The organism is Micromonospora sp. NPDC047521, assembly GCF_055587305.1.
The window spans coordinates 1-57,671 of sequence record NZ_JBVJGN010000021.1; the positions used below are offsets into that span (position 1 = coordinate 1).

Sequence of the window (57,671 nt, forward strand, 5' to 3'; positions counted from 1 at the left end):
GTGATGGGCGGCCTGATCACCTGGTCGTGGCAGGGCGCGCTCACCGCGTTCTTCTGGGCCGGGTTGGTCCGGATCGGCCTGCCGCACCACCTGTCGTCACTGGCCCTCCCAGACCGCCTTCGCGCCGGAGTCGCCGGTACGGATCACGTAGTAGACGGCGACGCCTGCGGCGACCACCGACAGCACCTGCAAAGCCAGGGTCAGCGGCCGACCGGGGCGTACGCCCTCGGTGGTGCGCGGCGGCACGAACCGGACCAGCGCCAACGCCACCACCGCCAACCCGATCGTGGCGTAGAGGGTGAGGTCGCCGAAGTCCTGGTGCGCCTCCAGCTTCGGCACGAACTCCGGGGTGACCCGGTTGGCGGAGCGCATCCGCTCGAAGAAGGCGTCACCTGTGAGCTTCGCCAGCAGCGCGGCGAGCGGCGCGCCCAGGGCGAGCAGCCCCAGAACCCACCGCGTGTGTGGCCGGATCGGTGCGACGAGCGCGTAACCGATCGTCAGGAGAGCCAGCAGCGGCACGAACACGACCGCTGCGTGCAGGACGAGAGGGTGGGCGGGAATGCCCATGAACTCCTCGAACATCGGCGTCTCCTCGGGTGGGGTCGAGTGGACGTCGATCGTGCAGCAATCGACGGTCGCAGCGCAACGCGGCCGGTTCGACTCAGGTCACCGCGGCCCGTACGCCGAGACCGACCAGGATCATCCCGGCCAGCCGATCGAGGATGCGTCGGACACCTGCCGTACGCAGCAGCCGGGCGGCGGCGCCGGCGACGACGGTCCAGCCGGCGAGCCAGCAGGTGTGCAGGGCCGCGTGGGCCGTGGCGAGCAGCACCATCGGCACGAGCACCGGTCGGCCCGGCTCGAGGAACTGCGGTGCGAGGGTGAGGTAGATGGCGGCGGCCTTGGGGTTCAGCACGTTGCCCAGCAGCCCCTGAAGGTACGGGTGGTCGACGCGCCAGAGCAGCCTCCGTGCCCGCGTCTGCGGTGGCCGCCCCGAGGCCGGGGACCGGCGGGACGCGGTCCAGAGCAGCCAGACCCCGAGCCCGACCAGGTAGGCGGCACCTACGAGTTTGACGACCCAGAACGCCTGCGACGAGCGGAGTACCAGCGCGGCCAGGCCGGCTGCGGCGAGAGTGGCGTGCACGTAGAGCCCGGTGACCGTACCCAGGATCACCCACCACCCCTGCCGCCGCCCGCCGCTGGCGACCCGCGAGACGACAAGCGTCAGGCTCGTGCCCGGCGCGGTGGTGATCGGCGCGACCGCGACGAGGAAACCGAGCACGGCGACCGTCCGCACGCTCAGACCACCACCCGGTAGTGGGTGGTGAGCAGCCCGGTGTCGTCGTACACGTGGAAGGCGACGCCGGGCGGCTGGGTCTGGGTGGTCAACGGGCCCGGGCCCTCCCAGGGCATCCGGAGGGTGGAGACGACACCCGGCGCGATCCGCAGTGGACGGCCGGCGAAGGTGCTCGCAGCGGCGGTGTGGAAGTGCCCGGTGAGCACGGCGACGACCTGCGGGTGGGCGCTGACCAGCTCGGCCAGCGGATCGGCCGGCAGCAGCCGCATCGGGTCGATGACCGGGTGGTGCAGCACGACCGGCGGATGGTGCAGGGCGACGAACGTCGGCGTGTCCGCCGGCACCGAGCCCAGCTCGTCGGCGAGCCACCTCATCGTCTCCTCGTCGAGGTGGCCGTGGTCCTCGCCGGGCACCGAGGAGTCGGCCAGGAGGAAGACCGCGCCGGCCACGTCGTGCCGGGTGTTGATCGGGCCGGTGCCACCACTGTCGTCGCCGAGCAGACCCTTGCGGTACGCGTCGCGCACGTCGTGGTTGCCGGGGCAGACCAGGACCGGCAGCGGGGAGTCGAAGAGCCTCGCGGCCGTCTCGTACTCGGTGATCTCGCCGTGGTCGGCGATGTCCCCGGTGATCAGGATGGCGTCGACAGGTTGCGGCAGGGCGTGCAGATGGTCCATCACCCGGGCGGTCCGTTCGGCCGACCGGGGATGGCTGTCGAGGTGGGTGTCACTGAGGTGTGCGACGACCAGCACAATGCCCCCTAATGGCTAGCTGCGCTTAAAGGCATTAGGGAAGGTACGCTCGCATCCGTCGCCCGCACAAGCCACCACGGAGAGGACGCGCATGTCAGCGCAGCTCGCGCTCGCCTTGGTCAGCACCATCCGGCACGACGGCAACGGTGGCGTCGCCGACGACCTCGCCGACGTCCCCGGCCTGACCGCCTGGCTCGCCGAGCAGGCCGAATCTCTGCGGGAGTACGCGGGCGGGCGCCCGATCCACGGCGACGAGCGGACCCGGCTCGACGTGGTGGCGGTACGCCGCGCCGCCCGTACCCTCTTCGCCCGGGCGGTCCGGCCCGGCCCGCCCAGCCGGGCCGACTCGTCGGCGCTGCTGCCACCGCAGGAGGCGGTCGACAGGCTCAACCTGGCCGCCGCCGCGATGCCGGTCCGGCCGGTGCTGACCTGGCCCGACGAGAGCGCGCCGTCCCTCACCTGGCAGGGCGAGGCGGCCGACGCGCGCCTGGCGCTCACCGCCGGGCTGGCCCGCGCCGTCGTCGAGTTCCTCGCCGGCCCCACCCGGGCGGAGCTGCGCGCCTGCCCCGCGCCGCGCTGCGTCCGCTACTTCGTCAAGGACCACCCGCGTCAGGAATGGTGCAAGCCGTCCTGCGGCAACCGGGCCCGCGTCGCCCGCCACTACCAGCGTCGTGCCACCGTCCGTTGACAGGTGCCCTCAGCTGCGGGAACGCGGCAGGCAGTCCTTCTTGTACTTCAGGCCCGAGCCGCACCAGCAGGCGTCGTTGCGCTCCGGCGGCCAGGGCACCCGGGCGCTGGGCCGCGTCGCCACCTCGGCCGCGTAGCCGGCCCGGATCTGCGGATCGGACGGGTCCCCGTCGCGGCGCCTGGCGAACGCGTCCAACCCGGCCACCGTCGCGACGAACACACCCAACCCCGTGCGGCCGGCGCTCGCCAACTGGACCAGCGCCTTCTCCAGCCGGGCGCGGTGCGCGTCCCAGTCCGGTCCGTACACGTCAGTCAGCTCGGCGTGCTCGGCGAGCAGACGGTCGAACTCGTCCCGGCGCCAGAGGAGCAGATCCGAATCGCCGCCCTGACGCTCGGATGCCCGGCGGACCAGCTGGTTCTCCAGCCGATCGGCCAGGTCGTCCTGCCGGTCGTGCGGCAGGTTGAGATTCCGGCGTACCCGATGGCGCTGTTGCAGCAGGAAGAACGCGACACCTGGCGCCTCCGGCGGGCCGACCTCCGGGTCGGCCGCCGAGGCGCGCTCACCGAGCAGGCCGTCCACCGCCTCGCTCAGCCACGTCTCGGCGATCGACGAACGACCGCCGGCGTCCAGCGCCGCGCTCAGGTACGCCGGCGCGTCGGGCTGCGTGAGCAGCAGCGGACGCAGCGCCGTCAGCTCCGCCATCGCCTCGTCGTCCCGGCCACCGGCCCGGAACAGGGCCCGCGCCCGCAACGCGCGCGCCACCCCGGCCCGAGGATCATCCCCCGACGGGTACGCCTGCACCGCCTCGTCCGCGTACCGCAGCGCGGCATCCGGCCTGGCCCGGATCTCCGCGATCTCGGCGGCAAGCGTCAGCGCGTCACCGGCGTCGTCCGGATCCTCCAGGCGGCCCTGCTCCGCGGCCTCGGCCAGGTCGGCGGCGACACCCAGCGGATCGGCCGCCCCGAGCGCCGAGCGGCGCAGTTCAGCCAGGTCAGCCTTGGTGAGTACGTCTCTCGTCGGCACGACCTCACGGTACGTCGGGGTGCTCCCGGACGGCCCGATTATGGCCATCTGCCGTCGACAGCCGCGTCACCGCACCCGGTCGATGTCGTCACGTCCGTCGAGCACGCACCAGGGGACTCGGGCGGTCAGAACTCCTCGTACACCGCCGGGTCCTGGTCCGCGAGCCGCCCGTCGGGGCGACCCAAGGCGGTGATGGCCTCCACCTCGGCGTCGGTGAGCGTGACGCCGAAGACGTCCAGGTTCTCGACCTGCCGCTGCGGGGAGGCCGCCTTGGGCAGCGGGATCACCTGACGCGCCACGTGCCAGGCGAGGATGGTCTGCGCCGGGCTGACGCTGTGGGCGGACGCGATGTCCACGACCGTGGGGTGCTGTTGCAGGTCGTTGCCGTGCCCGAGCGGACTCCAACCCTGCACGAGGATCCCATGCTCCCGGTGGTAGTCGATCGCCTCCTGCTGCGGGAAGTACGGATGCACCTCGATCTGGTTGACCACCGGAGCGACACCCGTCTCGGCCACCAGCCGGTCGATGTGCTCCGGCAGGAAGTTCGACAGGCCGATGTGCCGGACCAGGCCACGCTCGCGCGCCTCGATAAGCGCCCGCCACGCCTGCACGTACAAGTCGACGTTCGGGTTCGGCCAGTGGATCAGGTACAGATCGATCCGGTCGAGGCCGGTCCGGAAGACGCTCTCCTCGATGGTGGTCAGCGCCTCGTCGAAACGGTGGTGCCGCCCCGGCAGCTTGGACGTCACGATCAGCTCGTCGCGTACGCCACCGGCAGCCCGTACGGCCCGACCCACCGCGCCCTCGTTCTCGTAGTTCACCGCCGAGTCGATCAGCCGGTAACCCGCCCCGATCGCGTGGCCGATCGCGTCGACTCCCGCCGAGCCGTTCAGCTGGTACGTGCCGAGCCCGATCGCCGGCAGAGTGGTGCCGTCAGCGGCCGTCAGGTGGGGAATCGTCATGATCGGACCCTACCCGCGGGACGTCGGCGGAGTGCCCTGCGTCAGCTGGCTGCCACGTCGGCGGGGGTGGGCCAAACGCGCGACGACCGGCCCGCACGGCCAGAGTGGCGAGGGCAGCGTTGGCACCCCCACCAATCACAGCGCCGATGCCGAACGGTGCCATCCGACCGAGAACGATGATTCCCTGCTTGGTCCCGTACTTCGTGATGAAGTGTCTTCCCAGGACCTTGTTGATCTGACGCAACGTCTGTAGAGGTACCTTGGCGACAATCTGACGTCCCCAGTGTTGCCCTGTCCGCTCTGCGACCTTGGTGATGGTCGCGGAGCCGGACCCGCCGAGCATGATTCCCATCACGATCGTTCGACGGCGTCCGATCTCGTCGATGCGGACTCCGTGGACTTCGGCGATCGAGAGCGCGAAGAGGGCGCTCAGCTCAAGAGATGAGAGAAACTCGCCGGCCGACAGCGCCAGTGCGACGCCCGTGCCGACGCCGGGCGCCGCCGCAGCTCCTCCAACGGCAGCACCGGTCCCGGTCAGGGCGCTGACGTACATCCGCTCCAGATTGCCGATCACCTCTGCTGGTGTCGCCTCCGGGTTCCGCTGGCGGGCTCGGGCGATGTTCTTTCGCACCAGTGGGCTCTGGATGGCGATCGCCTTATCCAGGAGGTCGAGGACTCGCTGCCCGGGTACGGCTGCTTCCGGATCCGGTCCATCGAGGGCGTCTGTTGCCATGCCTTGAACTCCTAGGCTCGTTGAATGCGCACTACCGACCGAGGCCGGCGAGCATGTCCTGGAACGCGATGGGGTGCACGACCGGAACGTCGTACTGGCGGGCCTTCTTGGCCTTGCCGGACATCGAGTCGGGGTCGGCGGCCACCAGGAGGCGGGTCTTCTTGGTGACGTTGTCGCCGACCTGGAGCCCTGCCGCCCGAGCGTTCTCTTCCCAGGACCACCGTGGTGGATCCATCGCCCCGGTGAAGACCACCACGTCGCCGGCTTGGAGCCGCCAGGCGTTTAGGTGCGGCCGGGCCGTGCCAGTATCGGGAGCGATCTTGAGGGCGTGGTCGACATCGGAGGCCTGCAGCCCGAGCAACGAGGCAACCTGGTCCAGGTCGTGGCGTTCGGCCGACGTGAGGACGTTGTCCTCGATCGCCACCGCTGCCAGACTCGCCAGATAGCTGCGGTGCAGGTGGTCGACGTCGACACGGGCGAGGCCGAGCTCTTCGGCAGTGGCGACGAGTGCGTCCGCCTCACTGGCGGAGATGTGCCGGTCAAGCAGCGCCCGGTCGAGCAGGTCCAGGTACGCGTCACCCTGCGGTTCACGGAGCCGCGGAAGCCGGTCCACCAGACGAGCCAGGAAGTGTTCCGTGTGGTGCCCCGGGCCTTGCCGGGGCACCGGCACCACTGCTTCGGCAGTCAAGGGCGGCCAAGGGGCAGCCGCAGCGGCGTCAAGGACGGACGTCCACGGCGGCGGCGCTCCCGCGTCCCGCAGATAGCGGGCCAGGAGGTGCGCGGCCGCTCGCGCGTCATGCAGGGCGGAGTGTGCCTGGTGCGGCGGCAACCCCGCAGCGCGACAGCAGTCATGCAGGCTGCGGCCGGCCGACGGGAGGAAGTGCGCGGCGAGCCGCATGGTGCACAGTCCCTCTGCCGGGCTGATTGGCGGTTCAATCCGCAGTCGCCGGTACTCGGCGAGGAGGAATGTCGCGTCGAAGTGCAGGTTGTGAGCAACCAGCACCCTCCCGCGAAGGAGGCTGGCCAGGTGGCCGGCGAGCCGACTGAACTCCGGTGCGCGCCGTGCCTCGGCGGCCGAGATGCCATGGATGAGTTGCGGCCCTAGGTCCCGGTCGGGGTTGACCAGGCTGCACCACTCGTGCGTCACCTGCCCGGCGCCGTCGAGGTGGATGACGGCGACCTCGACCACACGGTCATGCCAACTGGTGCGCAGGCCCGTCGTCTCCAAGTCGATAACTGCGTACACGTCGGGTCGACTCCTCAGATCGTGGTCGGAGCGGAGCTGTCGGCGGCGGCACGCAACCAGGCCAGCCACCGTGGAGGCAACGGCTGCGGATCGCCAAGAGCGCGCAGATACTTTCGGCGATACCGAGCCTGTTCGGTGTCCTGCCAGAGCTGAGCGGTGATGGCGACGGCAGACGTCAGAGCCAGCGCCGTCCCGGCGACCGGCGAGGCGGCGCGGGGCTGCACGGTGAGCCGGCTCTTCAGATCCTCGTGATTCGGCATCTCGGTGGGCCAGGCGAGCGGGGCGAGCTTTGACGTGGACACGGCACGCTGCCGATCGACCGCTTCGGCGTAGGCGGATCGGTGCTCAGTGATCTCCGTGAGGAGCTCAGGGACGGTCAGCACGTACCCCCGCAGCGTGCTGACCAGTTCCTGCGGCAGTACGTGGGCGGTCCTGTCCAGGATCATGGTCGGCGTTTCCCGGTCCCACCCGACGAGGCAGCGCCCCTGCAACATCCACATGATTCGAGCGAACTGGTCGTCCTGCGCGACTTCGTCGAGGCGTACCACCCATGCCCCGCCGGCACGTCCGGTGGGGCTGAGCCGCCACACAGCCACGGCCTCGGCGCCGGCCGTGTCGGGACCGACGGCGAGTACGGCGTGACCGCGTGCGCCGGGCACGTAGTCGACGGGTATGGAAAGTTCGCTTTCGGATTCCTCAGGTTCTGTCATCCCGCATCCCTCATGATCGACATCGGGAGAATCACAGTAGGTGTCAGCGTGGACACGGCGGCTCACCCGGAGAGGTGCCTCGTCGCGCGTATTGTCCAAGCGCGAGTAGCTGAACAGATCATTCGTGTGATGTGAGCGGGTCAACGCGCGTATCCCTCTTGGTTGGATGAGTCGTCTGCGGTCAGCTCGTGGTGCCCGCGGTCGGCTGAAGTCGCGCGAGCAGGGTGGTCACTTCGGCGTGCAGGCGACGCAGCTCCGCCGCCGTAGGAGCCAGCTCATAGCAGTGGTGGTGCGTGGCGGCGGAGAGCATCGCCCAGGCGAACGCCACCCGGCGGGCGGTCTCGGCACCCGGGCCGAGCCGGCCACGCAGCATCAACTGCTTCGCGCGGCCCTGCCGGCACGCCGCGACGCTCGGCTTGACCGACCGCCAGTAGGCATCGATCCCGCCTTCGAGGGCGAGCCGGATCAGGCAGGCGCAGGCCCGTGGCCACCAACCGGCGGACACCGCCGCGACGCCGAGCAGACCGGCCCCGCGCAGCAGCTGGTCGGCCGCCGCCAGGCAGCGCTGTGGCGTCGGCGCGGTCACGACAACGCCGCCGCGAGGAGCCGGGCGTCCGTAACCAGGCCGGGCAGGTCCCCCAGGTACGCCCCGTGCACGCCCTCCCGACACGCCTGGTAGGCGTTCACCGCCCGTCGTCCGTGCCGGCGGCCGAGCCAGCCGAGCACGTCCCCGCCCTTGTCCGCGTCGTCAAACAACGCCAACGCGACGGTGGTGGCGACCCGTCGGGACGCGTCCTCGATCGCGCTCTCGATGTCGGCGTGCGGTACGCCCCGCGCCACCCGGGTCCGCCAGACCGCCCGGTGGCAGGCCGCCTCCAGGGCCGAGCGGCACAGCTCCGCGACCACCGGCCCGCGTACTTCGGCGGTGATCTCCTCGTTGCGAGCCAGCGCGTACGCGTCGTCGAGGTAGCGGGTCACCGGGTCCGAGCCGGGCCGCAGGGTCACCACCGACTTTTCCGCCCGGGTCACCTCGATGATCCGCGCCTTGCCCAGGTCGAGCCGGCGAACCGCCTCCGGCAGCCGGGTGTCGTGGGTGAAGACCACCACCTGCCGCTGCTCGGCCAGCTCGGCGAGCACCCGTCCTAGGCCGTCCACCTTCGACGGATCCATGCTCTGCACCGGGTCGTCGACCACGATGAACCGGAACGGGCTCTCCGGGGCGCAGCTGCGCGGCAGGAACGTCGCCAGCCCGAGCGCCTGCATCTCACCCTGACTCATCACACCCAGCGCCGTGCCGTTGTCGGCGCCGTCCACGCTGACCGGGAAGACCACCCGCCGCCTGGTGTTCGCGCCTTCCAACGTCATCGACCCCAGCTCGACGTTGCTCTCCTGCCGTAGCTGCGCCCAGATCCGCTGCGAGTGCCCGGCGAACGGCGCGACCCGCTCGTTGCGGATTGCCGTACCGGCGTCCTTCAGCCAGGCGCGCGCGGCCTTCAACCGGGCAAGGGTCGCCTCCCGCGCCGCAAGCCGGTCGGCGGCGGCCACCCACTCGCGCACGTCGGCAGCCGTCGCCCGCCAACCGGTGTCGCGTTGCCGCAGAAACCCCTCGGCGTACGCGCGGGCCGCGTCCGCCGCCGTCACCACCGCCGGGTACCGCGCGGCCAGGTGGTCGGCCAGGTCGGCCGGCTTCCCGGGTACGCGCCGCAGCGCCACGACGGCGTCCCGCAGCGCCCCGACCGCCGCCTCCGACCCCGGCCCCTCGGGCACCGCGAGGTCGTCGATCAGGTGGTGCGTCTGCCGCAGCAGAGCCGTGAGCCGGGTCGCCGCGGTCTGGGCGGCGACACTGCGCTGCCGCAGCTCGGTGAGCGACTGCGCGGCGGCGGTACGCCAGCCACCGTCCAGGGTGCCGGTGGCGCACACCGGGCACGACCCGTCGCCCTCGTCCTCGTGGTGTTCCAGGGCGAGGCGGAGCAGTTCGGCGCTGCGCAACGCGGCCCGGGACCGGCCACCGTCGTACCGCAGGGCTTCGCCCGCCGCCTCCCGCAGCTGACCGGCCAGCCGGGTCACCTCGTCGACCGGCGGCGGGGCGAGGTCGGCGAGTTCCCGGCAGAGCAGCACCTCCCGGTCGGTGGTCGCCTCGTCCGGCTCGTCGAGGATCGCCGTCACCGCACCGAGGTCGACAGCGCCCCGGCCGCGCAGCAGTGCGGCGGTCCGTCGGGCCCGGTCGTCGGCGATGTCGGTGAGTGCGTTGACCAGGGCGGCACGCTGTCTACGTACCTCCTTGACGATCGTGTCGTGCGGCCGGGTAGCGCGCAGCAGACGCTGGTCGGCGTCGGTCAGCGCGTCCAGACCGAGGATCGCGAAGAGCGCGTCGAAGAGCTGGCTCTGCGTGCCAGCGGCGAGCTTGCCCAGCTCGGCGGAGGTGAGGAACGGCCGGTACAGCTCCAGTGGACGGGCCAGACCCAGCTCGGACAGGCAGGTGTGCCGACCCTGAGCGCTGGTGACCGTCACCTCGGCATCGGCCAGCTCGGCCCCGACCGGCCAGGCCCTGTGAACCCGGGTCGGCGTGGCCACACCGTCGACCCGCAGTTCCACGTCGACCCAGCACGGGTCCGGGTTGTGCAGGTTGCGCCACCCCGTACGCCAGACGCTCGTCTTGTCGGCCCACCTGGCGCTGTCACCGGTCAGGGCGAGCTCGACGGCCTCGGCGAAGCTGGACTTGCCGGAGCCGTTGCGGCCCACGACCACTGTGAGGCCCGGGCCCGGGTCGACCTGGAGGGTCCGCTCCGGGCCGACGCCCCGGAAGCCGGCGACGGTCACGGACTTCAGCCAGATCCGTCCGGTTGGACCGTCTCCGGCGGGGGAGCGGGGGTCGAGCCGGGTGGGCGTGCCGGCGAGAGCTGCGGTCAGATCGTCCTCGCTGGTCAAGGCGGCGAGGACCAGTTCGGCGGTCTCGGTCGGTACGACGTCAGCGGCGGCGAGCCGGTCGAAGATCAGCTCGATCAGAGGTGTGGTGGGCTGCGGAGGCTGGGTCATGGGGGGTCTCCAGGCGTGTGGTGTCCACGGGCTGACGGCTGGTCGGCCCGCCCGGCTGAGCGGTGGATGTCGGTGCTTCGGTTCAGCGCGCGGGGCGCCACTCGCCGCAGTTATCCGAGCTGAAGGCGTAGTCGGAGGCGCGGATGGTCACTTGGACCCGGCGGGCGCTGTTGGTGAAGTAGTTGTCGATCGTGTCGCCGGAGGCGTTCTGCCGCTCCCAGTAGCAGCCGTCGACGTCGGTGGTCACGTACGTGCCCGGCTTGATCTCCTTACCGACGCGGAAGGTGCCCTCGCCGAAGATCCGACCCTGGGCTGCCAGGTCAGCGTCGGCCTGTCCGCGCTTCACAGCCTCGCGCCACTTCTTCGCGTACGGGTAGGTGGGACAGAGCAGGAGTGCGGCGTTGATCTCCGGGATCTGCTCGCTGCTGGCGGCGTAGTCGGCCTCCAGGTAGGTGTCGTCGGGGTCGATGGCGGCGCACATCTCGTACAGGGTCGTGATGGTGCCGTCCTCGTACTTGGACGTCTTCAGCGCGGTCTTCTCGGTATCGGTCACGGGATAGATCTCCGCCGGGGCGTCGCAGGCCGTCGGTTTCGCCGCCCACATCTCGCTGAAGTCTGGCCGGCCGTCCTTGCCTGGCCGCACCGTGAGCAGTGCATCCCAGTCGTTGCCGGTGTCGCACTCAAGGCTGACCACGGGCTGCTGCGGGATGTTCTCGGGGTCGTCGGGATAGGTGTCGCTGGAGTCGGGGATAGCGTCGCCGTCCCGGTCCGGCGCCGGGGTCGCAGTCGGCGACGCGCTGGCAGACGCGGACATGCTCGGGGAGGCCGTCGTCGGCGTCGCGGTGGAGTTCTGCCCGTCACCGCAGCCGGCGAGCGTCATCGTCAGTAGGGCGGTGGTGAGCAGGGCGCCGGTGGCGCAGACGGCCGGACGCATGGTGGCGTGCGGGTGGGGGAGGGCCATTGTCATCTCCGGGGCGTGGGAGGGACAGCGGTGCTGCCGAGTGCGAACCGCAACGAGTCAGTCCGAGAGGGTGATGATCATTTGGAGGCCGTCGTCCGGGTGATAGGTCCACGAGGCACTCATGTCCTCCCACTCGCCGGACTGGCGTCCGTCCAGCGCACGCGTGCCTTCGATCTCTGCAATGACGGCGTCGGGCACCTTCAGCTCGGTCAAGTAGCACTGCAACTGCTCCAGCTTCAGGCCGGTTCGCTCCTTGCCGACGCTACGTAGCGTGAGGGAGTTGCCGTCGTCGCCCAGCATCGCCCAGTCGTCCCTGCCGGCGCCGCAGGCTTGGCGGGCCACCTCCAACGGTGAATCGCGCTGGGTCAGAAAGAGGATGCTCGTGGCTGTGGCCAGCACAATCACCACGGCCGACGCCACGACCAAGTAGCGACGTCTGCCGGCCAGCGCTCTGCTCGCACTGGAGGGGCCACCCTCAGGGCTGTCGGCCGAGGTGCCGGCGGTCGACTGGACATCCTCGGGGCTCTCGTTCGGATCTGGAGCGGTCAGGTCGGTCATCACCGGGTTCCTTCTGTGAACAGGTTGGCTGTGAACAGCCGGAGCGGGCGTGGGCTGCCCGCCCCGGCCGGTGGGGGAGAGGTCAGCCCAAGGCGACGTCAACGCCGCCGGAGAACATCGAGTCGTGCAGCTCAAGCTTGGTGATCTTGACGTTCTTCGGGATGTCGAAGACGACGACGCCGGTCACCTGGTTACCGGGGTTGATGTCGTTGAGGAACGTCTCGGCGTTCTTGTTGGCGTAGATGGCCGCGCCGGAGTCGGCGGAGTACTCGGTGCCGTCGGCCGCGTACGCCTTCTGGCTGCTGCCGTCGAACATCTGGGCTTCCTTGCCGATGTTCTTCACGTTGACCGTGACCAGGCAGAACTGGCCCTGCGCCTTCGCGCCGAGCATGTCGGTGCCGATCTTGGCGACGCCGCACTTGGACGACTTGACCGTGAACTCGAACTTTCCGTCCCGGGCCGGCTGACCGATCTTGGCGGTCTTCGCCGGCTTCTCTTCGGCCTTGGCGCCGCCTTCGTCGCTGGTAGAGCCGCTCGCCTTGTCGTCGCTGCCGGAGTTGCCCGCCTTGTCGGCGGCGCCGGAGCCGCAGCCCAGGGCGATGAGGCCGGTGGCGATCAGAGCGAGAGTCGTGGTCTTGCGCATCGTTGTCCTCCTGATGTGAACGTTGCGGCGTCAATAAGAGCATCGTCCGAGAGCGGTGTCAACAGACGATTTCGTACTTGACGTACGTGCGAGACTTTCAGGGTGCAGGAGAACCCGACCATCACGGCAGCGGAAATCGCCCGGCTCGCCGGCGTCGGTCGCGCTGCGGTCAGCAACTGGCGTAAACGGCACTCCGACTTCCCCACCCCGGTGAGCGGGACGACGGCGAGCCCGGAGTTCGACCTGATCCAGGTCGAGCAGTGGCTCCGCGCCCAGGGCAAGCTCCCCGAGCTGGCCACCGCCGACCGGCTCTGGCGGCACCTCGCCGCGGCCAGCGACACCCCGGCCGCCGGCCTCGCCGCTGTCGGCGTAGTCCTGCTGGCTCGCCAACGTGGCTCGCGAACCGGCCACCCCGACGCGCAACTCGCGCCGCTGCTGTCCGACGTCGACGCCCTCGCCGACGAGTTGGGCCCCCAGGGTGCGTTCGACGAGCTGTGGCAGCGGTTCTCCGCTCCAGGCCCCGGCCGCCCCTTCGCCACCCCCGACGATCTCGCCGACCTGATGATCGGGCTCGCCAACGTCGGCGGCGGCTCAGTGCTCGACCCGGCCGCCGGCTCCGGCGCCATCCTGCGAGCCGCCGTCCGCGCCGGCAGCACCTCCGTCTACGGGCAGGAACTCGACCCTGACCTGGCCAAACTCGCCAGCCTGTGGCTGGCCCTGCACGACGTGTCCGGCGAGGTGAGCGCAGGGGACTCGCTGCGCTCAGACGCCTTCGCCGGCCGAACCGTCGACGCCGTCGTCTGTCACCCACCGTTCGGCGCGACCAACTGGGGCGACGAGGAACTCGGTCACGACCCCCGCTGGATCGTCGGCACCACACCCCGTACCGAACCGGAGCTGGCCTGGGCCCAACACGCTCTCGCCCACCTGCGGGCTGGCGGGCACGCCGTCCTGCTGATGCCACCCACGGTCGCCAGCCGCCGCGCGGGCAAACGGATCCGCGGCGAGCTGCTGCGCCGAGGTCACCTGCGCGCCGTCATCGCGCTTCCACCGGGGGTGGCGGCGCCGCACGGCGTACCCCTGCACCTGTGGGTGCTGCGACGCGCCGCGACCGACGCTCCGCCACCAGCGCGGGCGCTGCTGATCGACGCCGCCGGCGGTGAGCTGGCTGACACCGCACCACGCGTGCTGGCCGCGTGGCGGGCCTTCGCCGCCGCCCCGGACGGCGACGTCGAGGAAGCCGGCTTCGCCCGCGCGGTCCCGGTCATCGAGCTACTCGACGAGGAGGTCGACCTCACTCCCGCACGCCGCCAACCCGCCGTCGTGGGCGAGGCGTCGGGAGAGCATCTGGTACGCACCAGAGAACGGCTGGCAGCCATCGTCGGCGAGCTGCCGGCGCTGCTACCGCAGGTCACGCCCGCGCCCAGCGGGCCGGAGGGCTCATTCCTCACCGTGGGGGAGCTGGCGAAGACCGGCGCGCTTCAACTGATCGGCCCGGTCCGCGCCGGCACGTCCACACCCGCCCCTGACGGACCGCCGGTGCTCACCGTGCCCGACGTGCTCGCCGGAGTGGAAGCCTCCGGGCGGGTGGACGACCGGATCGGGCAGGAGATCCCCCTCGCGGTCGGGGACGTGGTGGTGCCGATGATCGCGCGGCAGCTCACCGCCCGAGTGGTGACCGTCGAGGGGGCGCTGTTGGGGCGCAACCTGTACCTGCTGCGGCCCAATCCGACGGCGTTGGATCCGTGGTTCCTGGCCGGTCAGTTGCGTACGTCGGCGAACGAGAAGCAGTCGTCGAGCCTGTCGGGCACGATGCGGTTCGACATTCGGCGGGCGCAGGTGCGGCGGCTGACGCTCGACGAGCAGCGGGCGCACGGTGCGGCGTTCCGCCGGCTGGAGGCGTTCGAGGCAGCGGTGCGGGAGGCAGCGGTGTTGGGGGCCGAACTGGTGCAGCTCACCGCTGACGGTTTGGCGCGGGGAGTCGTGTCGCCAGACGGCGACACCCAATGAATAACCCAACTCCCTGGTCAGCTCAGACCTTGACGATCCGGAGCTATCCGGACGGTCGGCGTTGACGGGCGGCGGTCAGCTGAAGGCGGCGGGGATGTTCCGTGAATTCGGACCGGTCCGCTCCGCCGAGACGCAGCAGAGCATCTTCGACAGCGTCGCCGACGAGGAGTTGCCCGACGCCACCCAGGTGATCACCTATCTCAATTCGGGTCACATCCTCATCGACGTGATGGACGTCGCCGACGACGCCTTCGACTCGACCCGGCAGGTGATGAACGGCTCCACCGTCATGACCGACGGTGACTGGCTCTGGCGGAAGGACCTTGCCTACTACGTGCGGCGTTACCGAGTATCAGTGCCCGAAGCTTTACTCGCGCTCATCCGCGAGCGTGACTACGTCGTCCCTTCGCGCAGCGTGCCGGAGCTGACGGCTTGTTCGCGGCAGGCACGCGAGTTGATGTTCTGGAACAGCTGACAACCTTGCGAGTCACAATGCAGAGCCTGTTCACCCCGAGAGGCTGCCCACACCGTCAACGACGGCCCAGCCCGTCTGTCGATCTGACCGGACGACCCGTGGTGAGGTCAGACCTCGACGATCGGCCAGTCGTCGCCGAGCACCTTTCGCACCTGGTCGGCCCGAGACGTGATGAGGCCAGCAGCGCTGCTGATCGCAACGAAGACTGCGTGGCCAGCACCGAGGCGGCCAGCCTGCCGGGCCATGCCCCCAATGACTGGGCAGTCGTCGGCCTGGTCGACGTGCAGGGCCGGTGTGACGACCCGAACGGCGGGGTTGCGGCGAAGCATCGACAGGTACTCGTGCTCGGTATGGTCGAGCAGGCTATACGCCTCGATCAGGCAGACCAGCGGCACGGCAACCGTCGCACCGGCGTCGGCCGCATCCACCAGCGCCTCACCGACAGCGTCGACGCCGTGGGCGTAGGCCATCAGTGCACCGGTGTCGAGCACGTAGACCGGTGCGCTCACGCCGCAGTCGGCCGGTCGAAGTCGGCGCGGACCTCGTCGACCGGACGCTCCAGCACCTCCGCCACCCGGGCTATCGCCGCCTCACGCATCTCCGGCGTCACCTGTCGAGCGGCCAGCCGCCGTGCTGCGCCCGCCGGGTCGTACGGGAACTCGCTGTGCCCGGCCAGCCGTAGAGCGGCCCGCATGTCGTCGGATATCCGACGGCGGCGCAGCGCTTCGGTGACATACGCGGAAACCTGGCGGGCCGGAAGCGCGTCCAGCTGCTCAGCCACGTCATCAGGTACGGAGATCGTCACACGCCGACTCATACAGCGAGCCTAGCGAAGTATGAATCCTCCGTCGGCGACGCCACGCAAACAGTCGGCTGACCTTCTCCGCCGAGTGGGGGACCGTGACGAGGCGGACCAGCGGTGATACTCCTTGCTTAAGGCAATCGAAAGGAAACTGGTGAGTAACAAGCACCAAGAGCTCGCGAACTTCATCTGGTCGGTTGCGGACCTGCTCCGTGGTGATTACAAGCAGTCGGAGTACGGCAGGGTGGTCCTCCCGCTGACCGTGTTCCGTCGCCTGGACTGCGTGTTGGAGCCGACGAAGGACGCGGTGCTCGCCCGGCACCAGCAGCTCAAGGATGCGGGTGTGCAGAACATGGACCCGGTGCTGCGAAGGGCGGCTGGGCTGTCGTTCTACAACACCAGCGAGATGTCGTTCCGTAAGCTGCTGGGCGACCAGGACAATGTGGCGCTCAACCTGCGTGCGTGCATCGGCGGTTTCTCGCCCGGCGCGGTCGACGTTCTCGAGAAGTATGGCTTCGACACCCAGATCAGCCGCCTCGCCGAGGCCGGGCTGCTCTACCAGGTGGTCGCCAAGTTCGCCGACATCGACCTGCACCCGGACGTGGTGTCCAACCACCAGATGGGCTACGTCTTCGAGGAGTTGATCCGCCGCTTCTCGGAAATCAGCAACGAGACCGCCGGTGAGCACTTCACCCCGCGCGAGGTCATCAAGCTGATGGTCAACCTGCTGCTCGCCCCCGACGAGGACGACCTGATCACTCCCGGCATCGTCCGGAAGATCTACGACCCGGCCTGCGGCACCGGCGGCATGCTCAGCGAGGCCCAGGACCACATCCAGGAACACAATCCCAACGCCACCGTCGAGGTGTATGGGCAGGAACTCAACGGCGAGACGTACGCGATCTGCCGCTCCGACATGATGCTCAAGGGTGGCGACCCCACGAAGATCGCCTTCGGCAACTCGTTCAACCAGGACGGTCACGAGGGCGAACGGTTCGACTACATGCTCGCCAACCCGCCGTTCGGCGTCGAGTGGAAGAAGGTCGAGAAGTTCGTCAAGGACGAGGCCGCCCGCGGTCACGCTGGCCGTTTCGGTGCCGGGCTGCCCCGGATCAACGACGGCTCACTGCTGTTCCTCCAGCACATGATCTCGAAGATGAAGCGCCCTGAGGACGGCGGCAGCCGCCTGGCCATCGTCTTCAACGGCTCGCCGCTGTTCACCGGCGCCGCCGGCTCGGGGGAGTCGGAGATCCGCCGCTGGATCTTGGAGAACGACCTCCTGGAGGGCATCGTCGCGCTGCCCGACCAGCTCTTCTACAACACCGGCATCTCCACATACTTCTGGATCCTCACCAACCGCAAGGCGCCGGCTCGCCGCCGGAAGGTCGTGCTGCTCGACGGCCGCGACTACTGGACGAAGATGCGCAAGAGCCTCGGCGACAAGCGCAAGATGCTCACCGACGAGCACATCGCCGAGCTGACCCGAGCGTATGTGAACGCCCTGTCCATTGCGGACGACCCGGAGCACCCGCAGCACGCCAAGGTGAAGGTTTTCAAGACCACCGACTTCGGCTACCAGCGGATCACCGTCGAGCGCCCGCTGCGGCTGCGCTTCGAGGTCACCGAGGAGACGGTCGCGCTGCTCGCGGAGGCCAAGGCGGTCTTCAAGTACGCCGAGCGGGAGTCGCTGCTCGCGGGGGCCAAGTCGCTGATCGGTACGTCGTCCGCGACGCGGGCAGAGTTCGCCATAGAGCTGAACGGGCTGGGGAAGCTACCGGCGCCGGTGGAGAAGGCGGTCTGGGAGGCGTTCTCGGTCAGCGGCCCGGAGGGCGAGGTGCAGACCGACCGCAAGGGCAACCCGCTGCCGGACCCGGATCTGCGCGACAACGAGAACGTGCCGTTGGACGAGGACATCCACGACTACCTCAAGCGCGAGGTCCTTCCACACTTCCCCGATGCCTGGATCGACGAAGCTAAGACCAAGATTGGGTACGAGATCCCATTCACTCGCCACTTCTATGTGTACAAGCCGCCTCGTCCGCTTGCCGAGATTGACGCTGAAATTAGTGCGTTGGAGGCCGAAATCCAGAATCTCCTTTCTCAGGTGACATCGTGAAGTGGCCAATGGTCCGGCTCAAGCGGGTCTGTCGACTTCAGTCCGGGCTGACCGTTGATGCATCGCGTGCAATTTCAGGCGACGAAGTAACTCGACCGTATCTCCGGGTAGCCAACGTCCAAGCCGGTTGGCTCGACTTGAGTTTGGTCAAGGAGATCACCGTACCTCGCAGAGTTGCGATCGCTAGCACTTTACGGTCGGGCGATGTTCTAATGACAGAGGGAGGGGATATCGACAAACTCGGTCGCGGCACGGTGTGGCGAGGAGAGATTCGCGACTGCTTGCATCAGAACCATGTGTTTGCCCTTCGGCCGCTGGCGGGAATCCTTGACGAGAGATTCCTCGCTTATGTAACTCAGTCGGCGGGAAGTCGATACTATTTCGAGAAGACCGGAACAAAAACTACCAACCTCGCTTCTACGAGTAGCTCAAAGATTCTCGACCTGGCCATCCCTCTCCCCTCGCTTCTTGAGCAGCGACTTATTGCGGACTACCTCGACGTCGAACTGGATCGCCTGTCTCGACTTCGTAAGGCCAAGCTTCGCTCCCGCGAGCTGCTCCTTGAGCGAATGGAGGCAACCACTACCGAGGCATTTGCCGCTCACATGGCGGGTACCACCATCCGGCTTGGTCGGTTGGCATCGAAGCTGACTGTCGGAATTGTCGTTCAGCCTGCGACACTTTACGCTCCGAGTGGAGTTCCATTTCTCCGCGGGCAAAATCTCGCTGCTGGCTCGATTAACGATAAGGAACTGAAGTATCTTTCGGAAGAGGACAACTTCCTGCACAGGAAGTCATCCCTTCGACGCGGCGATGTTCTCGTCTCGCGAGTTGGGTTGACGGGTCAGGCAGCGGTAGTTCCGGACTGGGCGATCGGTGGCAACTGTGTGGGGATGCTGCTCGTTCGGCCAGGGCCAATGTGTCACCCGAAGTTTATTGAAATGGCGATCAACTCCCGGCCGGCTCAAGAACAGCTTCGCCTTCTTGCGGGTGGCTCTGTCCAAGAGGTTCTCAACACTTCTGCCCTAGCCCAATTGGTCCTTCCAAAGATCTCCTTCGCTAATCAAGAGGCCGTTGTCCGGCGAGTGCTCGATCGCAACGCACCCCTGAACGCTGCACTTGAGGTAATTGGGAGGCAGTTGCGTTCCCTGACAGAGAAACAGCAGGCTCTTGTTACGGCGGCGGTGACTGGTCAGATCAACTTGACGACAGCCCGGGGGGCGGACGTATGAGCCCGGTTCATCAGGAGCAGCCGTTCGAGACGGCGATTGAGGGCGCCTTGCTCAGCTCCGGCTGGCTCTCGATAGCGCCGAGCAACTACGACCGGGAGCTTGGGATCGACACCGCCGAGCTCTTTGCCTTCATCGGAGCGACTCAGCCAGATGAGTGGGCGAAGCTACTGGCGTACCACGGAAACAACCCTGATGAGGCGCAGTGGCACTTCGCCCAGTACGTCGCCAAGCAGACCGACGAGCGCGGCCCGCTCGACGTCCTTCGCCGTGGCGTCAAGGACAAGGGCGTCCTCATCCGGCTCGCCTACTTCAAGCCCGCCCACGCCATCACCGACGACGCGCTCAAGCTCTACCGCGCGAACCGCCTCACCGTCACCCGCCAGCTCGCCTACTCGACCAGCAGCAACAACACCATCGACCTCGTCCTCTTCACCAACGGCATCCCGCTCGCCACTGCCGAGTTGAAGAACCCGCTCACCGGCCAGACCGTCGAGGACGCCAAGGAGCAGTACCGCAAGACCCGCGACCCGAAGGAACTGCTCTTCGCCCGGCGTACCCTCGTGCACTTCGCCGTCGACCCCGACCTGGTTTTCGTCACCACGAAGCTTGCTGGGGAGAAGACCCGGTTCCTGCCCTTCAACACCGGCTCCGACGGGCCGGGCGTCTCCGGTGGTGCCGGCAACCCGCCCGCAGGGGAAAGCGGCTACCGCAGCTCCTACCTCTGGGAGCAGATCTGGCACCCCGACGTGTTCATGGACCTGGTCCGGCGGTTTCTGCACTACGACAGGGACACCAAGGCGCTGATCTTTCCGCGCTACCACCAGTGGCACGCGGTCACCCAGCTGACCGACCACGCCGCCCGCCACGGCTCCGGCCACAACTACCTGGTCATGCACTCGGCCGGGTCGGGCAAGTCGAACACCATCGCCTGGCTGGCGCACCGACTGTCCAGCCTGCACACCGCGCCCGACATCGCCAAGGATGGGCTGCGCCCCAACGAGCCGGTCTTCGACAAGGTCATCATCATCACCGACCGGGTGGTGCTGGATCGGCAGTTGCAGGACACCGTCTTCCAGTTCGAGCATGTGCCCGGTGTGGTGCAGCGGATCGACAAGGACTCCGCTCAGCTCGCCGCCGCGCTTCAGGGCGAGACGGCCAAGGTTGTCATCACCACCATGCAGAAGTTCCCCTACATCCTCAACCAGGTGCAGGGGCTCAAGGGGAAGCGCTTCGCGGTCATCGTCGACGAGGCGCACTCGTCGCAGTCCGGCGACTCAGCCGCCGCGCTGAAGAAGGTGCTCCTCAAGCTTGGTAGCGACGACGTGGACGAGTCGGGTGACCTGCTCACCGCGTCAGCGCTGGCGCGAGGGCGGCACGAGACGCTGTCGTACTTCGCGTTCACCGCCACGCCGAAAGCGAAGACCCTGGAGCTGTTCGGCACCCCGCACCCGGTGACCGGCAACCCGCAGCCGTTCCACACGTACTCGATGCGGCAGGCCATCGAGGAGGGCTTCATCCTCGACGTGCTGCGCAACTACCTGACCTACAAGTCGTACTGGAAGTTGGCCAACGCCAACCCCGACGACCCGGAGGTCGACCCGAAGAAGGCCGGCGCCCAGCTCGCCCGCTTCGCCAGCCTGCACCCCACCATGCAGGCGCAGAAGGCGGAGATTATCGTCGAGCACTTCCGCAAGCACACCGCACCGCGCCTGGGTAACCGCGCCAAGGCCATGGTGGTCACCAGCTCTCGCGAGGCCGCCGTCCGCCTGCACACCGCCATCAAGAAGTACGTCGAGATGCAGGGCTACGTCGGGTGCGACTCCCTGGTGGCCTTCTCGGGCGACCTGGAGGTCGACGGCGTCGAGCACACCGAGGCGCGGAGCAACGGGTTCAGCGAAGGCGAGTTGCCGGAGCGTTTCGCCTATACCGCCGCCGACGACAAGCACGCCGGCACGCCGAATGCCAAGCAGCAGACCGAGTATCGGATCCTGGTCGTCGCCGAGAAGTACCAGACCGGCTTCGACCAGCCGCTGCTCACCACGATGTACGTCGACAAGCTGCTCAAGAACGTCGCGGCCGTGCAAACCCTGTCTCGGCTCAATCGCACCCACCCGCTCAAGGCCCAGGGTGACGTCTTCGTCCTCGACTTCGTCAACGAGGCCGGCGACATCGCCGAGCACTTCAAGCCGTACTTCGAGACCGCCGCCACCACCCCCACCGACCCGAACCTGCTCTACACCGCCCAGAACGCGGTGACGGCCTACCCGGTCCTGGTCAACTCGGAGATGCAGGCGTACGCCGAGGCGTTGCTCGCCGCCGAGCAGAAGGCAACGAGTGACACCGCCCTCCAGCGGGCGCACGCCTCCCTCTACCGCTTCACGGAGCCGGCCGTGCAGCGCTTCAACGCCCTGGCCGCCGACGACGCCGAGGCCGCGGACACCTTCCGGTCCGCGCTGCGCGACTACACCCGCATGTACGCGTTCCTCAGTCAGGTCGTGCCCTATCACGACGAAGACCTGGAACGGCTTTACCTGTACGGGCGAGCGTTGCTCAACCGGCTGCCCCGCCGGCAGGACCCGTCCGTCGACATCGGCGAGGTGCAGCTGACCCACCTGCGGGTCAGTAAGACGGGCGAGCACGACGCGTCGCTGTCGCCCGAGGGTGAGCAGATGCTGCCGGGTTTCCTCGGCGGGGCAGCGGGCGGGCAGCGCGACCTGGAAAAGGTTGTGCTCTCCGAGCTGATCGACGCGTTCAACGACCGGTTCGGCATCGGTCTGGGCGAGTCGGACAAGGTCTGGGTCGAGCAGCAGATCGTCGCCTTGGCCGAGGATGGCACCCTCGAAGCCGCCGCGATGGTCAACGACGAGAGCAACTTCGGTGTTGTCTGCGACAAGCGCATCGAGGACGTGATCCTGTCTCGCCACGACGACAACGGGAAGCTCATGCAGCGCTACCTGGACGACGAGAGCCTGCGGTCGCAGCTCAACCAGTTCGCACGCCGGCAGGCGTACCAGATGATTCGCAGCCGCAAGGGCATCGCCTGAGCGCTCAGGCTCGACGCCTATCGCGAACTGAATGACTTGTACGGTGGCAAGCACTAGCAGCATTGACAGTGGCAATTGGCCGGGACGCGCAGTGAGGGGCTTGATGCGGGCGCAGGAGCGCGTGGCCGACCGATACGAGCTGACGTATCCGCTCGGCCACGGCGGTATGGGGGAGGTGTGGGGCGGCTTCGACGAGAAGCTCGACCGGCCCGTCGCCATCAAGTTCCTCCGCAAGCTCACCATCCCTGAGAACGACCGGGACAACGCGGTCGAACGGTTCATGCGGGAGGCCCGGGTCACCGCCCGGCTGGACCACCCCGGGGTGCCCAGCGTCCACGACGTCGGCCACCACGGCGACGACGTCTACATCGTCATGCAGCTCGTGCCGGGTCTGCTCCTTTCCGAGCTGATCGCCGAGCGTGGCCGGCTCGCCGTGCCGTGGGCAGCCGCCATCGGCGCGCAGATCTGCTCGGTGCTCGCTGTCGCACACGCCGCCTCCCTGGTGCATCGCGACCTCAAGCCGCAGAACCTGATGGTCACCCCGACGGGATCGGTCAAAGTCCTCGACTTCGGGGTGGCGGCGCTGCTCGGCCCGGATGTGCCCCGGCTGACCGCCACCAGCCACACCCTCGGCACGCCCACCTACATGGCGCCCGAGCAGGCGCTCAACAGCGCCGTCGGGCCGCGGGCCGACCTCTACGCGCTGGGCTGCGTGCTGTTCGAGCTGCTGACCGGCGAGCCGCCGTACCGCGCGGACAGCGCGCTCGGCCTGCTGCACCGCCACATGAACGACCCCATCCCGTCGGTCACCGGACATCGCGCCGGTGTGCCCGACGTGCTCGTGCGGCTCGTCGCCCAATTGCTCGCCAAGGACCCGCAGGACCGGCCCGGGTCTGCCGCCGAGGTGTACGAGCTCCTGGCGCCGCTCGGAGTGGTCGAGCCCGGCGTGGCCGACGACCTGGCGGTGACGGTCGCCGATGGTCAGACCGTCGATCCGACCATGCCCCACCGTTATCCGTTCGGTCCGCTACCGCCCCGCGCGCCGCTGGCGCCGACCAGGGTGGACATCGTCCGGCCGCGCTCGGCGCCGGAGGTCGTCGAGCCGCTGTCCCTCGACGAGCTGACCGAGGTCGAGGAGCGCGCCTGGGATCTCGCCGAGGATGAGCGGTTCACCCAAGCCGCCGAACTGCTCGAAACGGCGTTGCGTCCGATCCGGAAAGGGCCCGGTGCCAAGCAGCCCAGAATCCTGGAACTGCGTCTCCACCTTGCCAACCTGTACGTCCTCGCCGGGGCGTTCCGGCAGGCGCTGCCGGAGTTCCAGCGGCTCATCCCCGACCTGGCCGCGCGCCCGGTGCCGGACCATGAGCTGATCTGGCAATGCCGGCAGCAGGCAGCCGTCTGCCAGGCAGAGCTGGGTGAAGGGACGTCCGCGCTGGCCGAGCTGCGAGCGTTGCTCGCCGAGGAGCAGCGGGTGATGTCCCCGGGTTCACCGGAACTGTTCCCGCTGCGGCAACAGGTCGCCATGCTTGTGGCCGGCGTTGGCGACGTGACGGAGGCGCGACGCCTACTTGGTGACCTCCTGCGCGATGTCCATCGAGCGTACGACTCGGAGTCGCCAGCTGCCGCAGAGGTGGAGGTGCTACTGGATCACCTACGACGGCTGGATGACGACGACCGGCAACGAAGCTTCGGTCAGGGGACAATGCGGTGACCACCAACGACCAGCGAGCTGGACGAAACGTGCCGGCGGGCAGCGAACGCGCCAGCAGGCCGGGTTCGTCGGCCGCTCCCGAAGACCGCCTGATCTCGATCCTGCTCTCTGTGGATCGCGCGATCAGCGCCGGCGATTTTCGGGGCGCATGGGACCTGCTGAGGCAAGGCTCACGTGCCTCAAAGAGCTGCTCTGACCCGAAGGTCCGGCAGCAGATGCATCGGATTCTTGCTGTGCAACGCGGGCGCGTAAAGGCCAAGCAGGGTGTGGCCGGGCGGCAGCAGCGACAGCGCACGTTGAAGGCGACCAGGTCTCCGGATCGGGCCGAGTCACTGCTCGCGGCGCGATGCGTCGGCTGCGGCCTGAGCGGACGCGATGGCAGCCTGACCCGGAAGTCAGGTGCTCCCCGTTGTTCCCGGTGTCACGCAGAGTGGGCCACCGTGAAGTGCGCGCGTTGTGGGAAGACGTTTCGCCGCAGGGGCACAGATCCAGGCTCGCGCAAGTGTGACCTGTGCCGTGATGGCGAATGGTCAGCGTCGGTGCGAGCATTGCCAGCAGGCCTGCCCACTTTGGGCAGACGACGGTGAGGCGAGTAGCAGGGCTCTCCAGCCGGAACAAACATGCACAAGTGATCTTCGGCAGCTGCTGACCGCTATCGCCCATTCGTGGTCCTGGCGCTACACCTTCCTCGCGCCCCGGACGCCGCGCTCGTTCACGCCCGGCTCGACCCCCGTCACGGTGCACCTGCCGGTTGTCGGAAAGAGGCGTGCCGAGATGGCGCCGGCCGAAGGGAACTCGTCGCCGTACTCCTCGCTGCGGTGGTTCCTGATTTCGTTGATCGTCAGGAACGCGCCGGACGGCTGTGAGAAGAAGGCCGAGCCGATGTGGGCGGGGATGTCTCGTCGCCGGGACGCCGGCACGACTGAGAGGTGGCCGGTCGGCGGGCCGGCGTTGCTGTCCTCCGTCGGTTCCCGCCTTTCCGTCGCGGCAGAGCTGTCCACGCCGAGCAGGCCGAGGAGGCGTTCGCGCATCAGTGCCCGCCGGCGGTCGTAGAAGCTCAGGAACTCGGCGAGTGGTGGTAGGTCGCCGAGGTCGTTGCGGGTCAGATAGCCCAGCTGGGCGGCGGCGTCGGGATAGGCCCTGCGAACCCAATCGGACGGCAGAGCGGCCCGCTTGTCGACGTTCTCCGTCCCCTCCAGGAGCTGGAGGTTGCCCAGCCTGTCGACGCGATCGAGGTAGGCGGGAATGTCCTCGTCCGGGATGCCGGCCGCGCGAAGCCGGGCGGCGGTGAACCTGCTTCTCGGATACACGTGGTCGACGTGGAACGCGTTGCGTACGTCGATGCCCGGGTAGAGCAGTGCCAGCAGCGCGAAGGTCTTTGTCGCGCCGTACTTCAGGTCCAGCAGCTCGTCCACCTCGAGAGGATCGAACCGGAGGGCCTTGCTCTGCCTGGCCATTTCACGTTCGAGCGAAGAGCGGGGAAAACCGTTGCGTGCTTCGGCGTCCAACACCGCCCGCAGGCCGGACAGCAACGTGTCGAGGCCACTGCCCCAGATGCCACCCTTGACCACCGCCTGCAGCAGCCACCGGCGGAGTTCGTCGCGGTCCGACGCGTCGGCCGAACGCCGCAGGTAGCCCGTCTCCAGACGGCGAAGGTGCGCGTAGTGAGCGAGCGGGATGATCACGCTGCTGGCGGGCAAGGTGGCCGACGAAAACCCGAAGTCGCTGAGCAACTGAGCGGCCAGCCGCAGCGCCCGCTCGATGTCGTCCCAGCTCTCTTCCATCGCCAGCATGGTGTGCCGGTCGAAGTTGTCGACCTTGAAGCGGATGTCCCGTTTACCGAGCAGGACCAGACCGGTCTTCAAGACGCTGTTCTTGTCGAAGTTGAAGCCCTGGCCGGTGCGGTTGAGGTCGTCGACGAGAGCGTGGATCTCCTCCCGCGCGTCGCGCTCGCGCCACTGAGAGGTGGCGATGCTCAGCAGGAGGTCACTGAACGAGAGCGGGACCGCTCCGCTGTTGACCCGGATGAAAATGTTGAGCACCTTCTCCAGGCTCTGGTCTTCCTCCTCGAAGTAGTTGATCAACGTCTGCCGCTTCACCACTTCGTAGAGCTTGAAGAGCACCCGTCCGGCGGCGTTGGGCAGCTCGTGGTGAGCGGTGATGTCGAAGACCTGATCCCCCTCGTTGACGCTCCGGATCTCTGAAACCGGGAACCAGAAGGTGTGCTCGTCGCGGGCCTTGGCCTCATCAGAGGTCAGGAACCGGAAGTGGTACGCCAGCTCCAGCTCGTCGTCGTCGCCGCGGGCCAACAGGTTGATGTGGAGCCGCTTCGTCGGGTACGCGAGCGGGTTGTTGTGCCTCATCCTCGGGAGCCGCTCGGCGTAGGAGCCGCGGAGACCAATGTTGAGCGCGGTCAGCCGCTGTTGCCCGTCGAGGATCGCTGTCACGTCCCTGCCGCGTTCGACGTCGAGAGTGGGGCAGTGCGGCGAGTTCTTCGCGTGATAGGTCCGCACGAAGTCGTAGAAGGTGTAGGACTTGACCTTGTCCCCGCTGACTTTCCAGAACAGGAACGAGCCGATGGGGTACCCACGCATCAGGCTGTCGAAGAGCTTGCAGATCCGGTCGGGCCCCCAGACGAACTCCCGTTGGATGGCGGGGAGGACGTAGTCGTGCCGCGCCATCCGCTGAAGTGCGGTGGCGATCGTGATGGGCGCCTGAAACGGCACGTGACCTCCCTGATCCGCCACGGGCGAGTGCGGAGAGTTGACGGGTGAACGACCAACTTCCCATGTGGATGGTCAGTGTCACCAGGCTGTATGGATCAGATCCTGTCGCTCGACGCTCGGTGCGCCGAGTTCAGTAGGAGCGCGTGATCGCTGCGTGGGTGCCGGCGACAACGCTGGCGTTGTTCGACGCCCCCGGCCGCGAGTAGGGGGCCCAGGACCAGGTATGCGATCCAGGTCAGGGGCATCGTCACGATGCCGACGACGGCGAAGATGAGGAAGAAGTTGATCCAGAAGAGCCCCCAGAACGACAGCATCAAGAGCACTCCGGAGGCCGTTCGACCGGCATACAGGTTGCCCACACCGAAGATGCCGAAGAGGCCCAGGATCAGTTCAAGGGCTACGGCAGCACCGGCAGACTTCTGAGGTACGAGCACCGCCTGCGGTCCAACGTACAGCGGCTGCGTCGGGACCGGAGCCGGATGTTGCTGAGCAACCGGTACCGGTAGGTGTTCGGTCTGCGCCGGCTGCCACTGCTGATAGGGATCGGGATGAGTCACTGCACGAGTCTTGCGTGAGAACAGTCCGCGAGTCACCCGCCGTTTGGTCCCGTGCATCGGACTGCAAGCGCCGTCACCACGTCTGTGTGGCCACCGAGGCGTAGAACTTCAGCTAGTCAGCGTGTTGTTGCGGGCACCGCGGACCAAGCGGTCGGGCGAAAGGTGAGTGCCGGTCCGGCCGGATCCTTGGAGTCGCGTACGGCGACGATGTCGGGCAGGTTGTCGGCGACCTTAACGCACGCGCCGCCGATGTCGCCGCTGCGGGTGCTCTTGCCCGCCGCACAGCGCCTGGCCCGGGTCATCGGCCGCTGGATGTCCGTGCTGGCGACGACCGATCCCGGGGAAACCACGGTGTCCGAGGAGGATCAGCTGTTCCTCCGCCACCGGGTCTTCTGCGACCAGCTGATGTCCGGCGGTCGACGCTGTGTGCTCCGCGCCTACCACGACGGCGACTGCTCCGCCGCTTGCGTCGCTGACAGCCGGTCCAACCCGCGATACCTGCGAACGCGCTCCCACTGCCGGTCAGGACATAGGCGGTACCGATCCTACGAGCTGCAATCACGTAAAGCTATCGATCGATTGCAGGATGTGCTCGGTGTGAAGCGCCGGTAATCCTGAAGGGCCAGCCCACGGCTGCAGGGGGATTCATGGGTAGTCCCGCACGTCGCCGTCATACGCCTTCCAGTGAGCGTCAGCTACGCCTGGTGCCTGATCCCACCGCCCAGGCAGTAGCTGCCTTCGGTGCCAGAGTCGCGGAGAAAACCGGTCGAGGCGGTGACCCCGAGGACCAGTTACGCAGTCCTTTGGAAGAGTTGCTTCGTCGCATGGGCCAACACCTGGGAGTCGACGCCGTTCCCTACGGAGAGGTCCGGCTCGACGTGGTGCGTGCGCGCCCCGACTTCGCCGTGGACGTCGGCGGAGTTCGCGTGGGGTACGTCGAACTGAAAGCTGACGGGCACGGGGTCCCCTCGACCTGGCGTCGCCCCACGAAACGTGAGCGCCTGCAGTGGGAGAAGCTCAAGGCCCTACCGAACGTCCTCTACTCCGACGGCACTGCCTGGGCGAGATACACCTACGGAGAACTGGCTGGCTCGGTTGTTCACCTGGAGGGCGACCTCTCCGGCGGTCGGCGCCCGCTGCGGGCGAATGGGCCCGAGTTCGAAGCCCTCATCCAGGAGTTTCTGCTGTGGCAACCCGAACAGCCGCGAACCCTGGCCCAGCTCATCCGGATCGTCGCCGGGCTGTGTCGGCTGCTGCGCGACGAGGTTGGTGCGATCCTCGCGGACCCCACCCGTGATCTGGCCCACGAGGAGTTGTCGCTGCTCGCCGATGACTGGCGCGACCTGCTGTTTCCCGATCTGGATGACGGCGGCTTCGCGGACGCTTACGCCCAGACCGTCACCTTCGCACTGCTCCTTGCCCGCATCGACGGAATCGTCTTCGACGAGACCCCGATGCACGAGATCGCCCGGCTGCTCGGCAAGAAGCACTCCCTCATGGGCCGGGCTTTGGCGGTGCTGACCGACAACGATGCCGCCTACGAGCTTCGGATGATCGATACCTTGTTGCGGGTCATCGGTTGTGTGGACTGGAGCACCGTCGACAACGGGCGGGGCGATATCCACGCCGACTTGTACGAGCGTTTCCTGTCCATCTACGACCCCACGCTGCGGCGGCGCAGCGGATCCTTCTACACCCCGCAGCCCGTCGCGGGTGCGGTCGTCGACTTTGTGGACGAGATTCTGCGTGACCGGTTCGATCGCTCGTGGGGGTTCGCCGCCCACGATGTCACTGTCGTCGATCCTGCGATGGGTACCGGAACCTTCCTCGTCGAGGTGTTACGAGCGGTCTCGGCGACGATCGACGCCAAGCAGGGTGCGGGCGCGCGAGGACCACAATTGCGGCAGTTCTTCCAACAGCGTCTCGTTGGCTTCGAGATCCAGGCCGCGCCCTACGCCGTCACCGAACTTCGGCTGCATCAGGCGATGAAGGCGCAGTTCCGCACCGAACTTCCCCCATCCGAGTACCGGTTCCTCACCGACGCGCTGGAAGATCCCGATACTCAGCAGGGCCGGCTGCGGGCGGCGTACCGGGTCATCGAACGCTCCCGCCTGGAGGCCAACCGTATCAAGCGTGAGATGCCGGTCATGGTTGTGGTGGGCAACCCTCCGCACGTGGAGAACACGCGAGGCCGAGCACCGTGGATCGAAGAGCGGCGGAAGGCGCCCCTTCTTCCAGGCACCTGTCCCGATCGACCCTCGCTCGACGAGTTCCGGGTGCCCGGCGGAGGCCGCTACGAGTCGGACCTCTACGGGCTGCCATGGTGCTTCTGGCGCTGGGCGCTGTGGAAGGCGTTCGAGGCTCACCCCGGGGAACCGCAGGGGATCGTGGCCTTCGTGACTCCGTCGAGCTTCGTCAAGGGCAAGTCCTTCGAGGGCATGCGCGAGTACCTTCGACGAACCTGCGACGAGGGATGGATCATCGAGTTGTCCCCTGAGGGGAACCGACCACAGCAACACACCCGCCTCTTCGGTCCGGACGTCGGCCGGCAGCTCTGCGTTGCAATTTTCGCTCGCTACGGCCAGGGCGACCGGACGACCCCGGCGACCGTCAGGACCCTCGCACTGACCGGCGCGAGGGAGGACAAACTCCAGCGGTTGCAGGAGCTGTGCCTCCCCGACCCGGGGTGGCAGCGTTGTCGCGCGGACTGGCGGGCGCCGTTCCTGCCGGAATCCGACACCGATTGGGGTCGCTACCCGGGATTGAAGCAGCTCTTTCCGGAGTCGTCCCGCGGCGTGACGGCAGGGCGTACCTGGATCTACTCCCCGGACGCTGAAACCCTTGGCCGCCGCTGGCGCAGATTCATCCAGGCTGGGGAGGGCCTGCGCCGACGGATGCTGCCCGAGTCCCGGGACCGCAAGCTCGACACCGTCGTCCGTCCGCTGCCCGGGACACCAGGACAGGCCGGGCCGCTCGCTGCGGAGACGGGCCCGGCACCGACGGCGGTAAGGGTCGCCTACCGCTCCTTTGACCGACAGTGGGTGCTGCCGGACAGCCGGCTCATGGTGATGCCACGACCACCGCTGTGGGCAGTCCGGTCACCGCACCAGATCTACCTGACCGAGCAGAACAGCCAGCCGATCGACAGCGGTCCGGGCGTGACCTTCACCCAGCTGATACCCGATCTGCATCACTACAACGGACGCAGCGGGCGGGTCTTCCCGCTCTACTGCGACACCTCGACAGAGCGGCCGAACATCGCACCAGGGCTGTGCGGGATGCTGGGCGAGATGCTCGGTACCGAGGTGGCGGCCGTCGATGTGATGGCCTACGTCGCCGCAGTCACCGCCCACCCCGGCTACACCGAGCGGTTTCGGCAGGAGCTGCAGCACCCCGGCGTACGGGTGCCGCTGACAGCGGATGCCGACAACTGGGCCGAGGCGGTGTCGGTCGGTCGCGAGGTGTTGTGGCTGCACACCTTCGGGCAGATCAGCCTGGGCGAGCGCCGGATCTCGTTCCGCGACTTTGTTGACGAGGCGGCGCCAAGGGTGCAGGCGGCGATACCGGACGAGCCGGGAGCCCTTCCCGACAGCATCTCCTGGGAGGCGGACAGCGAGACGTTGTTGGTCGGCAACGGGCGCATCGCTCCCGTTCACCGTCGGGTCTGGGAGTACGACGTCGGTGGGATGAGAGTTGTCCGGCACTGGTTCAACTATCGGTGCTCGAACCAACGCCACCGACGTCGCTCCTCCCCGCTGGATGATGAGGAGCTGAACCGCTGGAGCAGCGACCTCACCGACGAGCTGCTGGAGATCCTCGCGGTGCTCGGCGGTTGCGTGGCTGTCGAACCGCGGCAGCTGGAACTACTGGATCGCATCTGCGCCGGTCGGCTGATCTCTGTGGCAGACCTGGCGGCCGGCGGCGTCCTGCCGGTACAGGGAGCCGCCAAGCTCACCACGATTGACGAAGGGCGTATCCCGAGGTTGTTCTGACGGCTTCCCGTCAGTGCGCCCCCGACCGTTTAAGACACGTCAACAGGCATTGCGGTGCTCGCGAAGCAGCCGGCGTGCCGCCGGTTGGAGCAGGGCCGTCGGCTCTGCAGATACGTCGCCATGGCGGCAAGATTGTGAACGAACTCCCGGGGAGGGCGGAACGTCGGCGGCGATCGTGCGGCAGGGAGACTCGGCCGGCATCGAACGCCGGTGACAGCGCTGTGCAACGGCACGCCGAGAGCGTCATGCTCGGGTTGCTCGGTGTCCGGCTGGGCTGCGCGCTCAGCCCTCGACGATTCGTGCTGGAGGACGGGTCCCGGGTCGAGGTCGACGGGGCGGACGAGAACCTGACTGTCCTCGTCGAGGCGTGGGCACACCAGGGGCCGCCGAAGTCCGCCCAGAAGCACAAGGTGCTCGCCGACGCCTTCCGCCCTGATGTTCGTGGCCTCGTCGCTGCCGAGCCCGCCGCGCCTGGTGCTCTGCCTCGCCGACCCGGAGGCGGCCCACCACTTCACGACCGGGCGCTCCTGGGCTGCCGCGGCGCTGCGTGGGTTCGGGCTGGAAGTCGAGGTGGTCGAGCTGCCAACGGAGGTGGGGTCAGAGATCCTCTCCGGCCAACAGCGTCAGTACCGATAAGCTCTGCCCCACGGGGAGTTGGCGAGGCACGAGTAGTCGGTGCAGCACTAATCTAATGGTAAGTCATCCATCTGCCGGTGGTCGCGAACGACCTGCCCGCCGCGCAGCGCATGCCCCGGTGATCGGCCGCTGGCTGCTCGTCCTGCCGCGGAGCGATCCGGGCGGGCTCACCGTTCGGCCGAGGACGACCAGAACGTATGCCGATGGGTCTTCTTGCGATGCGCTGATGCCCTGCGGTCGGCGCTGCCTGCTCCGCGCCGACCACTGTGCCCGTCGCCTCTGCCGCTTACTTGGCCCTGCGATGCCTTTCCGGCAACTTGCTGCGAGGCCACCGCTGGCTCAGAGGGCTGGCTGAGGCCTCTGCCGTCGAGCACCTTGAAGATTTCGTCGTCGCGGGTGACTTCGTAGCGGCTCTGGCGCAGCTTCGCCAACAGTTCGCCGCCCGTACCAATGATGTCGCCGTAGCGCGCCTTGGTGAATCGCCCGATGAGGATGAGGCAGGGTCACCCTCCGTCCCGGCAGGCTGTCGAGGTACCAGTTCGCTCGGCACCCGAGAGGTGAAGTGTGCGATCGCGGCCCACTCAGCTCAGGGCTCGTAAGGCGGTTCGACGACGATCCGGCCCGAGAGGAGAATCAGGTGGAATACGAGGATTTCATCAACGCAGTGGCCACACGGGCGAAGGTGTCGATCGATCAGGCGGCGACGCTCACCCGCGCGACGTTGGAGACGTTGGCAGATCGGATCAGCGCCGGTCAGGCTGAGGACCTTGCCTATCAGCTTCCCGACGGGCTTGACGATCACCTGCGCAAGCCGCCACCGCACAGAAGGGAGGAACATGCCCAGCCGTTCGGGTTCGACGAGTTCGTGCGGCGGGTGGCGGACCACCCGGAGATCGACCGTGAGCTCGTCGGTCCCGGGGTCAGCGCGGTGCTCACCACGTTGCGTGAGGCTGTTACCCGGGACGAGTTCGAGGACGCGCTGGCCCAGCTGCCGAAGGAGTTTCGGCAGGTGATCGAGCCGGCGGGTGCCGGTAGCCGGCAGCGCCCCGGGTAGAGCACGTACGGACCCCGCGACGCAGCCAACCGGCCAACGGCCGCCTTCGCCACGACCAGGAGGGACGCCTCGCCCTGGCGGGCCGGGACGCTTAGCCGGCGCCGTTGGAGCGCTGGATGAGGTGCTGGACCCACTTGTCGAACTTGCTGCTGGCCCCGCCGAGCAGGCCGACGAGGTCCTGTTCGGTCACCACCCCACGGTCGGTAAGCGACATGATGAGGCCGCGCAGCCGTCGGTGGTCGTCCGCCTCGGAGGGTTCGACGGGGGCGCTGCCGCCCATGTGCCGTTGCAGGTCCTGGAGGATGTCCATCATCTGCGGCAGCGTCTCGATGATCTGTGACAGGCCGGTCTCGTGTGGGCTCGACGAGCCGCGCAGGTCCTGCAGGGTGAGGGCGACCGACATCGGGGTGACGATGTCGGCGTCGTCGGTTATCGAGTCGATGGCGCGGCCCAGCTGCTCCTTGGCGGTGTGCACGCTGCGCAGATTTCTGTGGTCGACCAGGATCGTGCGCATGCCCTGTACGTCGAAGGGGAGCTGCTGGTCCTTCGCCATGAGCTGCACGAACGGTTTACGCAGTGCGTGCCGCACGGCCAGCTCGTAGAAGACGTTCGCGTTCTGGTCGGTGAGGTCCGCGATGACCAGGTCGTTCTGGATGATCCGGTCGAGCACCTGTGAGGTGATCAGGCCGGCGCGTTCGATCTCGTCACCCCGGATCGCTCGGAATCCGCGGGCCTCGACCACCGGACGGATGACGTATTCGAGGATCTGGTCGCTGCGCTCGCGGATCTCGGAGCCCTCCGGGCCGATCGGTGCGATGACGAAGCATTCGCGCCGGTTGGGCTGCTCGTTGGCGTCCCCCATGCCGCCCAGGGTAGAGGAGATCGGCAAACCTCGCTGTCACGCCTGTCGTGCGCCGGCCCGCTCCCGGTCCCACTGGGCGCGGTGCGCGGCGAGCAGGCGTGCGGCGTCGGCCGCCGCGTCGGGCTCCACGGGTTCCCGCGCCCACCTGTCGATGACAGGTGCCATGCCGTCGACGAGACGCCTGCCGACGGGGGTCAGGCGGGGCTGCGCGGCCAGCACCCGCACTGTCTCTCCGACGGCCCGGGTCCACCTGACGAACTCGACCTCGGCGTGCTGGCGGGCCGGCCGGTCGCGCTCGGCGAGCCGTTGCCGGCGCCAGAAGCCGGCCACCCCCAGGTGGGCGTACGCGCCGTGCAGGAGGCCTTCCAGGGGGCGGGGGTCGGGCCGCCACGGCGCGTAGAACGACTCGTCGGGGCCGGGTTCCACGAGCGGGAACAGGTCGGTCAGCGCGGCCAGCTTCAGGTGTTGGATCTCGTGGGCGAGGGCGACCGCCGCCGTGCGGGCGTCCGGTGGCAGGGACAGCGCCACCGCGCCGAAGCCGTGGTGGAACGTGCCGCTGCGTACCCCGGCCCGGGGTGGGTTGAGCGGCACGAGCGTCCGCAGCGCCACCGACACCTCCTCGGCGACCGCCCGGTGCTCGTCGACGAGCAGGTGCCACGCCCCGCGCAGCCGGTGCTGCCAGCGGCCGGGGTCGCGGACGGAACCGGCGATCGGATGGGCGCCGACCCCGAGCGCCACCGGCACGTGCCGCCACGTGCCGGTGTCCAGCAGCAGCCGCAGCGTGAGCCCGCCGTGGGCGGCCCGCAGCTCCGGGTAGGGCCGCCAGCGGTGGTCGGGCGTGTGGTCGTACCCGATCTCGATCCGCTCCCCGGCGCAGCGCACCTCCGCGCGCCCGCCGGCGCAGCGCACGTGGGCGCGGGTCGCCGTGGGGTCGACCCGCAGGGTGCCGAGGCCGGGCAGGTCCAGCCGGCCCGGCGTGGCCGGGTCGAGCGGCACGTCCAGGTCGGCGTCCGCGCGGGCCCGCACCGCCGCGGCGGCGGCGACCGCCGCGAGCAGACCGGGGTACGCTGCGGCGCGTTCGCCCCGGCTCAGCAGCGACGCGGTGCCGAACGCCCAGGAGGCGACCGGCGGATGGCCCCACGCCGCCTCGCGCTGGTTCCTGTCCAGGCCACCGACCAGCCGGTACGCGGCCTCGACAGCCGCCCGGTCCGGATGGTCCACGCGGTGGGTGAGGACGACGAGCGCCCGGATCAGGAGCAGGTTCTTGCTGTGCTGGGCGGAGCGCAGCAGGTCGACGGCGCCCGGCCCGCCCCCGCCCGTGGCGAGGGCGTCCAGGACGGCCCCGGGCAGCCGGTGCCCGGCCGGTGTCACCGGGACACCGCCCGCAGCGCCGCCACGTCCCGGCGCAGCGTCCGGCGGATGTGGCCGATGAGCCGGTACAGGTCGGGGCAGTACACCGACGGGTTGTCGAAGCCGCTGCCGGCGCGCCACCTGTGGGTGTAGAGGCCGCCGCCGCAGACCCGGTGCAGGTCGCACGCCTGGCACTGCGCGCAGAGCCCGGGCACCCCGGCCTGCTGGGCCCGGACACCTGGTTGCTCCAGGGCGGCGTCGAAGTCGTCCCGGTCGACGTGCAGGCCGGTGCGTCCGGCGCCGGCGTGGGCGGCGCCGAGCGTGTCGTCCATCTCGATGGCCCCGTCGGTCTCCACCACCGCCACCGCGACCGGGCTGATGCCCACACCGGACAGGCGGGAGGAGCCGCCGAGCAGCAGTTGGATGATCTCGTCGAACAGCCGGACGCCTGTCGATCGTCCACCGTCGGAATACCACTCGTCGAAGACCGCGCTCAGCCAGTCCGCGTACGGGACCTGCCTCGCGTCGGCGGTGCGACCGGCGGGCGGCGTCGACCAGGTGCCGTGCGGCAGCAGGAAGTCCACCACCGGCGGCCGGTGGGCCAGCAGACTGCGGTACGTGGCGACCGGATCGTTGCGCAGGTCGACGGTGCACAGCAGACCGTTGAACAACCGGCGGTACGACCCGGTCAGCCGCAGCAGCGCGGCCTCGACCCGGTCGTGGCTGCCCCGGCCGTCCGGGCCTCGCCGGTGCCGGTCGTGAGCCGTGCGGTCCCCGTCGAGGCTGACGCTGACCCCCACGTCGAGCCTGTCGAACAGGCGCAGGAACGCGTCGTCGAGGCGGACGCCGTTGGTCTGCACGGTCATCCGCACGGGCACCGGGGCGGCGCCGCGCCGCAGCAGCTCGACGGCCCGTTCGACACCGGCCACCCCGGCCAGCAGCGGCTCACCGCCGTGCAGGACGACGCTGACCTGGCGTAGCTGGTGCCGGCGGGCGTGCTCGCCGATGCGTTCACCGGTGCGCGCGAGCGTCGTGGCGGACATCGTCCGGGGTCGGGAACGCCATCGCTGGTCGGCCATCGTGTAGACGTAGCAGTGGTCGCAGGCCAGGTCGCAGCGGCTGTGCAGCTTCACCACGAACTGCCGGAAGGGAACCGGGGGGCCCGGCGGCGCGGGACGGGCCACCGTGCCGAGTGTGGGCGGGTGGCCGCCAACGGGTCCGGGCATCAGACGCTCCGCCGTCCTGTCGGTCACCGGTCGGGCCACCTACCAAAGTGGAGCATACATCGACACGTGACGTTCCGGGTGCCCCCCGCTGACCGGCCGGCGTCGGGGTGGACCCGTCCTAGCTGGTCCGGCCGCCGTCCGGGTGTCCGCCGGGGCGGCGGCGCACGGTTATCATGAGCACACTCAGCGGATCTGGCGACCGGTCAATGTCTGGCCCGGCGGTGGGGCCGACCGGTGCGGTGCGACACGGAGACAGGCGGTGGTCGGGGATGGACACCGGAGAGGACGACCTCCACTCGGAGTTGATCGACCTGACCGAGCTGGATCTTGCCGAGCTGGACGCCATCCCGAACGGCGTCCTCGTCGCCGCGCTGGGACGACTCGACCGCCGCGCCGCCGCCGGTGACCAGTACGCAGCCTTCGAGAGCGCCCTCGATGGCAAAGACTGACCCCACGGGCGCCGCGGTGACACCGGCGACCCGCACCACCGCCCGGGCCGGGGGAGACCGATGAAGATCAACAAGGATGGGTTGACGGGGGCCGCCACGATCGTCTCGTTCGTGTCACCCGCCGACGACACCGGCCGCAGCAGCGCGGTCGCCAACGTGGCCTGGATCCTCGCCGGCAGCGGCAAGAAGGTGCTCGCCGTCGACTGGTGCCCGAAGACCCCGAGGGTGTACGACTTCCTGCGGCCGGTCCAGGTGGACGCCGTCCCGGCGGCCCGGACGCTCGGCGACGACCTCGCCGCGGTGCTCACCCCCGCATCCGACGCCCGGCCGGCGCCCCAGTCGACGGTGATCACGCCTGTCCCGCCCGAGCAGGGCACCCTCTACCGGTACGCGGTGTCCGGCTCGACCGCCACCTTCAGCATGGTCGGTCTCGACGCCACCACCGGCGGGCCGCCCACCGGGGACGCCATCGGGATCCGACACCTGCTCCAGCAGGCCGACTACGACTACGTCCTCATCGACGCCCCGGTGGACCTGAGCGCGCCGGGGATCACCCACACCGCGGTGCTCAGCGACGTCGCGGTGGTCTGCATGCCACCTCGTCGGGTGTCCGTCCAGCAGGCGGCGAGCCTGGCCAAGGAGTTGCAGCAGCGGGCCACCGGCGGAATCCGGGTGCTCGCCGCACCGACCCTGCACGAGGTTCCCGACCCCGGGCACGGAGGGTCCCGGGACTACGTCCGGCAGGCCTTCGCCTGGCTGCTGGAGGAGCCGGCCGGCGGGGCCGCGCCGACGGGGATCCTGGAGGTGCCGGCGCACAACTACGACACGTTCGAGGACGTGCTGTCCGTGCTCGCCGACGATCCGGACGACCCGAACAGCCCGCTGAGCGCGTACGAGCGGATCACGGGGTGGATCACCGGGGGCGAGGTCACCAGGGCGGCCCCGGTGCCGGCGCGGATCCGCCGGCGGTACCGGCACGCGGTCCAGTTGGAGCCGGCGGAGAACCTCGGCGACACGGTAGTGGCGTACGACCCGGTCGACCGGCCCTGGGCGGACTGGATCGCCGGGCAGTTGCGCCGCACCGGCATCCGCTCCCACCTGCGGCCGGTACGCCCCGGCGAGCAGCCCGATGTGGACCCGGACACCACGGTGCTGGCGGTTCTGTCGCCGGATCTCGCCGAGACGGGCCTGTCCCGGCTGCGTCCGGACACCGCCGACGCCTCGGCGGAGATGCTCGGTGTCCTGGTGGCGGGGGAGGCGTGGCGTGAGCCGTTCGCCCCCGAACAGGTCGTCGACCTGCGCGGCGCCGACGGCGTCCGGGCGCAGTCGTTGCTGCTGAGCCAACTGGGTCTGATCGCCCCCGCGCCACCCGTCGGCGACCGGCGCAACGTGCCGCGCTTCCCGGGGGACCGCGGCCGGCGGGTGCGCGTGAACGTTCCTCCCCGCAACCCCTCGTTCGTGGGCCGCGACGACTATCTGGAAAGGGTGCGCGATCACCTGACCAGCGAGGACGGCCCGGTGACCCTCACCGGCGGCGCGGGGGTCGGCAAGAGCGAACTGGCCCGCGAGTTCGCCCACCGGTTCGCGTACGACTACGACGTGGTCTGGTGGATCCCGGCGCAGGACCGGGAGACCGTGCAGAACGGCCTCGGCGCGCTCGCCGACGAGATCAAGGCGGTGGACAGCACCGGGGCGGCCGAGGCGGCGTTGAAGGCGCTCGCCGCGCCCGACGGCGCTTTCCCGCGCTGGCTGCTGATCTACGACAACGCTGACGACGCGGACGTGTTGAGAGACTTTCTGCCGCGCGACGGCGTGGGGCACGTCCTGATCACGTCGCGGGACGACGGCTCCTCCGGGCTGCCCTCCCCGCTGGAGGTCGCCGCCCTGACCGGCGACGAGAGCGTGGCCATGCTGCGCCGGGTCCTCGGTATCAGCACCGAGGACGCCCGCTCGATCGCCGTGGCGCTGGAGCACCTGCCGCTGGCCCTGCGCCTCGCGACGGCCTGGATGCGGCAGCGCACCCTGGCGTTGGAGCGCGGCGGGGTGCCCAGCCTGGAGGCGGTGAGCCAGAGTGTCCGCGAGCTGCTGGCCGCGCTGGAACGGCAGTCCGAGGAGGAGCTGGGGGAGAGCATCCCCGGCTCGCACACCTCGAGCGTGGCCCGGGTCCTGCGGATCACGCTTGCCGCACTGCGGGCCACCCCCTTCGGGGAGCTGGCCATCCGGTTCGCCGAGCTGAGCGCCTTCCTCTCCCCGGAGGGCATCGGGCTTCCGCTGCTGCGGTCCACCTCGATGCTCACCCAGCTCGCCGCCGCCTCCGGCAGGGACGCGGACGAGTTGCTGCTCGACGCCGGCGAGGTGGACCTCGTCCTCACCGTGGGCACCCGCTTCGCGCTCTACGACGTGGACTGGGGGCACGCGTCGGCGCTGCGGATGCACCGCGCCATCCAGGTGCTGCTGCGGGGTGCCATGCCGGAGCCGGAGCGGGGCGAGCGGCACCGGCAGGTCCTGCGGGGCCTCGCCGGCTACGCCCCGACGGACCCGGAGGCGGACGACAGCCGCTACGCAGGCGTCTTCGACGAGTTGCAGCAGCACCTCGTCCCCTGCGGCGCGCTCGAGTCCGACGACCGGCAGGTCCGGCACTGGGTCGTCAAGCAGATCCGTCACCTCTACCTGTCCAACGACAGCGACGCCTGGCGCTCGGCGCTGCGGTTGGCCTCGGCGACCTGCAAGCGGTGGGACGGCGGCGAGGAACTCGACCAGTTGACCATGCGGCTGTTCGTCCAGACCGCGAACCTGAACCGGGCGCTCGGCGAATACCAGGAGGCGTTGCGGCTCGACGAGCTGGTCCTGAGCGAGCAGCGCCGCCGCTACGGCCTGCGCCACTTCCGTACCCTGGTCGCCGGCCGAGGTCGCGGCGGCGACCTGCGCGGCCTCGGCCGTTTCGAAGACGCCCTGGTCGAGGACCAGGCCACCTTCGAGGGTTTTCGCTCCCTGGTCGGCGACGACCACCCGAACACCCGGATGGCGGTGAACAACCTCGGCATCTCGTTCCTGCTCACCGGTGACGCCCGGGAGGCCCTGCGGCTGGCCCGTCAGGAACGCGATCGCCGGATGCTGCTCTTCGGCCCGGAGGACCCGCGGACCTGGCGGGCGTCGTGCCAGGTCGGCACGTGCGAGCGGGAGGTCGGCGAGTACGACAGGTCGCTTGCCACCCTGCGCGAGGCGCTGGCGCGGATCCATGAGCTGCCCACCGGCAGCCTGCTCGACGAGTTGCGGGTCAACCGCAGCCTCGCCGTCACCGAGCGCCGCCTCGGCCTGGCCATCTCGGCGAAGAAGCGCAGCGCGGAGACGTACCGCGGCTATGTCCAGAACCTCGGCGAGGACCACCCGCTCACCCGCGGCAGCCTGCTCAGCCTCGCGGCCGACTACTACCGGGCCGGCGACGCCGGGATCGCCGTGAAGCACGCCACCCGTTGTCTGCGCGGCTACCTGCGGAAGCTGGCGTCGGAGCACCCCTTCACCGCGGTCTGTTCGGTCAACCTCGGCCTGTTCCAGCGGGGCCTGGGGGAGTTCGACCAGGCCGTCTCGTCCGGCGAGAGCGGCCTGCGCCCCCTGCGGGCGAAGCTCGGCGACGCGCACCCGTGGACGCTGGCGGCGACGACAGCCCAGGCCGGCCACCTGGCCGCACGCGGCGACCTGGACGCCGCGTTGACGACGCAGGAGGAGGCGCACGGGACCGCCCTGGGTTACCTCGGCCGCGCCCACCCGGTCACCCGGGACGCCGCCGCCAACCTCGCGGCGGTCCGCGCGCTCCGCGACGGCGCCCCCGGTGCCGGCGCACTGACCGACTCCGACATCGATGTGCCGCAGGGCTGAGGGAGAGATCAGGTGACGGATCCGGAGCTGCACGACGCCCTGGTCGAGGAGACGGCCGAGCAGGACGTCCCGAGCTTTCTGAAGAAGCGGGACCTCTGCCGGGGGCTGCTGCTCAGCGGCTGCGGCGTCTACCACGTAGCCCACTACACGAGCGGGGTCCTCGACTTCGCACTGGACCTGCTCGACCACCCGTCGGTTCCATCTCCGGACGAGGAGGACGCGTCGCAACGCCGCGAGGTGTACCGCCGGGTCGGGGCGCAACTCGTCTACCGGGTCAGCGAGCTGCACCGCCGGCTGGGGGAGTTGCAGACGGGTGCGCTGATCCGGACTGTCGTGCAGACCCGTACGGGTCTGGTCTTCTGCAACTCGGTGGTCGGCAACGAGCACATCGTGGGATTCGCCGCCGTCCCCGAGGCGGACACCGGGCCGGTGGCCGACCCGAGCCGGGTCAGTGTCGTCGACCGGGCCGCCGCGCATCTCGCCGGCGACCTGCGGCGGCTGCTGCGGCAGCGGTCGCAGAACCCGGGCGGCTGGGACGGCGACGACGCGGCGCCACCACCGGCCACCGTGCCGGACGAGTTCCGCCCCCACCACATTGGGGTGCCGTCGCCGGACGGGACGCTCACCGCGTTGCGACCGCAGGGCCTGCACTACCTGAGCCACCACCGGATGGGTGATCAGGAGTGGGCCGTCGACATCCTCGACCACCCCGATCTGGACCCGTTCTTCAACAGGGGCGTCACGGTGGCCGATCGGCGGGACCGCTACCAGCGTCTCGCCGGTGACCTGTCGCTGCTGGCCCTGCAGGTGGGTCGGGACCTGCGCCGGGCCGTGGTCGGGAACGTGACCCGGCTGGTGCTCGACGTGGAGATGGGCGCCGTCTACTACTACCACCTCTCCCCGGACGACTACCTGGTCGGTGTGACCCTCGACCAGGACTCGGTCGCCCGCGCCGACGAGGACGTGGCGGCGGTGGCGCGACTGTTCACGGCCTGAATTGTCGCGAGGATTCACGCGGTTCGTGATTGAGGTGGTCGGCCCGCGTCGATATCCTCACCTCGGATCAACGGGGGTTCGACGCGTCGGTTGGGTGGCCGTGACCGTAGTGGCGAGATCAGCGGCCGTGGCCGCCGCCGCCCTGGCCGGCCTGGTCGTGGCCTGGGCCGGCGACGTGGACGGGCTCGAACGCGCCCCCGCGTACCTGCTCCTCGCCTCGGTCCTGCTGGCGGTGGGCCTGGTCGGCAGCACCCGTGACATCAGTCTCGCCGAGGTGCGCGCCCACCTGGGCACCGTGCTGCTGGCCGTCACCGTCGGTGTGGTCGCCAAGGCCGCGCTCATCGCCGGTGTGATGGTGCTGGCCTTCCGCGACCCCGCGTTCCTGGTCCTCGGCGTGGCAGTCGCCCAGATCGACCCGCTCGCCGTGGCCGCCATGAGCCGGCCCGACCGCACCTCCGCGCGGGCCCGGTCCATCCTGTCCATCTGGGCGTCCTTCGACGATCCCATCACGGTGCTTCTCACCGTCTACGTCTCCGCGTTCGCCCTGGACCTCAGCGGCGGCGACGGCGGCGCGCTCGCCGGTGCCATCAGCGACCGCCCCCTGGACCTGCTGCTCGACCTGCTCGCCAACGTGGGCTTCGCCGTGGGGGCCTGGCTGGTGTGGCGACTGCTGCGTGCCGCCGGCCTACGCGAGGACGCGCACCGTCCCCGGCTCCGTACGGCGCTCAACTGGCTGGCGGTGGCGTTGCTGATCGCTATGGTCCTGGTCGCCGCGTGGCAGTTCCTCATGCTCGGCCTGGCGATCGCCGGGCTCTTCTTCCGCCCCCGGCTCGGCCCCGTCGTCGGCCGGTCCACCCAGGCGGCGTACCTGGTGGCCACGTTCCTGCTGGGACTGCTGCTGGTGAACGGCGTCGACATCCTGCCCGGTGTGGTGCTCGGGCTGGCGGCGGTGGCGGCGCAACTGGTGGTGTCGGTGCCGATCACCCGTGGCCTGCCCGCGACCGACCGACGGTATCTCGCCTGGGGGCAGCAGAACGGCATCACCGCGGTGATCCTCGCCCTCGTCCTGGAACGGGACTTCCCCGGCACGGTGGGGATCGTGGCGACGGCCATCGTGGTCATCAACGTCATCCACGCCCTGGCCACGGCGGTGCTCGACAGGCGTCGACCCGGCGGCCCCGGCGACACCGCGCACCGACCGGACGCCGACCCGACGCCGCTCGGCGCTCAGCCGGCGAGCAGCAGCTGACGGACCCGGCCGCCCAGCCCGTCGAAGACCGACCGCGCCTGCGACCAGGTACGCGAGTGGTCGACCGGATCCACGCCGTCCTCGCCACCGCCACCGGCGGCGGCCAACCCGCTCAGCGTGTCCAACTGGAACAGCGGCAGGTACTCGGCTATCCCGTCGTACGTCTCGCAGAGCAGATCCAACCGTTCCAGGTCCGTCGGTTGGGGATCGGCGCGGTGGCCGGCGTACCACTGCTCCACGCCCTCGCGGAACGCCTCGATGAGGCGGCGCAGGACCACCGACGTGCCCACCGCCCGCTGCACGTCCCGCGAGCGCAGCAGCGACCGTAGGGCCTGGCCGCCGTCCGCGCCGCCGACGGTCGCCACGCGGTGCGGGGCGAACGCGTCCCGCAGGCGGCGTTCGAAACCGGTGAGCTGGTCCAGGGCGTCGATGGCCTCGACGAACACCCGCGCGACACGCCCCGGCAGCGGCGGCGTCGCCCCCGCCTCCGGCTGGTGCTGCGGTACGACCCCGAGCAGACCGGCCGGACGCAGCTCGCCCCGGATCTCGTCGAGCTGGTACGACAGGTGCTCGATGGAGCGCTGGGTGTTGCTCTGCTGGCGGTGGATCCGTTCGACGCGCTGGCGTACCGAGGTCAGCGCGTCCGCGCCGATCGCCTGCTCCAGCCGGCGCATCAGGGCCTTGACGCTGCCCGACAGGTCCTCGGCGAAGGACTGCGGGTCGTGCACGATGGGCTCGACGCTGAACGTGCCTGCGAGTTCCGCGGCGAACTCCGTCGGCAGGTGGCCGACGACGACGAGGATCACCTCGCTGTCCGGGACGGCCGCCCGGATCGCGACGACCCGTCGGTGCAGGTCGTCGACCTCCTCCGCCTTGAGGACCGACTCGCTGAGCAGCACGCAGCAGCCCGCGTTGCGTTCCTCCACGGGTATCCAGAAGTCGACAGGCAGGTCACGCATCGACCCGAGCAGATGGTCCCGCTGGTACGACCAGCCGTCCTGGGTGAGCACCCGCCGTACGTCGGCGGCGACGTCCTGCCGGTTGGCCAAATCGAACTGGACCCGAACGACCTCGCGGACCATGACGTGGGTGACGGGTGTGCCGGCCTGGGCGGCGCGCTGGAACAGGTGGTAGCAGAGCCGGATCACCCGCCGGGGCACCCCGTCGGCGAGGTTGGCCAGGTATTCGGTGGTCTCCACGGTGAACGGCGCGAGCCGGGCCTGGCCGAACGCCCGGAGCTGGGTCTGCCTGATGAACGTGCGCACGTCCTCGCCGGTGAGCGCGGACATCCGTACGATCGGCCCGATCCGCTGGCGCACCTCGGTGCTGAGCAGGTGCAGCATGTCGGGCAGCCCGGCGATCACGAGCAGGGCACCGGCGGAGGTGAACACGCCGAGCAGCCGTTGCAGGCGGGCCATCGTCTCCGGGCCGGGCCGGCCACCCGCGGTGAGGATCTTGTCGAGCTCGTCGAGGACCAGCACGAAGCGGTCGTGCCGTCGACCGTGCAGCAGGGCCAGCACGCCCATCGCCTCGACGGCGGTGGCCTCCACGTCCGTACTGGGGGTGACGCCGGCGGCGACAAGCGCCGGGCCCGGCGGATGACCCGACAGCCAGTCCCACGCGGCGGCCTCGGTGCCCGGGTCGAGCAGCATCGCCAACGCGGTGCCGAACGCCGGGTCGGTGGTGACCTCCGCCAGGTCCGCGCGAAGCCGCTGGACGAGCTGATCGGCCGAGGAGTCGGGCAGGTAGTCGGTCAGCAGCTCACGGACTGCGTCCCGGGACAGTCGGGTCAGGAACCGGCGGTGCAGGGACAGGAACGTGTCGCCCGGCGCGTCCAGGTAGATGGCCTGCCCGGCCGCTCCGGTGACCCGCCGGGCGTGGGCCAGCAGTTCGACCGCGAGGTGGGTCTTGCCGGTGCCGTAGTCACCGACGAGGGCGACCACGGCGCCGTCACCGGTGCGGAGGTAGTCGTCGAGCTGGTCGGTGGCGTCGCGGACGGCGGTGGTGACCACCGTGCTGCCGCCGGTGCCCTGCTCCGTCACACGGGCCACGGCCGTCGGGGAGAAGGGATTGACCGGGCCTGCCGCCGGTGGACCTTCGACTGCGTCCATCTCCGTGATCCTCCGGTAGCTCCGGCCTGGGCGCCAGGTGTCGGGGGACCCGAGGCCGACCCGTTCCTGCGCCCCCTCCGGCCCGTCTGGCAATCGTAACCCTCGGTGGCGAGTCAGGGGGACCGGTACGCATCCACCGACTGCGTCGTTCACCTGGGAAAAGAGCCGATCAGCCGGGGTGCCGATGGTCCGGTCGGATCGACTGCGTCGAATACGATACGAGGTGGCCCGGTCCCGTGGATCGCGGCGTCGCGCGGACGAGGGAGTTGGTCGATGACGGGTCCGGTCCCCGGCGCGTACCGCCCCGCCGGGAGGGCACTGCGGATGGTCTTCGCGGTGATCGGCCTGCTCGCGCTGGTGCTCGGCTACGTGGGCTTCGACCGGATGCTGCGGGCCGAGCCGGGCAGCGGCTACGACCTGTACGACGTCGTCTACTACGACATCCAGCTCTTCGTGCTCGGCGCGGAGCCGTTGCAGGATCCCGGCCCGCACCCGTGGCAGTTGCAGGTCGCCCGGTTCGCGGCCCCGCTGTTCACCCTGCTCGCGGTGGTGGAGGCCAGTCGGTTGCTGCTGGCCGCCGAGATCCGCCGGTTGCGCGCCCGGCGGGCTCGCGGGCACGCGGTGGTCTGCGGCGACTCCCAGTTCGCCCACATGCTCGCCGACCGGCTCTTCAGCGAGGGCGAGCGGGTGGTCGTCGTACGCGCCGAGCCGTTCGGGCCGCTGGAGTACCGGCGGCGCCGTTACCTGGGGGTCACCGGCGACCCGACGAGCCCCGAGGTGCTGCGCGGCGCCGGTCTGCCGCACGCCCACACGGTCTACGCCTGCACTGACGACGACGACCGCAACCACGCCATCGCCAACGCGGCGAGCCGGTTGATCCAGGACCGGCGGCAACCGGCCCGGGTCTACGTGCAGGTCCACGACCCGGAGATGTGCCTGTCGTTGCAGGCCCGGCGGTTGGGTGCGGCCGGTTCGAGCCGGCTGCGGCTGGACTACTTCCACGTCGACGACGTCGCCGCCCGGGCCCTGCACCGGCACCACCCCCTTCCCACCCCGACGGGTCGACCGGTCCGGATCCTCATCGCCGGCCGGGGCAGCTTCCGCCGCGCCGCGCTGGTGGCCAGCGCCCGGCACTGGCAGCTGCGCCAGGCCGAGGCGCCGCCCGGTCGGCCCGTGCCGCCGCTGCGCGTCGACCTGGTGGCGCCGGACGCGACAGTCGAACTCGAGCTGGCCACCGCCCGGCACCCCTTCCTGCCGGCCGCCTGCCAGGTCCGGGCGTACGACCTGGACCTCGACGGTCTGGTCGGGTCGGGGATGCTGCGTGGTGGCTACGACCGGCTCTACGTCTGCGCGGTGGACGAACGCAACGGCCTCCAGTTGGCGTTGGACACCCCGGCGCTGTGGCAACGGGCGGAGAGCACCGTCTTCGTACCCGTGTACCGGCAGGCGGCGCTCGCCGCCGCGTTCCACGGCGACCGGCGGCACGACCTGCTCGACGAGGTGCACGGCCGGCTCCAGCTCTACCCGGTGCTGACCCGGGCCTGCGACGCCCAGCTGATCGCCGAGGACCTCACCGAACGGCTGGCCCGGCAGATCCACGACAAGTACCTCCAGTCGCAGGCCGAGGCCGGGGTGCGCCGGGGTTCGGCGCCCGCCATGGTGGACTGGGCCCGGCTCCCCGAGTCGCTGCGCCGGGCCAACCGCGCCCACGTGCAGGACATCGCCGGGAAGCTGCTGAGCCTCGGTTGTGTGGTGGCGCCCCGGCACGGCACCACAGGCGGTACGGCGGATCCGGGGGCCAGCCGGGCGATCGACGACCGGATCGACGAACTGGCCCGGATGGAGCACGAGCGGTGGTGCCGGGAACGGCGGGGGGAGGGCTGGGTGTACGGCGAGCCGCGCGACGACGCCCGCCGCCGGCATCCCACCCTGCGGCCCTGGGACGAGCTGCCGCCGGACGTCCAGGAGATGAACCGCAACGAGATCCGGGCGCTGCCGGAGGTGTTGTCCGACGCCGGCTTCGAGATGATCCGGCTGACCGCCGAGGGCGCCGAGCCCACCCCCGCCCCGCCCGCCCCGCCCCGGCAGAGCGGCGCAGCCGGTGAGTCCCCGCGTACGTCGGGCGGCGCGTCGGGGGAGATGATCGGCGGATGACGCTGGACCCTCGGCCGGTCCGGGTGGGGATCACCGGGCACATCAACCTGACCCCCGCCACCGAACGGCTCGTGTACGACGCGCTGCGTACCGAGCTGCGCCGGATCAGCGAGCGGCCGGTGCGGGGTGTCACCTGTCTGGCCGCGGGCGCCGACCAGGTCTTCGCGCGGGCGGTGCGTGCCACCGGCGGCGTGTACGAGGTGGTCCTGCCGGCGCCGGACTACCGCGAGCGGGCGATCCCGGTGGCGGGCCGGGCCGCCTTCGACGAACTGCTCGGCGGCGCGGTCGAGGTCGTCCACACCGGATTCCGGCACTCCGGCACGGCCGCGTACGTGGCCGCGAACCGGGAGCTGCTGCGCCGGGTGCAACGTCTGGTGGCCGTCTGGGACGGGGAGCGCGGCTGCCACGAGGCGGCGACCGACCGCACCGTGGGCTGGGCGCGGCAGCGCGACATCCCGACGACGGTCCTGTGGCCGCCGGGTGCGCGCCGGACCGACACGGCGGGCTGAGGACGCGGCGGGCTGAGGACGAGGCCTCTCCCGGCCGGCGCGGCCGGGTCCCGCTCCGCAGGTGACGCCACCTGATGAGGGGCGTTTGCGGCAGTTACCGCACCTGGGCCGGTGGTCACGACCCATGCTGCACGGGGGACAGGAGGCGCGGCGGCCCGCAGCACGGGTCCGGACCCGGAGGGACTGACCATGTCCAAGGCCAGCGACGCCGACGGCGTCCGGGCTCGGTCGCGTTCCACGTCCGGTGCGGTACGCGTCGCGTTCGCCTTCTGGATCACCCTCGTCGGGACGACGGTGCCGACCCCGCTCTACCCGCTCTACGAGAGGCAGTTCGGCTTCTCGTCGTTGACGGTGACAGTGGTCTACGCCCTCTACGCGCTGGGGGTGGTCATCGGGCTGCTGGTGTTCGGCCGGCTGTCGGACCAGATCGGCCGTCGCCCGGTCATCCTGGCCGCGCTGATCCTCTCCGTCGCCGCCGACGCCGTCTTCCTGTTCGCCGTTGACCTCGCGATGATCATCGTGGGTCGGGTGGTCGCCGGCCTCTCGGCCGCGCTTGTCATCGGAGCGGCGACCGCAGCCCTGGCCGAGCTCATCGACCCCCGGCACCCCAAACGTGCCGCCACCGTCTCGATCTTCGCGAATCTGGGCGGTCTCGCCGCCGGCACGCTGCTGGCCGGGATCGTGTCGGACGTGGCACCCGAGCCGCTGCGGCTGCCCTGGGCCATCGTGCTGATCCTCGCGGTGGTCGCGATCGTCGCGCTGCGCGGGGTGCCGGAGACGGTGCGGGAGCGTTCCCCTGTGACGATCCGGGTGCAGCGGCTGTCCGTACCGGCGAACATCCGCGGTGACTTCGTCCGTTCGGCGATCACCGGCGGTGCGGGCTTCGCCGCGCTCGGAGTGCTCACGTCGGTGACCGGGTTGTTCCTCGGCATGGTCCTGCACAGGACGTCCCACACGCTTGCCGCGCTCGTGGTCTTCCTGGCGTTCATCGGCGCGGCCTTCGGTCAGCTCCTGACCCGCGTCCTGTCGTCGCGCGCCGCGCTGGCGTACGCCTGCGTCGGTCTGGTCGTGGGTGCCGGTCTGCTCGGGTTCAGCATGTGGAGGGCGGTGTTGGCGACGCTGATGGCCAGCGCGGCGCTCATCGGGATCGCCGCCGGGGTGGCCGTCGGCGACGGCGTCGCGACGATCACGATGAGGACCGCGCCGCAGCACCAGGCCGAGGTGGTGTCGACCTTCTTCGCCATCCTCTTCGCCACGCTCGGCGTGCCAGCGGTAGGGGTGGGGCTGCTGATCCAGGCGACCGGGCTGCGTCCCGCCGGTGAGATCTTCAGCGGGGTGGTGGCGGTGCTCGCGCTGGGTGTCCTGTTCAGCCTGCTGCGCGGCGGCCGGACCCGGTCCCCGGGCTGATCGCGGGTCGGGTTTGTCCGCGGCGCGGAGGTCTTGCGGCGGTCATCGTATACAACATACGCTCCCCGAATCGCCCACTTGAGGAGCTCTCCATGACGAACCTCTCCGCCAGCGAAACGAGCCGTCTACTCCGGGCCGCGGTGGCGGTCGTCGCCGTCGCCTGCACCGTCGTCGCCTGTTCACCTGTGTCGGACGACGGGGGCGGCACCGGGTCCGGCGACAGCCGGTCGGCAGGCCAGGACTCCTTCGGTACGCCGGCCGACCCCGCCGCCGTCAAGCAGGGCGGAAAGCTGGTCATCGCCCTCTCCGCGGAGCCCGACGCGCTGGACCCGACACTCTCGCGCAGCCTCTACTCCCGGTACGTCTTCCAGGCCATGTGCCAGAAGCTCTACGACGTCAACGAGCAGGCGCAGGTCGTACCCCAGCTCGCGACCGCGCTGCCCACGACGAGCGGCGACGGCCGGACGGTCACCATCCCGCTGCGCCAGGGCGTGCGTTTCGCGGACGGGACCCCGTTCGACTCCGCCGCGGTCAAGGCCACCCTGCAACGGCACCTCACCAACAGCCGGTCCGCGCGCCGCAGCGAACTCGGTCCCATCGACGGCGTCGACACCCCCGACGCGCAGACCGTCGTCCTGCGGCTGAAGCAGCCGTTCGCGCCGCTGGTCGGTGCCCTCGCCGACCGCGCCGGCATGATCATGAGCAGCAGGGCGTTGCAGAGCCTGGGCGACGACTTCGCGTCGGCGCCGGTCTGTGTCGGCCCCTTCAAGTTCGCCAAGCGGGTCCCGCAGAACTCGATCGACGTGGTGAAGGACCCGAACTACTACGAGGCCGACAAGGTCCACCTCGACGCGATCTCCTGGCGGATCCTCAGCGACGCCAGCATCCGGGCCGCCAACCTGCGCTCCGGCGACGCCCAGGTCGCCGACAGCGTCTCCACCCAGGACGTGGCGTCGCTGCGGCAGGACTCCTCGGTCTCCGTCCTGCAGTCGCAGTCCCTCGGCTACCAGGGCCTCACCATCAACGTCGGCAACGTCGACGGGGTCGGCACCGCACCCAAGCCGATCAACCGGCCCCTCGCGCAGAACGCCAAGGCCCGCCAGGCCTTCGAGCACGCCATCGACCGCAAGGCCCTCGTCGACGCCGTCTTCAACGGCGTGCACACCGCCGCCTGCTCGCCCATCTCGCCCGCCAGCCCGTTCTCGTCCCCCGAGGCGCAGACCTGCCCGGCGCACGACCCCGCCAAGGCCAAGCAACTGCTCACCGAGGCGGGCGTGCAGACGCCGTACCCGGTGACGATGCTCGCGTCGAACACACCTGACACGCTGCGCCTCGCCCAGGCACTGCAGGCGATGGTCAAGGAGGGCGGGTTCGACCTGAAGATCAACCCGGTGGAGTACTCGTCGCTCCTCGACGAACAGGACCGGGGCAACTTCGAGCTGCTGCAACTCGGGTGGAGCGGACGGATCGACCCGGACGCCAACATCACCAACTTCGTCGGCACCGGCGCGAGCCAGAACGTCTCCGGCTACAGCAACCCCCAGCTCGACACGCTGCTGACCCAGGCCCGGCAGGCCGGCGACGTCGAGGAGCGCAAGAAGCTGTACGGGCAGGCGGTCACGCTGCTCCAGCAGGACGACGCGCTCATCTACCTCTACCGGCAGCGCAACCTGACCGCCGTCGCCAAGCAGATCCAGGGTCTGCAGGTCTTCCCGGACGGTGTGATCCGGGCGGCGTTCGCCGGCTACACCAAGTAGGTCGTCGTGGCCCGATACCTGCTCACCCGCGCCTGGCAGTCGGCCCTGACCCTGCTGTTGTCGACGATCGTGGTGTTCGTCGGCGTACGGGCGCTCCCCGGCGACCCGGCCCTCGCCCTGGCGGGGGAGGACCGGTCGCCGGAGGCCCTCGACGCCATCCGCCGGCACTACGGGCTGGACCAGCCGCTGCCGGTCCAGTTCGCGCAGTACGTGGAACGCGTGGTGCAGGGCGACTTCGGTGTGTCGATCCGGACCGGCACGCCCGTCTCGTCGATGCTCACCACCGCCCTGCCGGTGACAGTCGAGCTGTCCGTCCTGGCGATCGCCATCGCCTCGCTGCTCGGCGTCGGCGCCGGGGTGCTCGCGGCGGTCCGCCGTGGCCGCCCGGCGGAGTGGTTCGCCAACGCGCTCGCCCTGATCGGGCTGTCGGTGCCGCACTTCTGGCTCGGGCTGCTCGCGATCCTCTACCTGTCGGTGGCGACCGGCCTGTTCCCCGCCTCCGGGTTCGTGCCGCTGCTGGAGGACCCGGTCGACAACCTGCACCACATCGTCCTGCCGGCGGTGATCCTCGGCACCGGCCTGGCCGCCATCATCATGCGGCAGACCCGCTCGGCGATGCTCGACTCGCTCTCCTCGGACTACGTCCGCACGGCGAAGGCGAAGGGCCTGCGCCCCCGCGCCCTCGTCACCAGGCACGCGCTGCGCAACAGCCTCATCGTGGTGGTGACGGTCGTGGGCCTCCAACTCGGAGGGCTGATCTCCGGCGCGGTCGTCACCGAGCAGATCTTCGGACTGCCGGGCTTCGGCAAGATGACAATCGACGCCGTGTTCCAGCGCGACTATCCGGTGATCCAGGCGGTCGTGCTGCTCACCGCGACGGCCTACATCGTGATCAACTTCTTCGTGGACCTGCTCTACTCGGTCATCGACCCCCGCATCCGGGTGACGGGAGATCCGGCATGACCGTCCTCAGCGTACCGATGGCCGAGACCGACGCGGTAAGCATCACCCGCCGGACCCGCGTCCTGCGACGCTTGCGCCGCAACCCGCTCGCCGTCGTGAGTTTCGTCGTCCTCGCGCTCGCGGCCGGCGTCGCGCTGCTGTCGCCGTGGCTCGCCCCCTACTCCGTCGACCAGACCGACTTCGCCCGCACCTTCGCGCCCCCCGGGACATCCGGCCACCTGCTCGGCACCGACGACCTGGGGCGCGACGTCCTGTCCCGGATCATGCTCGGCGCTCGTGCCTCGTTGCAGGTGGGGCTCCTGGCCGTGGCCACCTCGCTTGTCATGGGCGTACCCCTCGGGCTGGCCGCCGGCTACTTCCGGGCCTGGGACGCGGTGATCTCGCGCTTCACCGACCTACTCCTCGCGTTTCCGTTCCTGATCATGGCGGTGGGTCTCGCGGCGATCCGGGGCGCCAGCCTCGGCAACGCCGCGGTGGCCATCGGCATCGCCCAGATCCCCGGCGTGATCCGGGTGGTGCGGTCGGACACGCTGCGCCTCAAGTCGCTGGACTTCGTCGCGGCGGCCGTCGTGGACGGCGCCAGTGACCTGTGGGTGCTCGCCCGGCACATCCTGCCCAACGCGACGTCGGTGATCCTCGTGCAGGCCACTGTCGCGATCCCGGCGGCGATCCTCGGCGAGGCCGTGCTCTCCTTCCTCGGCCTCGGCATCCAACCCCCGGCCCCCAGCCTCGGCACCATGCTTGCCACCGCCCAGCAGTTCGCCGCCCGCGCACCCTGGGCCGCCGTCCTGCCCGGCGTCGTGATCATGGGGTTGGCGCTGGCGTTCAACGTCTTCGGTGACGCCCTGCGCGACGCCCTCGACCCCAAGGGAGACCGGCGATGACCACGGCCCCCGCGAGCACCGCCACGGCCGTCCTGGAGATGCGCGACCTGTCGGTCTCCTTCCCGACCGAGACCGGCACCGTCTCGGCGGTCGACGGGGTCACACTGGACCTGGCGGCCGGGGAGATCGTCGGGATGGTGGGCGAGTCGGGCTGCGGCAAGAGCGTCACAGGCATGAGCATCGCCGGTCTGCTCCCGGGCAGCGCCCGGGTCACCGGCTCGGTACGCCTCAACGGCACCGAGCTGGTAGGGGCCCGCGAATCCGCACTCCGTCGGGTACGCGGCCGGGAGATCGCGTACATCTTCCAGGAGCCGATGACGTCACTGAACCCGGTGCTCACCGTCGGGCGGCAGATCGCCGAGGTGCTCCAGGTCCACGAGCGGATGTCGCGGCGGGCCGCCCACGCCCGCGCCGTGGAGCTGCTGACCCTCGTCGGCATCCCCTCCGCGGCGCACCGCGTCGACGCTTACCCCCACCAACTGTCCGGTGGCATGCGTCAACGCGTGATGATCGCGATGGCGGTCGCCTGTGGCCCGAAGGTGCTGGTTGCCGACGAGCCGACCACCGCGCTCGACGTCACCGTCCAGGCCGGCATCCTCCAGGTCCTACGGGACCTGCGCGACCGGCTCGGCACGAGCATCCTCATCATCACGCACGACCTCGGGGTGATCGCCGACATCGCCGACCGCGTCGTGGTCATGTACGCCGGCCGCGTGGTGGAACGGGCGCCGGTCACCGACCTGTTCGCGCGCCCGTACCACCACTACACGGCCGGACTCCTGTCGGCGTCGCCGAAGCCGGGGCGACACGCCAGCACCGCGCGGCTGGCGGAGATCCCCGGTCTGGTGCCCGTCCTGTCGACCCAGCCGGACGCCTGCACGTTCGCCGACCGCTGCCCGGCGGCCGACGCGCGGTGCCGCGAGTCCGCGCCGCCGCTGGAGGTGGCGGGGGACGGGATCGACCACCTCGCGGCGTGCTGGCACCCGTGCCCGCCGCAACCTCGGGAGGCGAACCGATGACATCCCGACCGAACGCCCTGGAGATCGAGGACCTGGTGATGCACTTCGGCCCGGTCCGAGCCGTGGACGGGGTGTCCCTCACCATCGCCGCCGGCCGGGTCACGGCCCTGGTGGGAGAGAGCGGCTCGGGCAAGTCGACAGTCGGCAGGTGCGTCGTACGCCTCGTCGAACCGACAGCCGGCGTGGTCCGGATCGCCGGCACGGACGTCACCCACCTGTCCCGCCGGCAGCTGCGCCCGCACCGCGACGCGGTGTCGATCGTCTTCCAGGACCCGGCCGCCTCTCTGGACCCGCGCATGCTGGTGGGTGAGATCGTGGCCGAGCCGCTGCGGCTGGCCGGCCGGCGCGTCCCGCGGCGCGAGCGGGAGGCCCGCGTCGCTCCGCAGCTCGAACGGGTGGGCCTGCGCGCCGAGGTGGCGCGGCGTTACCCGCACGAGCTGTCCGGCGGGCAGCGCCAGCGGGTCAGCATCGCGCGGGCACTGGTCTCCGAGCCGATGCTGCTCATCGCCGACGAACCCACGAGCGCGCTCGACGTGTCGGTGCAGGCCTCGGTGCTCAACCTCCTCGCCGACCTGCAACGCGACATCGGTTTCGCCTGCCTGTTCATCACCCACGACCTGTCCGCTGTCGAGTACCTGGCCGACGACATCGCCGTCATGTACCTGGGCCAGCTCGTCGAGAAGGGCTCCCGCGAGCGGATCTTCGCCCGACCCGCCCACCCCTACACGCAGGCGCTGCTGGCGGCCGCGCCGGTGGCCGACCCGGTACGCCAGCGCCAGCGCCAGCCGGTGCTGCTCGGCGACGACCTGCCGTCCGCGCTGGACCCGCCGTCCGGTTGCCGCTTCCGGACCCGGTGCCCGCTCGCGTTCGACAGGTGCGCGACCGAGGTACCGCCGCAGGTGCCGATCGGCGACGGCATGGCAGCCTGCCACCTGGTCCAGCCGGACGGCACCGGCCCCGACGTCCGCACCGCAGATTCGAGTGAGGTGTTGTCATGACGTTCACCACCAGACCGACGTTGCAGGGCACGTTCGGCATGGTGTCCTCGACGCACTGGCTGGCCAGCCAGTCGGCCATGGGCATCCTGGAACGCGGGGGCAACGCCTTCGACGCGGCGGTGACCGCCGGGTTCGTCCTGCACGTCGTCGAGCCCCACCTCAACGGGCCGGGCGGCGAGGTGCCGGCCATCGTGGCGACCGCGCAGGACCCGACCCCGAAGGTGCTGTGCGGGCAGGGCCCGGCGCCGGCGGGTGCCACCATCGCGCACTTCCGGTCCCTCGGCATGGACCTGATCCCGGGCGCCGGGCCGCTCGCGGCGGCCGTACCCGGCGCCGTGGACGCCTGGCTCCTGCTGCTGCGCGAGCACGGCACGCTGTCCCTCGCCGAGGTGCTGGAGCCGGCCATCGGCTACGCCGCCGCCGGCCACCCCCTGGTGGGCAGGGTCGGCGACACCGTGGCGGCGGTGCGTTCGCTGTTCCAGGAGCACTGGCCCACGTCCGCCCAGCTCTGGCTGCGCGACGGCCGGCCACCGGCCGCCGGGGAGATGGTCACCAACCCGGCGTACGCCGACACCCTGCGCCGCCTCGTCGAGGCGGGACGGGCCGCCGGTCCCGACCGGGAGGCGCAGATCGAGGCCGCCCGTGGTGCCTGGAGCACGGGATTCGTCGCCGACGCCATCGACAGGTTCAGCCGGCTGCCGTTCCAGGACTCCAGTGGACGCCCGCACGCCGGTCTGGTCACCGGCGACGACCTGGCCGCGTACTCGGCGACGTGGGAGGAGCCGGCCACCCTGGACTGGCACGGCTACTCGGTGGCGAAGACAGGCTTCTGGGGGCAGGGGCCGGTGCTGCTGGAGACGCTGTCGGTCCTCGACGCGCTCGACGATCCGAGCGCGTACGACCCGGCAACCGCGGCCGGCATCCACGCCCAGGTCGAGGCGCTCAAGCTCGCCTTCGCCGACCGGGAGGCCTGGTACGGCGACAGCGCCGACGTGCCCGCCAAGGCGCTGCTCTCGCGGGAGTACGCGCGGGAGCGGGCCGCCCTGATCGGTGACCGCGCCTCGGCGGAGCTGCGGCCGGGGCACCCCGACGGGGCGCAGCCACGCCTCGCGGCGCACGTCCGGCCCGGCGCCGGCCGTCGTGCCGATCCGTCGGACGCGACGACCGGTGAGCCGACCGTGCAGTCCGACGGGGTGACCCGGGGCGACACCTGCCACGTGGACGTGGTCGACAGGTGGGGCAACATGATCTCCGCGACCCCGAGTGGCGGCTGGTTGCAGAGTTCGCCCACCATCCCGGAACTCGGGTTCCCGCTCGGCAGCCGCCTGCAGATGTTCTGGCTCCAGGAGGGTCTGGCGTCGTCGCTGGCACCCGGCCGCCGGCCACGGACGACCCTCAGCCCGACCATGGTGCACCGCGACGGTGAGCCGATCCTGGCGTGCGGCACGCCCGGTGGCGACCAGCAGGACCAGTGGCAGCTGCCGTTCCTGCTGCGTCACCTCGTCGCGGGGCAGTCGCTCCAGGAGGCGATCGACGCGCCCGCCTGGCACACGGTCAGCCTGCCGGGGTCGTTCTATCCGCGCGACATGCAGCCCGGCGTCCTGGTGGTGGAGCAACGCCTCGACGAGGACGTGCGGGAGGCACTGCGGTCGTACGGGCACGACGTGCGGATGTCCGACGCGTGGAGTCTCGGCCGGCTCTGCGCGGTCACCAGGGATCCGGGCACCGGCGTGCTCGCCGCCGGGGCGAACCCGCGCGGTATGCAGGGGTACGCGTGCGGTCGCTAGCGGGCGCCGTACCCGCCCTCGGCGTTTTCGTACGCCGCCGCGGAGGCCGCGTCGAGGTGGGCCAGCGCGGCCCGTTCGGCGCGGTCACCGTCGCCTGACTCGATGGCGTCGACAAGTTGGATGTGCTCGGCCCACGAGTGCGGCGCGCGTTGCTCGGCCCCCAGCCGGAAGACCCACTGGACGTGGAGGTACAGCGACTTGGCGATCGACGACAGCCAGGGGTTTCCGCTGATCTGGAGGATGCGCAGGTGCAGGGCGCTGTTCAGTTCGGCGACCCGGGGCAGGTCCTGCCGTTCGGTCGCCTCGCGGCCCTGGTCGAGCAGCGCGCGCAGGGCCGCGACGTCCGCCGCGCTCGCGCGTTCGGCGGCCAGCCGGGCGGCCAGCGCCTCCAGGCGCTCGCGGACGGCGAACATGTCCCCGATGGTGCCGCTGCTCGGCGAGGCGACGACCGCGCCCCGGCGGGGGAGGATCACCACGAAACCCTCGGCCTCGGCGACGCGCAGCGCCTCCCGGACGGGGTTGCGGGAGACGCCGAAGTCCTCCGCCAGCCGGTCTTCGGTCAGCCGCTCGCCGGGCAGGTAGTCGCCGTCGATGATGGCGGTCCGCAGCGCGGTGAGGACCTGGTCGCGTAGCGGCAGGTGCTGAGCGCCGAGCTTGTCCCGCAGGTCTTCCGCCACCTGGTCGCCTCTCCGTGATCCGTCCGGGAAAAGTGTATACGAAGAACAATTTTTGGAGGACAGCGCCAGTGTCGAGCACCGCGCCCCGCGTCACCAGTCCTCGCGTCGACCCCCGGGACGACGATCGTCTCCTGCGACGACGGCACGCCCTCGTCGTCCTGCTCACGTTCCTCACCGGAAGCGCCGACGCGGTCGGCTTCCTGTCCCTGGGCGGGGCCTTCTCCAGCGTCATGACCGGCAACATGGTCCTGCTCGGACTCTCGGCCGGCAGGGGCGACGCGGACCTCGCACTGACCTCCGGATGCGCGATCGTCAGCTTCATCGTCGGCGTCCTGGCCGGCGCCCGCGTCGTCGGCTCACCACAACCGGACGATCCCGTCTGGCCCCGCAGGGTCACCTGGGCGCTCGTCCTGGAGCTGCTCGTGTTCGGTGTCTT

47 protein-coding genes and 3 pseudogenes (1 of these 50 running past the window's edge) are annotated in these 57,671 nt (G+C 70.0%); 27 read left to right on the forward strand and 23 right to left on the reverse strand.

The window, feature by feature from the left end:
• A pseudogene (locus ACZ6N8_RS29085) lies at window positions 1-96 on the forward strand (acyl-CoA desaturase); the annotation flags it as partial.
• On the opposite strand, the gene ACZ6N8_RS29090 reads toward ACZ6N8_RS29085, so the two are convergent.
• From ACZ6N8_RS29090 to ACZ6N8_RS29100, 3 genes are all read right to left on the reverse strand, one after another.
• Window positions 97-582 carry a DUF2231 domain-containing protein gene (locus ACZ6N8_RS29090; RefSeq protein ID WP_466013982.1) on the reverse strand — a complete coding sequence of 162 codons (486 nt, stop codon included), beginning with the start codon at window positions 580-582 and terminating at the stop codon, window positions 97-99.
• 79 nt (window positions 583-661) lie between these two features.
• Window positions 662-1,297, reverse strand: coding sequence for a LysE family translocator (locus ACZ6N8_RS29095; RefSeq protein WP_466013984.1), 636 nt, complete (start codon window positions 1,295-1,297; stop codon window positions 662-664).
• A 2-nt stretch (window positions 1,298-1,299) separates the two neighbouring features.
• Window positions 1,300-2,046, reverse strand: a complete 747-nt coding sequence (locus ACZ6N8_RS29100) for a metallophosphoesterase (protein WP_466013986.1) — start codon at window positions 2,044-2,046, stop codon at window positions 1,300-1,302.
• A gap of 91 nt (window positions 2,047-2,137) precedes the next feature.
• On the opposite strand from ACZ6N8_RS29100, the gene ACZ6N8_RS29105 reads away from it, so the two are divergent.
• Window positions 2,138-2,734, forward strand: a complete 597-nt coding sequence (locus ACZ6N8_RS29105; RefSeq protein ID WP_466013988.1) for a CGNR zinc finger domain-containing protein — start codon at window positions 2,138-2,140, stop codon at window positions 2,732-2,734.
• 9 nt (window positions 2,735-2,743) lie between these two features.
• Here the strand turns inward: ACZ6N8_RS29105 and ACZ6N8_RS29110 are convergent, their stop codons facing one another.
• The 10 genes from ACZ6N8_RS29110 to ACZ6N8_RS29155 all read right to left on the reverse strand — a co-directional run bounded on the left by ACZ6N8_RS29110 (window position 2,744) and on the right by ACZ6N8_RS29155 (window position 12,606).
• Entirely contained in the window at window positions 2,744-3,757 is a 1,014-nt protein-coding gene (locus ACZ6N8_RS29110; RefSeq protein ID WP_466013990.1) for an SEC-C metal-binding domain-containing protein, read from the reverse strand.
• Between the two features lie 125 nt (window positions 3,758-3,882).
• Window positions 3,883-4,719, reverse strand: coding sequence for an aldo/keto reductase (locus tag ACZ6N8_RS29115; protein WP_466013992.1), 837 nt, complete (start codon window positions 4,717-4,719; stop codon window positions 3,883-3,885).
• Window positions 4,691-5,452 carry a hypothetical protein gene (locus ACZ6N8_RS29120; RefSeq protein ID WP_466013994.1) on the reverse strand — a complete coding sequence of 254 codons (762 nt, stop codon included), beginning with the start codon at window positions 5,450-5,452 and terminating at the stop codon, window positions 4,691-4,693. Before ACZ6N8_RS29120 ends, ACZ6N8_RS29115 begins: the two co-directional genes overlap by 29 nt.
• Before the next feature lie 31 nt (window positions 5,453-5,483).
• Window positions 5,484-6,698: an exonuclease domain-containing protein gene (locus ACZ6N8_RS29125; RefSeq protein WP_466013996.1), complete on the reverse strand. Its 1,215-nt coding sequence runs from the start codon at window positions 6,696-6,698 to the stop codon at window positions 5,484-5,486.
• Window positions 6,699-6,712: 14 nt separating this feature from the next.
• Window positions 6,713-7,408 (reverse strand): DUF6218 family protein, encoded by a 696-nt coding sequence (locus ACZ6N8_RS29130; RefSeq protein ID WP_466013998.1) that lies wholly within the window; start codon window positions 7,406-7,408, stop codon window positions 6,713-6,715.
• A 181-nt stretch (window positions 7,409-7,589) separates the two neighbouring features.
• The gene (locus ACZ6N8_RS29135) at window positions 7,590-7,994 is read right to left on the reverse strand and encodes a hypothetical protein (protein WP_466014000.1); all 405 of its coding nucleotides are present in this window, start codon (window positions 7,992-7,994) and stop codon (window positions 7,590-7,592) included.
• Window positions 7,991-10,444 carry an AAA family ATPase gene (locus ACZ6N8_RS29140; RefSeq protein ID WP_466014002.1) on the reverse strand — a complete coding sequence of 818 codons (2,454 nt, stop codon included), beginning with the start codon at window positions 10,442-10,444 and terminating at the stop codon, window positions 7,991-7,993. The genes ACZ6N8_RS29135 and ACZ6N8_RS29140 overlap by 4 nt, the downstream gene beginning before the upstream one ends.
• An 82-nt stretch (window positions 10,445-10,526) precedes the next feature.
• Complete coding sequence (locus ACZ6N8_RS29145) at window positions 10,527-11,411, reverse strand: hypothetical protein (protein ID WP_466014004.1); 885 nt, start codon at window positions 11,409-11,411, stop codon at window positions 10,527-10,529.
• Window positions 11,412-11,462: 51 nt separating this feature from the next.
• Window positions 11,463-11,963: a hypothetical protein gene (locus tag ACZ6N8_RS29150; protein WP_466014006.1), complete on the reverse strand. Its 501-nt coding sequence runs from the start codon at window positions 11,961-11,963 to the stop codon at window positions 11,463-11,465.
• Between the two features lie 82 nt (window positions 11,964-12,045).
• On the reverse strand, window positions 12,046-12,606 hold the full coding sequence (locus ACZ6N8_RS29155) for a DUF4352 domain-containing protein (protein ID WP_466014008.1): 561 nt from the start codon (window positions 12,604-12,606) through the stop codon (window positions 12,046-12,048).
• Between the two features lie 102 nt (window positions 12,607-12,708).
• On the opposite strand from ACZ6N8_RS29155, the gene ACZ6N8_RS29160 reads away from it, so the two are divergent.
• Both ACZ6N8_RS29160 and ACZ6N8_RS29165 read left to right on the forward strand, forming a co-directional pair.
• Entirely contained in the window at window positions 12,709-14,616 is a 1,908-nt protein-coding gene (locus tag ACZ6N8_RS29160; protein WP_466014009.1) for an N-6 DNA methylase, read from the forward strand.
• Between the two features lie 94 nt (window positions 14,617-14,710).
• Window positions 14,711-15,091 (forward strand): hypothetical protein, encoded by a 381-nt coding sequence (locus tag ACZ6N8_RS29165; protein WP_466014011.1) that lies wholly within the window; start codon window positions 14,711-14,713, stop codon window positions 15,089-15,091.
• A 107-nt stretch (window positions 15,092-15,198) separates the two neighbouring features.
• On the opposite strand, the gene ACZ6N8_RS29170 is transcribed toward ACZ6N8_RS29165, so the two are convergent.
• Both ACZ6N8_RS29170 and ACZ6N8_RS29175 read right to left on the reverse strand, forming a co-directional pair.
• Window positions 15,199-15,600 carry a hypothetical protein gene (locus ACZ6N8_RS29170; RefSeq protein ID WP_466014013.1) on the reverse strand — a complete coding sequence of 134 codons (402 nt, stop codon included), beginning with the start codon at window positions 15,598-15,600 and terminating at the stop codon, window positions 15,199-15,201.
• A complete protein-coding gene (locus tag ACZ6N8_RS29175) occupies window positions 15,597-15,908 on the reverse strand; it encodes a hypothetical protein (protein WP_466014015.1) in 312 nt (103 codons plus the stop codon). The genes ACZ6N8_RS29170 and ACZ6N8_RS29175 overlap by 4 nt, the downstream gene beginning before the upstream one ends.
• Window positions 15,909-16,047: 139 nt before the next feature.
• Between ACZ6N8_RS29175 and ACZ6N8_RS29180 the strand changes: the two genes are divergently transcribed.
• From ACZ6N8_RS29180 to ACZ6N8_RS29195, 4 genes are all read left to right on the forward strand, one after another.
• Complete coding sequence (locus ACZ6N8_RS29180; RefSeq protein ID WP_466014017.1) at window positions 16,048-18,009, forward strand: type I restriction-modification system subunit M; 1,962 nt, start codon at window positions 16,048-16,050, stop codon at window positions 18,007-18,009.
• On the forward strand, window positions 18,006-19,241 hold the full coding sequence (locus ACZ6N8_RS29185) for a restriction endonuclease subunit S (protein WP_466014020.1): 1,236 nt from the start codon (window positions 18,006-18,008) through the stop codon (window positions 19,239-19,241). Before ACZ6N8_RS29180 ends, ACZ6N8_RS29185 begins: the two co-directional genes overlap by 4 nt.
• Window positions 19,238-22,285 (forward strand): type I restriction endonuclease subunit R, encoded by a 3,048-nt coding sequence (locus ACZ6N8_RS29190; protein WP_466014021.1) that lies wholly within the window; start codon window positions 19,238-19,240, stop codon window positions 22,283-22,285. Before ACZ6N8_RS29185 ends, ACZ6N8_RS29190 begins: the two co-directional genes overlap by 4 nt.
• Before the next feature lie 121 nt (window positions 22,286-22,406).
• Complete coding sequence (locus ACZ6N8_RS29195; RefSeq protein ID WP_466014023.1) at window positions 22,407-23,996, forward strand: serine/threonine-protein kinase; 1,590 nt, start codon at window positions 22,407-22,409, stop codon at window positions 23,994-23,996.
• A 677-nt stretch (window positions 23,997-24,673) separates the two neighbouring features.
• On the opposite strand, the gene ACZ6N8_RS29200 is transcribed toward ACZ6N8_RS29195, so the two are convergent.
• The 3 genes from ACZ6N8_RS29200 to ACZ6N8_RS29210 all read right to left on the reverse strand — a co-directional run bounded on the left by ACZ6N8_RS29200 (window position 24,674) and on the right by ACZ6N8_RS29210 (window position 27,581).
• Entirely contained in the window at window positions 24,674-26,722 is a 2,049-nt protein-coding gene (locus tag ACZ6N8_RS29200; protein WP_466014024.1) for a DUF262 domain-containing protein, read from the reverse strand.
• A 95-nt stretch (window positions 26,723-26,817) separates the two neighbouring features.
• Window positions 26,818-27,279, reverse strand: a complete 462-nt coding sequence (locus ACZ6N8_RS29205; protein ID WP_466014026.1) for a TM2 domain-containing protein — start codon at window positions 27,277-27,279, stop codon at window positions 26,818-26,820.
• 116 nt (window positions 27,280-27,395) lie between these two features.
• Complete coding sequence (locus ACZ6N8_RS29210; RefSeq protein WP_466014028.1) at window positions 27,396-27,581, reverse strand: DUF397 domain-containing protein; 186 nt, start codon at window positions 27,579-27,581, stop codon at window positions 27,396-27,398.
• On the opposite strand from ACZ6N8_RS29210, the pseudogene ACZ6N8_RS29215 reads away from it, so the two are divergent.
• From ACZ6N8_RS29215 to ACZ6N8_RS29235, 5 genes and pseudogenes are all read left to right on the forward strand, one after another.
• A pseudogene (locus tag ACZ6N8_RS29215) lies at window positions 27,529-27,738 on the forward strand (hypothetical protein); the annotation flags it as partial. The gene ACZ6N8_RS29210 and the pseudogene ACZ6N8_RS29215 sit on opposite strands and share 53 nt — an antisense overlap.
• Before the next feature lie 245 nt (window positions 27,739-27,983).
• Window positions 27,984-31,271 carry a type ISP restriction/modification enzyme gene (locus ACZ6N8_RS29220; RefSeq protein WP_466014030.1) on the forward strand — a complete coding sequence of 1,096 codons (3,288 nt, stop codon included), beginning with the start codon at window positions 27,984-27,986 and terminating at the stop codon, window positions 31,269-31,271.
• Window positions 31,272-31,712: 441 nt separating this feature from the next.
• Window positions 31,713-31,907 carry a hypothetical protein gene (locus ACZ6N8_RS29225; protein ID WP_466014032.1) on the forward strand — a complete coding sequence of 65 codons (195 nt, stop codon included), beginning with the start codon at window positions 31,713-31,715 and terminating at the stop codon, window positions 31,905-31,907.
• A 65-nt stretch (window positions 31,908-31,972) separates the two neighbouring features.
• Window positions 31,973-32,187 (forward strand): annotated as a pseudogene (locus ACZ6N8_RS29230) (hypothetical protein); the annotation flags it as partial.
• 357 nt (window positions 32,188-32,544) lie between these two features.
• Complete coding sequence (locus ACZ6N8_RS29235) at window positions 32,545-32,961, forward strand: DUF2267 domain-containing protein (protein WP_466014034.1); 417 nt, start codon at window positions 32,545-32,547, stop codon at window positions 32,959-32,961.
• Window positions 32,962-33,052: 91 nt separating this feature from the next.
• On the opposite strand, the gene ACZ6N8_RS29240 is transcribed toward ACZ6N8_RS29235, so the two are convergent.
• From ACZ6N8_RS29240 to ACZ6N8_RS29250, 3 genes are read right to left on the reverse strand one after another with little or no spacing between them, the layout of a single operon-like run.
• Window positions 33,053-33,823, reverse strand: a complete 771-nt coding sequence (locus tag ACZ6N8_RS29240; RefSeq protein ID WP_466014036.1) for a hypothetical protein — start codon at window positions 33,821-33,823, stop codon at window positions 33,053-33,055.
• A 36-nt stretch (window positions 33,824-33,859) separates the two neighbouring features.
• Complete coding sequence (locus ACZ6N8_RS29245; RefSeq protein WP_466014038.1) at window positions 33,860-35,194, reverse strand: HEXXH motif domain-containing protein; 1,335 nt, start codon at window positions 35,192-35,194, stop codon at window positions 33,860-33,862.
• Window positions 35,191-36,399: an FxsB family cyclophane-forming radical SAM/SPASM peptide maturase gene (locus tag ACZ6N8_RS29250; RefSeq protein ID WP_466014040.1), complete on the reverse strand. Its 1,209-nt coding sequence runs from the start codon at window positions 36,397-36,399 to the stop codon at window positions 35,191-35,193. Before ACZ6N8_RS29250 ends, ACZ6N8_RS29245 begins: the two co-directional genes overlap by 4 nt.
• Before the next feature lie 269 nt (window positions 36,400-36,668).
• On the opposite strand from ACZ6N8_RS29250, the gene fxsA reads away from it, so the two are divergent.
• The 4 genes from fxsA (at window position 36,669) to ACZ6N8_RS29270 (ending at window position 42,969) form a co-directional block, all read left to right on the forward strand.
• Window positions 36,669-36,848 (forward strand): FxSxx-COOH cyclophane-containing RiPP peptide, encoded by a 180-nt coding sequence (gene fxsA, locus ACZ6N8_RS29255; RefSeq protein ID WP_466014042.1) that lies wholly within the window; start codon window positions 36,669-36,671, stop codon window positions 36,846-36,848.
• Between the two features lie 60 nt (window positions 36,849-36,908).
• Window positions 36,909-40,724: an FxSxx-COOH system tetratricopeptide repeat protein gene (fxsT, locus tag ACZ6N8_RS29260; RefSeq protein ID WP_466014044.1), complete on the forward strand. Its 3,816-nt coding sequence runs from the start codon at window positions 36,909-36,911 to the stop codon at window positions 40,722-40,724.
• Window positions 40,725-40,736: 12 nt separating this feature from the next.
• The gene (locus ACZ6N8_RS29265) at window positions 40,737-41,720 is read left to right on the forward strand and encodes a hypothetical protein (protein ID WP_466014046.1); all 984 of its coding nucleotides are present in this window, start codon (window positions 40,737-40,739) and stop codon (window positions 41,718-41,720) included.
• Between the two features lie 109 nt (window positions 41,721-41,829).
• On the forward strand, window positions 41,830-42,969 hold the full coding sequence (locus ACZ6N8_RS29270; RefSeq protein WP_466014047.1) for a hypothetical protein: 1,140 nt from the start codon (window positions 41,830-41,832) through the stop codon (window positions 42,967-42,969).
• On the opposite strand, the gene ACZ6N8_RS29275 is transcribed toward ACZ6N8_RS29270, so the two are convergent.
• Entirely contained in the window at window positions 42,948-45,080 is a 2,133-nt protein-coding gene (locus ACZ6N8_RS29275; RefSeq protein ID WP_466014049.1) for an AAA family ATPase, read from the reverse strand. The two genes, ACZ6N8_RS29270 and ACZ6N8_RS29275, sit on opposite strands and share 22 nt — an antisense overlap.
• Window positions 45,081-45,353: 273 nt before the next feature.
• Here ACZ6N8_RS29275 and ACZ6N8_RS29280 point away from each other — a divergent pair, with 273 nt between their 5' ends.
• From ACZ6N8_RS29280 to ACZ6N8_RS29320, 9 genes are all read left to right on the forward strand, one after another.
• Window positions 45,354-47,234: a RyR domain-containing protein gene (locus ACZ6N8_RS29280; RefSeq protein ID WP_466014051.1), complete on the forward strand. Its 1,881-nt coding sequence runs from the start codon at window positions 45,354-45,356 to the stop codon at window positions 47,232-47,234.
• Window positions 47,231-47,743 carry a hypothetical protein gene (locus ACZ6N8_RS29285; protein ID WP_387117835.1) on the forward strand — a complete coding sequence of 171 codons (513 nt, stop codon included), beginning with the start codon at window positions 47,231-47,233 and terminating at the stop codon, window positions 47,741-47,743. The genes ACZ6N8_RS29280 and ACZ6N8_RS29285 overlap by 4 nt, the downstream gene beginning before the upstream one ends.
• Before the next feature lie 189 nt (window positions 47,744-47,932).
• The gene (locus ACZ6N8_RS29290) at window positions 47,933-49,150 is read left to right on the forward strand and encodes an MFS transporter (RefSeq protein WP_466014053.1); all 1,218 of its coding nucleotides are present in this window, start codon (window positions 47,933-47,935) and stop codon (window positions 49,148-49,150) included.
• Between the two features lie 92 nt (window positions 49,151-49,242).
• Window positions 49,243-50,907, forward strand: a complete 1,665-nt coding sequence (locus ACZ6N8_RS29295) for an ABC transporter substrate-binding protein (RefSeq protein ID WP_466014055.1) — start codon at window positions 49,243-49,245, stop codon at window positions 50,905-50,907.
• Between the two features lie 6 nt (window positions 50,908-50,913).
• Window positions 50,914-51,870, forward strand: coding sequence for an ABC transporter permease (locus ACZ6N8_RS29300; RefSeq protein WP_466014057.1), 957 nt, complete (start codon window positions 50,914-50,916; stop codon window positions 51,868-51,870).
• Window positions 51,867-52,754, forward strand: coding sequence for an ABC transporter permease (locus tag ACZ6N8_RS29305; RefSeq protein ID WP_466014058.1), 888 nt, complete (start codon window positions 51,867-51,869; stop codon window positions 52,752-52,754). Before ACZ6N8_RS29300 ends, ACZ6N8_RS29305 begins: the two co-directional genes overlap by 4 nt.
• Complete coding sequence (locus tag ACZ6N8_RS29310; RefSeq protein WP_387117847.1) at window positions 52,751-53,773, forward strand: ABC transporter ATP-binding protein; 1,023 nt, start codon at window positions 52,751-52,753, stop codon at window positions 53,771-53,773. The genes ACZ6N8_RS29305 and ACZ6N8_RS29310 overlap by 4 nt, the downstream gene beginning before the upstream one ends.
• Entirely contained in the window at window positions 53,770-54,771 is a 1,002-nt protein-coding gene (locus ACZ6N8_RS29315) for an ABC transporter ATP-binding protein (RefSeq protein WP_466014061.1), read from the forward strand. The genes ACZ6N8_RS29310 and ACZ6N8_RS29315 overlap by 4 nt, the downstream gene beginning before the upstream one ends.
• Window positions 54,768-56,558 (forward strand): gamma-glutamyltransferase family protein, encoded by a 1,791-nt coding sequence (locus ACZ6N8_RS29320; protein ID WP_466014063.1) that lies wholly within the window; start codon window positions 54,768-54,770, stop codon window positions 56,556-56,558. Before ACZ6N8_RS29315 ends, ACZ6N8_RS29320 begins: the two co-directional genes overlap by 4 nt.
• On the opposite strand, the gene ACZ6N8_RS29325 is transcribed toward ACZ6N8_RS29320, so the two are convergent.
• On the reverse strand, window positions 56,555-57,235 hold the full coding sequence (locus ACZ6N8_RS29325) for a GntR family transcriptional regulator (protein WP_364363761.1): 681 nt from the start codon (window positions 57,233-57,235) through the stop codon (window positions 56,555-56,557). The two genes, ACZ6N8_RS29320 and ACZ6N8_RS29325, sit on opposite strands and share 4 nt — an antisense overlap.
• 68 nt (window positions 57,236-57,303) lie before the next feature.
• On the opposite strand from ACZ6N8_RS29325, the gene ACZ6N8_RS29330 reads away from it, so the two are divergent.
• Window positions 57,304-57,671 carry the 5' portion of a YoaK family protein gene (locus ACZ6N8_RS29330; RefSeq protein ID WP_364363764.1) on the forward strand. 349 nt of this gene lie beyond the right edge of the window, so only the first 368 of its 717 coding nucleotides appear in the window; the start codon lies at window positions 57,304-57,306; its stop codon lies beyond the right edge, outside the window.

Excerpts from the sequence above, each read along its gene's own strand:
- ACZ6N8_RS29090 (WP_466013982.1), bottom strand. The coding sequence starts at position 582 with ATGTTCGAGGAGTTCATGGGCATTCCCGCCCACCCTCTCGTCCTGCAC.
- ACZ6N8_RS29105 (WP_466013988.1), top strand. The coding sequence starts at position 2,138 with ATGTCAGCGCAGCTCGCGCTCGCCTTGGTCAGCACCATCCGGCACGAC.
- ACZ6N8_RS29115 (WP_466013992.1), bottom strand. The coding sequence starts at position 4,719 with ATGACGATTCCCCACCTGACGGCCGCTGACGGCACCACTCTGCCGGCG.
- ACZ6N8_RS29120 (WP_466013994.1), bottom strand. The coding sequence starts at position 5,452 with ATGGCAACAGACGCCCTCGATGGACCGGATCCGGAAGCAGCCGTACCC.
- ACZ6N8_RS29130 (WP_466013998.1), bottom strand. The coding sequence starts at position 7,408 with ATGACAGAACCTGAGGAATCCGAAAGCGAACTTTCCATACCCGTCGAC.
- ACZ6N8_RS29140 (WP_466014002.1), bottom strand. The coding sequence starts at position 10,444 with ATGACCCAGCCTCCGCAGCCCACCACACCTCTGATCGAGCTGATCTTC.
- ACZ6N8_RS29145 (WP_466014004.1), bottom strand. The coding sequence starts at position 11,411 with ATGACAATGGCCCTCCCCCACCCGCACGCCACCATGCGTCCGGCCGTC.
- ACZ6N8_RS29150 (WP_466014006.1), bottom strand. The coding sequence starts at position 11,963 with ATGACCGACCTGACCGCTCCAGATCCGAACGAGAGCCCCGAGGATGTC.
- ACZ6N8_RS29155 (WP_466014008.1), bottom strand. The coding sequence starts at position 12,606 with ATGCGCAAGACCACGACTCTCGCTCTGATCGCCACCGGCCTCATCGCC.
- ACZ6N8_RS29165 (WP_466014011.1), top strand. The coding sequence starts at position 14,711 with ATGTTCCGTGAATTCGGACCGGTCCGCTCCGCCGAGACGCAGCAGAGC.
- ACZ6N8_RS29175 (WP_466014015.1), bottom strand. The coding sequence starts at position 15,908 with ATGAGTCGGCGTGTGACGATCTCCGTACCTGATGACGTGGCTGAGCAG.
- ACZ6N8_RS29190 (WP_466014021.1), top strand. The coding sequence starts at position 19,238 with ATGAGCCCGGTTCATCAGGAGCAGCCGTTCGAGACGGCGATTGAGGGC.
- ACZ6N8_RS29210 (WP_466014028.1), bottom strand. The coding sequence starts at position 27,581 with ATGACCCGGGCCAGGCGCTGTGCGGCGGGCAAGAGCACCCGCAGCGGC.
- ACZ6N8_RS29240 (WP_466014036.1), bottom strand. The coding sequence starts at position 33,823 with ATGGGGGACGCCAACGAGCAGCCCAACCGGCGCGAATGCTTCGTCATC.
- ACZ6N8_RS29250 (WP_466014040.1), bottom strand. The coding sequence starts at position 36,399 with ATGCCCGGACCCGTTGGCGGCCACCCGCCCACACTCGGCACGGTGGCC.
- fxsA (WP_466014042.1), top strand. The coding sequence starts at position 36,669 with ATGGACACCGGAGAGGACGACCTCCACTCGGAGTTGATCGACCTGACC.
- fxsT (WP_466014044.1), top strand. The coding sequence starts at position 36,909 with ATGAAGATCAACAAGGATGGGTTGACGGGGGCCGCCACGATCGTCTCG.
- ACZ6N8_RS29275 (WP_466014049.1), bottom strand. The coding sequence starts at position 45,080 with ATGGACGCAGTCGAAGGTCCACCGGCGGCAGGCCCGGTCAATCCCTTC.
- ACZ6N8_RS29280 (WP_466014051.1), top strand. The coding sequence starts at position 45,354 with ATGACGGGTCCGGTCCCCGGCGCGTACCGCCCCGCCGGGAGGGCACTG.
- ACZ6N8_RS29285 (WP_387117835.1), top strand. The coding sequence starts at position 47,231 with ATGACGCTGGACCCTCGGCCGGTCCGGGTGGGGATCACCGGGCACATC.
- ACZ6N8_RS29290 (WP_466014053.1), top strand. The coding sequence starts at position 47,933 with ATGTCCAAGGCCAGCGACGCCGACGGCGTCCGGGCTCGGTCGCGTTCC.
- ACZ6N8_RS29295 (WP_466014055.1), top strand. The coding sequence starts at position 49,243 with ATGACGAACCTCTCCGCCAGCGAAACGAGCCGTCTACTCCGGGCCGCG.
- ACZ6N8_RS29305 (WP_466014058.1), top strand. The coding sequence starts at position 51,867 with ATGACCGTCCTCAGCGTACCGATGGCCGAGACCGACGCGGTAAGCATC.
- ACZ6N8_RS29310 (WP_387117847.1), top strand. The coding sequence starts at position 52,751 with ATGACCACGGCCCCCGCGAGCACCGCCACGGCCGTCCTGGAGATGCGC.
- ACZ6N8_RS29315 (WP_466014061.1), top strand. The coding sequence starts at position 53,770 with ATGACATCCCGACCGAACGCCCTGGAGATCGAGGACCTGGTGATGCAC.
- ACZ6N8_RS29320 (WP_466014063.1), top strand. The coding sequence starts at position 54,768 with ATGACGTTCACCACCAGACCGACGTTGCAGGGCACGTTCGGCATGGTG.